The sequence below is a fragment of the Pantoea sp. USMM079 genome, from assembly GCF_037153115.1.
GTDB lineage: Bacteria > Pseudomonadota > Gammaproteobacteria > Enterobacterales > Enterobacteriaceae > Pantoea > Pantoea communis.
In genome coordinates this window covers 461,374-518,508 of sequence record NZ_JBBCKX010000001.1, presented here as the reverse complement: position 1 = coordinate 518,508, position 57,135 = coordinate 461,374, and the positions used below count along the sequence as shown (strand labels likewise).

54 protein-coding genes, 2 tRNA genes, 2 pseudogenes and 1 other annotated feature (2 of these 59 cut by a window edge) are annotated in these 57,135 nt (G+C 52.3%); of the genes and pseudogenes, 27 read left to right on the top strand and 31 right to left on the bottom strand.

Going from position 1 to position 57,135, the window contains the following annotated elements; genetic code table 11:
• Positions 1 to 221, top strand: the end of a protein-coding gene (ribA, locus tag WFP70_RS02425) for a GTP cyclohydrolase II (protein WP_337022463.1). 373 nt of this gene lie to the left of the window's left edge; only the last 221 of its 594 coding nucleotides appear in the window; the start codon falls outside the window, past its left edge; the stop codon is at positions 219 to 221.
• Between the two features lie 40 nt (positions 222 to 261).
• Here the strand turns inward: ribA and acnA are convergent, their stop codons facing one another.
• From acnA to topA, 5 genes are all read right to left on the bottom strand, one after another.
• Positions 262 to 2,943, bottom strand: coding sequence for an aconitate hydratase AcnA (acnA, locus tag WFP70_RS02420; RefSeq protein WP_337022462.1), 2,682 nt, complete (start codon positions 2,941 to 2,943; stop codon positions 262 to 264).
• Between the two features lie 438 nt (positions 2,944 to 3,381).
• Positions 3,382 to 3,561, bottom strand: a complete 180-nt coding sequence (locus WFP70_RS02415; protein ID WP_034821480.1) for a hypothetical protein — start codon at positions 3,559 to 3,561, stop codon at positions 3,382 to 3,384.
• Between the two features lie 3 nt (positions 3,562 to 3,564).
• On the bottom strand, positions 3,565 to 3,723 hold the full coding sequence (locus WFP70_RS02410) for a YmiA family putative membrane protein (RefSeq protein ID WP_337022461.1): 159 nt from the start codon (positions 3,721 to 3,723) through the stop codon (positions 3,565 to 3,567).
• Positions 3,724 to 4,216: 493 nt separating this feature from the next.
• On the bottom strand, positions 4,217 to 5,191 hold the full coding sequence (cysB, locus tag WFP70_RS02405; RefSeq protein WP_337022460.1) for an HTH-type transcriptional regulator CysB: 975 nt from the start codon (positions 5,189 to 5,191) through the stop codon (positions 4,217 to 4,219).
• Between the two features lie 191 nt (positions 5,192 to 5,382).
• Positions 5,383 to 7,980 carry a type I DNA topoisomerase gene (gene topA / locus WFP70_RS02400; protein WP_160833606.1) on the bottom strand — a complete coding sequence of 866 codons (2,598 nt, stop codon included), beginning with the start codon at positions 7,978 to 7,980 and terminating at the stop codon, positions 5,383 to 5,385.
• 370 nt (positions 7,981 to 8,350) lie between these two features.
• On the opposite strand from topA, the gene WFP70_RS02395 reads away from it, so the two are divergent.
• Positions 8,351 to 8,599, top strand: a complete 249-nt coding sequence (locus tag WFP70_RS02395; RefSeq protein WP_337022459.1) for a YciN family protein — start codon at positions 8,351 to 8,353, stop codon at positions 8,597 to 8,599.
• A 26-nt stretch (positions 8,600 to 8,625) separates the two neighbouring features.
• On the opposite strand, the gene sohB is transcribed toward WFP70_RS02395, so the two are convergent.
• Positions 8,626 to 9,672 (bottom strand): protease SohB, encoded by a 1,047-nt coding sequence (gene sohB / locus WFP70_RS02390; RefSeq protein WP_097117001.1) that lies wholly within the window; start codon positions 9,670 to 9,672, stop codon positions 8,626 to 8,628.
• A gap of 174 nt (positions 9,673 to 9,846) precedes the next feature.
• On the opposite strand from sohB, the gene WFP70_RS02385 reads away from it, so the two are divergent.
• The gene (locus tag WFP70_RS02385; protein ID WP_160833607.1) at positions 9,847 to 10,611 is read left to right on the top strand and encodes a YciK family oxidoreductase; all 765 of its coding nucleotides are present in this window, start codon (positions 9,847 to 9,849) and stop codon (positions 10,609 to 10,611) included.
• Complete coding sequence (gene cobO / locus WFP70_RS02380; protein WP_337022458.1) at positions 10,608 to 11,195, top strand: cob(I)yrinic acid a,c-diamide adenosyltransferase; 588 nt, start codon at positions 10,608 to 10,610, stop codon at positions 11,193 to 11,195. The genes WFP70_RS02385 and cobO overlap by 4 nt, the downstream gene beginning before the upstream one ends.
• A gap of 36 nt (positions 11,196 to 11,231) precedes the next feature.
• Here cobO and rluB read toward each other — a convergent pair whose 3' ends face one another.
• Positions 11,232 to 12,149: a 23S rRNA pseudouridine(2605) synthase RluB gene (gene rluB, locus WFP70_RS02375; protein ID WP_034821500.1), complete on the bottom strand. Its 918-nt coding sequence runs from the start codon at positions 12,147 to 12,149 to the stop codon at positions 11,232 to 11,234.
• An 819-nt stretch (positions 12,150 to 12,968) separates the two neighbouring features.
• Between rluB and WFP70_RS02370 the strand changes: the two genes are divergently transcribed.
• Positions 12,969 to 13,625, top strand: coding sequence for a serine protease (locus WFP70_RS02370; RefSeq protein WP_034821503.1), 657 nt, complete (start codon positions 12,969 to 12,971; stop codon positions 13,623 to 13,625).
• Here WFP70_RS02370 and WFP70_RS02365 read toward each other — a convergent pair whose 3' ends face one another.
• On the bottom strand, positions 13,626 to 14,246 hold the full coding sequence (locus WFP70_RS02365; RefSeq protein WP_034821506.1) for an L-threonylcarbamoyladenylate synthase: 621 nt from the start codon (positions 14,244 to 14,246) through the stop codon (positions 13,626 to 13,628). It abuts the gene before it with no gap.
• A gap of 12 nt (positions 14,247 to 14,258) precedes the next feature.
• Positions 14,259 to 15,143 carry an RNase RNM gene (gene rnm, locus WFP70_RS02360; protein WP_058959808.1) on the bottom strand — a complete coding sequence of 295 codons (885 nt, stop codon included), beginning with the start codon at positions 15,141 to 15,143 and terminating at the stop codon, positions 14,259 to 14,261.
• A gap of 154 nt (positions 15,144 to 15,297) precedes the next feature.
• Positions 15,298 to 15,402, top strand: a sequence feature (Trp leader region).
• 24 nt (positions 15,403 to 15,426) lie between these two features.
• On the opposite strand from rnm, the gene WFP70_RS02355 reads away from it, so the two are divergent.
• The 5 genes and pseudogenes from WFP70_RS02355 to trpA all read left to right on the top strand — a co-directional run bounded on the left by WFP70_RS02355 (position 15,427) and on the right by trpA (position 21,993).
• Entirely contained in the window at positions 15,427 to 16,989 is a 1,563-nt protein-coding gene (locus WFP70_RS02355) for an anthranilate synthase component 1 (protein ID WP_166934958.1), read from the top strand.
• Positions 16,989 to 18,582, top strand: a pseudogene (gene trpD / locus WFP70_RS02350) (bifunctional anthranilate synthase glutamate amidotransferase component TrpG/anthranilate phosphoribosyltransferase TrpD). Before WFP70_RS02355 ends, trpD begins: the two are co-directional and overlap by 1 nt.
• 1 nt (position 18,583) lies before the next feature.
• Positions 18,584 to 19,951, top strand: a complete 1,368-nt coding sequence (gene trpCF / locus WFP70_RS02345; RefSeq protein WP_337022457.1) for a bifunctional indole-3-glycerol-phosphate synthase TrpC/phosphoribosylanthranilate isomerase TrpF — start codon at positions 18,584 to 18,586, stop codon at positions 19,949 to 19,951.
• 45 nt (positions 19,952 to 19,996) lie between these two features.
• Positions 19,997 to 21,190 (top strand): tryptophan synthase subunit beta, encoded by a 1,194-nt coding sequence (gene trpB, locus WFP70_RS02340; protein ID WP_045814391.1) that lies wholly within the window; start codon positions 19,997 to 19,999, stop codon positions 21,188 to 21,190.
• Positions 21,190 to 21,993: a tryptophan synthase subunit alpha gene (gene trpA, locus WFP70_RS02335; RefSeq protein ID WP_337022456.1), complete on the top strand. Its 804-nt coding sequence runs from the start codon at positions 21,190 to 21,192 to the stop codon at positions 21,991 to 21,993. Before trpB ends, trpA begins: the two co-directional genes overlap by 1 nt.
• Positions 21,994 to 22,038: 45 nt before the next feature.
• Here trpA and WFP70_RS02330 read toward each other — a convergent pair whose 3' ends face one another.
• Both WFP70_RS02330 and WFP70_RS02325 read right to left on the bottom strand, forming a co-directional pair.
• On the bottom strand, positions 22,039 to 22,371 hold the full coding sequence (locus WFP70_RS02330; RefSeq protein ID WP_337022455.1) for a hypothetical protein: 333 nt from the start codon (positions 22,369 to 22,371) through the stop codon (positions 22,039 to 22,041).
• Positions 22,372 to 22,559: 188 nt separating this feature from the next.
• Entirely contained in the window at positions 22,560 to 22,772 is a 213-nt protein-coding gene (locus WFP70_RS02325) for a hypothetical protein (protein ID WP_167347097.1), read from the bottom strand.
• Here WFP70_RS02325 and WFP70_RS02320 point away from each other — a divergent pair.
• Complete coding sequence (locus WFP70_RS02320; RefSeq protein WP_034828856.1) at positions 22,726 to 23,040, top strand: BON domain-containing protein; 315 nt, start codon at positions 22,726 to 22,728, stop codon at positions 23,038 to 23,040. The two genes, WFP70_RS02325 and WFP70_RS02320, sit on opposite strands and share 47 nt — an antisense overlap.
• A gap of 60 nt (positions 23,041 to 23,100) precedes the next feature.
• Here the strand turns inward: WFP70_RS02320 and ompW are convergent, their stop codons facing one another.
• Positions 23,101 to 23,733 (bottom strand): outer membrane protein OmpW, encoded by a 633-nt coding sequence (ompW, locus tag WFP70_RS02315; protein WP_166934948.1) that lies wholly within the window; start codon positions 23,731 to 23,733, stop codon positions 23,101 to 23,103.
• A 340-nt stretch (positions 23,734 to 24,073) separates the two neighbouring features.
• Here ompW and WFP70_RS02310 point away from each other — a divergent pair, with 340 nt between their 5' ends.
• The 3 genes from WFP70_RS02310 to yciA are packed head-to-tail and all read left to right on the top strand — an operon-like array spanning position 24,074 to position 25,877.
• The gene (locus WFP70_RS02310) at positions 24,074 to 24,808 is read left to right on the top strand and encodes a YciC family protein (RefSeq protein ID WP_034828852.1); all 735 of its coding nucleotides are present in this window, start codon (positions 24,074 to 24,076) and stop codon (positions 24,806 to 24,808) included.
• A 59-nt stretch (positions 24,809 to 24,867) separates the two neighbouring features.
• The gene (locus tag WFP70_RS02305) at positions 24,868 to 25,407 is read left to right on the top strand and encodes a septation protein A (protein ID WP_038646666.1); all 540 of its coding nucleotides are present in this window, start codon (positions 24,868 to 24,870) and stop codon (positions 25,405 to 25,407) included.
• A 53-nt stretch (positions 25,408 to 25,460) separates the two neighbouring features.
• A complete protein-coding gene (gene yciA / locus WFP70_RS02300; RefSeq protein ID WP_034828848.1) occupies positions 25,461 to 25,877 on the top strand; it encodes an acyl-CoA thioester hydrolase YciA in 417 nt (138 codons plus the stop codon).
• 53 nt (positions 25,878 to 25,930) lie between these two features.
• Here yciA and tonB read toward each other — a convergent pair whose 3' ends face one another.
• Positions 25,931 to 26,653, bottom strand: coding sequence for a TonB system transport protein TonB (tonB, locus tag WFP70_RS02295; protein ID WP_200570156.1), 723 nt, complete (start codon positions 26,651 to 26,653; stop codon positions 25,931 to 25,933).
• Positions 26,654 to 26,858: 205 nt separating this feature from the next.
• Here tonB and WFP70_RS02290 point away from each other — a divergent pair, with 205 nt between their 5' ends.
• Both WFP70_RS02290 and WFP70_RS02285 read left to right on the top strand, forming a co-directional pair.
• Positions 26,859 to 27,155, top strand: a complete 297-nt coding sequence (locus tag WFP70_RS02290) for a YciI family protein (RefSeq protein WP_034828845.1) — start codon at positions 26,859 to 26,861, stop codon at positions 27,153 to 27,155.
• A 3-nt stretch (positions 27,156 to 27,158) separates the two neighbouring features.
• Positions 27,159 to 27,329 carry a hypothetical protein gene (locus tag WFP70_RS02285; RefSeq protein WP_166936081.1) on the top strand — a complete coding sequence of 57 codons (171 nt, stop codon included), beginning with the start codon at positions 27,159 to 27,161 and terminating at the stop codon, positions 27,327 to 27,329.
• A gap of 16 nt (positions 27,330 to 27,345) precedes the next feature.
• Here WFP70_RS02285 and WFP70_RS02280 read toward each other — a convergent pair whose 3' ends face one another.
• Positions 27,346 to 27,519 (bottom strand): YciY family protein, encoded by a 174-nt coding sequence (locus tag WFP70_RS02280; RefSeq protein WP_097117257.1) that lies wholly within the window; start codon positions 27,517 to 27,519, stop codon positions 27,346 to 27,348.
• 163 nt (positions 27,520 to 27,682) lie between these two features.
• Between WFP70_RS02280 and cls the strand changes: the two genes are divergently transcribed.
• Both cls and WFP70_RS02270 read left to right on the top strand, forming a co-directional pair.
• Entirely contained in the window at positions 27,683 to 29,143 is a 1,461-nt protein-coding gene (gene cls / locus WFP70_RS02275) for a cardiolipin synthase (protein ID WP_034828843.1), read from the top strand.
• A 37-nt stretch (positions 29,144 to 29,180) separates the two neighbouring features.
• Positions 29,181 to 29,510 carry an HI1450 family dsDNA-mimic protein gene (locus tag WFP70_RS02270; protein WP_196250121.1) on the top strand — a complete coding sequence of 110 codons (330 nt, stop codon included), beginning with the start codon at positions 29,181 to 29,183 and terminating at the stop codon, positions 29,508 to 29,510.
• 53 nt (positions 29,511 to 29,563) lie between these two features.
• On the opposite strand, the gene oppF is transcribed toward WFP70_RS02270, so the two are convergent.
• From oppF to WFP70_RS02235, 7 genes are all read right to left on the bottom strand, one after another.
• Complete coding sequence (oppF, locus tag WFP70_RS02265) at positions 29,564 to 30,568, bottom strand: murein tripeptide/oligopeptide ABC transporter ATP binding protein OppF (protein ID WP_034828839.1); 1,005 nt, start codon at positions 30,566 to 30,568, stop codon at positions 29,564 to 29,566.
• A complete protein-coding gene (locus WFP70_RS02260) occupies positions 30,565 to 31,584 on the bottom strand; it encodes an ABC transporter ATP-binding protein (protein ID WP_097116989.1) in 1,020 nt (339 codons plus the stop codon). The genes oppF and WFP70_RS02260 overlap by 4 nt, the downstream gene beginning before the upstream one ends.
• Before the next feature lie 11 nt (positions 31,585 to 31,595).
• Entirely contained in the window at positions 31,596 to 32,504 is a 909-nt protein-coding gene (gene oppC / locus WFP70_RS02255) for an oligopeptide ABC transporter permease OppC (protein WP_034828835.1), read from the bottom strand.
• A 15-nt stretch (positions 32,505 to 32,519) separates the two neighbouring features.
• Complete coding sequence (gene oppB / locus WFP70_RS02250) at positions 32,520 to 33,440, bottom strand: oligopeptide ABC transporter permease OppB (protein WP_034828832.1); 921 nt, start codon at positions 33,438 to 33,440, stop codon at positions 32,520 to 32,522.
• 81 nt (positions 33,441 to 33,521) lie between these two features.
• Complete coding sequence (gene oppA / locus WFP70_RS02245; RefSeq protein WP_034828830.1) at positions 33,522 to 35,159, bottom strand: oligopeptide ABC transporter substrate-binding protein OppA; 1,638 nt, start codon at positions 35,157 to 35,159, stop codon at positions 33,522 to 33,524.
• Between the two features lie 159 nt (positions 35,160 to 35,318).
• A complete protein-coding gene (locus tag WFP70_RS02240; RefSeq protein WP_337022454.1) occupies positions 35,319 to 36,953 on the bottom strand; it encodes an ABC transporter substrate-binding protein in 1,635 nt (544 codons plus the stop codon).
• Positions 36,954 to 37,528: 575 nt separating this feature from the next.
• A complete protein-coding gene (locus WFP70_RS02235) occupies positions 37,529 to 38,176 on the bottom strand; it encodes a YchE family NAAT transporter (protein WP_337022453.1) in 648 nt (215 codons plus the stop codon).
• A gap of 443 nt (positions 38,177 to 38,619) precedes the next feature.
• Between WFP70_RS02235 and adhE the strand changes: the two genes are divergently transcribed.
• The gene (gene adhE / locus WFP70_RS02230) at positions 38,620 to 41,298 is read left to right on the top strand and encodes a bifunctional acetaldehyde-CoA/alcohol dehydrogenase (RefSeq protein ID WP_034828825.1); all 2,679 of its coding nucleotides are present in this window, start codon (positions 38,620 to 38,622) and stop codon (positions 41,296 to 41,298) included.
• A gap of 51 nt (positions 41,299 to 41,349) precedes the next feature.
• Here the strand turns inward: adhE and tdk are convergent, their stop codons facing one another.
• On the bottom strand, positions 41,350 to 41,970 hold the full coding sequence (tdk, locus tag WFP70_RS02225) for a thymidine kinase (RefSeq protein WP_034828884.1): 621 nt from the start codon (positions 41,968 to 41,970) through the stop codon (positions 41,350 to 41,352).
• A 417-nt stretch (positions 41,971 to 42,387) separates the two neighbouring features.
• On the opposite strand from tdk, the gene hns reads away from it, so the two are divergent.
• Positions 42,388 to 42,795 (top strand): histone-like nucleoid-structuring protein H-NS, encoded by a 408-nt coding sequence (hns, locus tag WFP70_RS02220; RefSeq protein WP_034828823.1) that lies wholly within the window; start codon positions 42,388 to 42,390, stop codon positions 42,793 to 42,795.
• Positions 42,796 to 42,891: 96 nt separating this feature from the next.
• Here the strand turns inward: hns and WFP70_RS02215 are convergent, their stop codons facing one another.
• The 5 genes from WFP70_RS02215 to rssA all read right to left on the bottom strand — a co-directional run bounded on the left by WFP70_RS02215 (position 42,892) and on the right by rssA (position 48,404).
• On the bottom strand, positions 42,892 to 43,899 hold the full coding sequence (locus WFP70_RS02215) for an NAD-dependent epimerase (protein ID WP_337022452.1): 1,008 nt from the start codon (positions 43,897 to 43,899) through the stop codon (positions 42,892 to 42,894).
• Positions 43,900 to 43,913: 14 nt separating this feature from the next.
• Positions 43,914 to 45,254, bottom strand: a complete 1,341-nt coding sequence (locus WFP70_RS02210) for a UDP-glucose dehydrogenase family protein (protein ID WP_034828819.1) — start codon at positions 45,252 to 45,254, stop codon at positions 43,914 to 43,916.
• A gap of 23 nt (positions 45,255 to 45,277) precedes the next feature.
• On the bottom strand, positions 45,278 to 46,186 hold the full coding sequence (galU, locus tag WFP70_RS02205) for a UTP--glucose-1-phosphate uridylyltransferase GalU (RefSeq protein ID WP_034828817.1): 909 nt from the start codon (positions 46,184 to 46,186) through the stop codon (positions 45,278 to 45,280).
• A 193-nt stretch (positions 46,187 to 46,379) separates the two neighbouring features.
• Positions 46,380 to 47,396, bottom strand: coding sequence for a two-component system response regulator RssB (gene rssB / locus WFP70_RS02200; protein WP_034828815.1), 1,017 nt, complete (start codon positions 47,394 to 47,396; stop codon positions 46,380 to 46,382).
• Between the two features lie 102 nt (positions 47,397 to 47,498).
• Positions 47,499 to 48,404, bottom strand: coding sequence for a patatin-like phospholipase RssA (gene rssA / locus WFP70_RS02195; protein WP_097116983.1), 906 nt, complete (start codon positions 48,402 to 48,404; stop codon positions 47,499 to 47,501).
• Positions 48,405 to 48,500: 96 nt separating this feature from the next.
• On the opposite strand from rssA, the gene WFP70_RS02190 reads away from it, so the two are divergent.
• From WFP70_RS02190 to xthA, 5 genes are all read left to right on the top strand, one after another.
• Positions 48,501 to 48,956, top strand: coding sequence for a YchJ family protein (locus WFP70_RS02190; protein ID WP_337022451.1), 456 nt, complete (start codon positions 48,501 to 48,503; stop codon positions 48,954 to 48,956).
• A gap of 57 nt (positions 48,957 to 49,013) precedes the next feature.
• Positions 49,014 to 49,862: a formyltetrahydrofolate deformylase gene (purU, locus tag WFP70_RS02185; RefSeq protein WP_034828882.1), complete on the top strand. Its 849-nt coding sequence runs from the start codon at positions 49,014 to 49,016 to the stop codon at positions 49,860 to 49,862.
• A 143-nt stretch (positions 49,863 to 50,005) separates the two neighbouring features.
• Positions 50,006 to 50,090, top strand: a tRNA-Tyr gene (locus WFP70_RS02180).
• Positions 50,091 to 50,135: 45 nt separating this feature from the next.
• A tRNA-Tyr gene (locus WFP70_RS02175) sits at positions 50,136 to 50,220 on the top strand.
• Positions 50,221 to 50,329: 109 nt separating this feature from the next.
• Complete coding sequence (gene xthA, locus WFP70_RS02170) at positions 50,330 to 51,142, top strand: exodeoxyribonuclease III (RefSeq protein ID WP_034828809.1); 813 nt, start codon at positions 50,330 to 50,332, stop codon at positions 51,140 to 51,142.
• Positions 51,143 to 51,175: 33 nt separating this feature from the next.
• Here xthA and WFP70_RS02165 read toward each other — a convergent pair whose 3' ends face one another.
• From WFP70_RS02165 to selD, 3 genes are read right to left on the bottom strand one after another with little or no spacing between them, the layout of a single operon-like run.
• Positions 51,176 to 51,430, bottom strand: coding sequence for a YnjH family protein (locus WFP70_RS02165; protein ID WP_236699723.1), 255 nt, complete (start codon positions 51,428 to 51,430; stop codon positions 51,176 to 51,178).
• A gap of 41 nt (positions 51,431 to 51,471) precedes the next feature.
• Positions 51,472 to 53,394, bottom strand: coding sequence for a DNA topoisomerase III (locus WFP70_RS02160; protein ID WP_337022450.1), 1,923 nt, complete (start codon positions 53,392 to 53,394; stop codon positions 51,472 to 51,474).
• Positions 53,395 to 53,416: 22 nt separating this feature from the next.
• Positions 53,417 to 54,460, bottom strand: coding sequence for a selenide, water dikinase SelD (selD, locus tag WFP70_RS02155; protein ID WP_337022449.1), 1,044 nt, complete (start codon positions 54,458 to 54,460; stop codon positions 53,417 to 53,419).
• 90 nt (positions 54,461 to 54,550) lie between these two features.
• On the opposite strand from selD, the pseudogene WFP70_RS26760 reads away from it, so the two are divergent.
• Positions 54,551 to 54,604, top strand: a pseudogene (locus tag WFP70_RS26760) (hypothetical protein); the annotation flags it as partial.
• A 9-nt stretch (positions 54,605 to 54,613) separates the two neighbouring features.
• Here WFP70_RS26760 and WFP70_RS02150 read toward each other — a convergent pair.
• The gene (locus WFP70_RS02150) at positions 54,614 to 55,165 is read right to left on the bottom strand and encodes an NAD(P)H nitroreductase (RefSeq protein WP_034828801.1); all 552 of its coding nucleotides are present in this window, start codon (positions 55,163 to 55,165) and stop codon (positions 54,614 to 54,616) included.
• A gap of 169 nt (positions 55,166 to 55,334) precedes the next feature.
• Between WFP70_RS02150 and sppA the strand changes: the two genes are divergently transcribed.
• Positions 55,335 to 57,135, top strand: partial view of a signal peptide peptidase SppA gene (sppA, locus tag WFP70_RS02145; RefSeq protein ID WP_034828799.1) — the 5' portion only. It continues 59 nt past the right edge of the window; only the first 1,801 of its 1,860 coding nucleotides appear in the window; its start codon is at positions 55,335 to 55,337; the stop codon falls past the right edge of the window.

Here is a 57,135-nt window from a genome sequence, read left to right as displayed (position 1 = left end):
CCGATGAGCGCGATTTCACCCTGTGTGCAGATATGTTCAAACTGTTGGGCGTCAATGAAGTCCGCCTGCTGACGAACAATCCACGCAAAGTCGAGATCCTGAGCGAAGCGGGAATTAATATTGTCGAGCGCGTGCCGTTAGTGGTCGGGCGCAACCCCAAAAATGCCCACTACCTTGATACTAAGGCGGAAAAAATGGGGCATCTGCTGCCAAAAGCGTAATGCAGACAGAAAAAAGCCGGGAAAACTCCCGGCTTTTTCTTTAGTTCAGCATATTACGAATCACATAGTGCAAAATGCCGTCGTTTTGATAATAGGTCAGCTCATTGCCGGTATCGATACGACACCGCGTTGCCAGCGTCTCTTTTTTACCATCAACGCGCGTCAGCGTGACATTCACGGTACAACCCGGTTTCAACTGGGACAGGTTTTCAACATCAATAAACTCCTCCCCGGTTAATCCCAATGTTTTCCGCGTGACGCCAGCAGGGAATTCCAGCGGCAGGATCCCCATGCCGATCAGGTTAGAGCGATGGATACGCTCAAACGACTCAGAAATAACCACGCGCACACCTTGTAAACGTGGGCCTTTCGCAGCCCAGTCGCGGCTGGAACCTGAGCCATACTCCTTCCCGGCGACCACTGCCAGTGGCACACCTTCGGACTGATACTTCATGGCAGCATCATAAATCGCCAGCTGCTCATTGCTGGGGAAGTGTTTGGTATATCCCCCTTCCACGCCCGGCACCATTTCATTACGAATACGAATGTTGGCAAAGGTCCCGCGCATCATCACTTCGTGGTTACCACGACGCGAACCGTAGGAGTTGAAATCGGTGCGCTCAACACCATGCGACAGCAAATAGCGTCCAGCAGGACTTTCCGCTTTGATGCTGCCCGCCGGCGAAATATGGTCGGTGGTGACAGAGTCACCCAGCATCGCCAGAATGCGCGCGCCTTTAATATCCTGGACAGGCTCCGGTGTTTTGCCCATATCGTCAAAGAACGGCGACAGGCGGATGTACGTCGATCCCTCATCCCAGTCATAAGTCGCGGCTTCACTGACTTTGATTTGCTGCCACTCAGGCGTACCGTCGAAGACCTCGGCGTATTCCTTATGGAACATATCACTGGTCACTTTCTGCACTGCGGCGGCGATCTCTTCTGGTGATGGCCAGATATCCTGCAGAAAGACATCCTTGCCCTGCCGGTCCTGCCCGATGGGATCGTTCTGCAGGTTGAGTTTCATGTTACCGGCAAGTGCATAAGCCACCACCAGCGGTGGCGACGCCAGCCAGTTAGTTTTCACCAGCGGATGGATGCGCCCTTCGAAGTTTCGGTTACCCGACAGCACAGCACCGACGGTCAGATCGCCCTCTTTAATCGCGCTTTCAATTTCATCTGGCAATGGGCCCGAGTTACCGATGCAGGTGGTACAACCATATCCCACCAAATTGAAACCTAATTCATCCAGATAAGGTGTCAGTTGAGCCACCGCGAGATAATCCGACACCACTTTTGATCCCGGTGCCAGCGAGGCTTTCACCCAGGGTTTGCGCATCAAGCCACGCTCAACCGCATTTTTCGCCAGCAGGCCCGCGGCCATCAAGACGCTAGGGTTGGAAGTATTAGTACAGGAGGTAATAGCAGAAATGACCACCGCGCCATCTTCCAGCTGATAGCTATCGCCGGTCTCGCTGTCGCGATACGTGACGGTCTTGTGCGCTTTCTGCGCATGATTAACTTCAAGTTCGTTGCTGGCATCAAAGGCAGCGGGTACATCACCTAAAGAGACGCGATCCTGCGGTCGTTTTGGACCGGCAAGACTGGATTCAACATCTGCCATATCCAGCGCCAGTGAGCTGGTAAACCGTGGTTCGTCGCCCGGATTTCGCCACATCCCTTGCTGCTTAGCATACGCTTCGACTAAATCGACTTGTTCGGCATCACGCCCGGTCAGGGTCATGTAGCTCAGGGTGATTTCATCAATGGGAAAGAAACCGCAGGTGGCACCATATTCCGGTGCCATATTGGCGATAGTTGCGCGATCGGCCAGCGGCAAATCGGCAAGGCCATCACCGTAAAATTCAACGAATTTACCCACCACACCATGCTTGCGCAGCATTTGCGTCACGGTTAAAACTAAGTCGGTCGCGGTGATGCCAGGACGCAGTTTGCCGGTGAGTTTGAAACCGACAACGTCGGGGATTAACATAGACACGGGTTGCCCTAACATGGCGGCTTCGGCTTCAATACCGCCAACACCCCAGCCCAATACGCCCAGCGCGTTGATCATCGTGGTATGGGAATCTGTGCCGACTAAGGTATCAGGATAAGCGACCTCTTTGCCTTCTAGCGTTTCATGCCAGACGGATTTCCCCAGATATTCCAGGTTAACCTGATGGCAGATACCGGTGCCGGGCGGCACTACGCGGAAACGATTAAACGCTTTTTGCCCCCAGCGCAGGAAAACGTAGCGTTCGTGATTGCGCTCCATCTCCAGACGCACGTTTTCTTCGAAGGCGTCTTCATCCCCAAAATGATCAACGGTCACCGAGTGGTCAATAACCAAATCGACCGGCGATAAAGGATTAACTTTGGCCACATCGCCGCCGAGGCGTTTTACCGCTTCACGCATCGCCGCTAAATCCACCACCGCTGGCACGCCGGTGAAGTCCTGCATCAACACGCGCGCTGGGCGATAGGCAATTTCCCGGTCAGCATGCGCATCTTTCTGCCAGCCAACCAGAGCTTGTATATCTTCAGCTGTCACGGAATCCTCATCCTGCCAGCGCAGGAGGTTTTCCAGCAACACCTTCATTGATTTAGGTAAGCGATCGATATTACCCAATTGCTGGGCAGCTTTTGGCAGGCTGTAGTAATGATATTTTTTTGCCCGAACGTCCAGCGTATCCTGACTGTGCTCCCGTAACGTTAACGACATAGCTCCTCCTTATATGGGCCTCTCTTTTAAACCTCAATAACCACAAGGTTTAGCTTAAAGATAGACCACAATTTCGTTAACGATTTGATAACAACACGAAATGACACATAAAGGCACAAAGAAAAATGCCCCGACGTTTGTCAGGGCATTAATAGAAATCAGTACAATTTGAGTTATTGGATTAGATCATTGCCCACACGGCCGCGGCCCAAAATGCAAAGGAAAAGGCATAAACGCCGAACCATGAAAAAGTCGTTGTATTCATCGAGTCACTCCCTCCCGGATTCCGGGCAAAAAAAGTCCACCGTCTTCAGCGTTGTACTGATGACACCGTTTTTTTAGTGCTGAGTGTTAAAGGACGGGCTTTTAAAATGCCCACCGGATAATCCGGTAAAGAGAGGTATAGATGTCTATATATAGAACAAAACGCAGACTGCGTTATTTCGACTTCGGATCCATGAACGATTCGATAAAGTTACGCTGGTTCTCACTCAGTTCCCACGACGCAGGAATCGCCACAGGCTGTTCAACGCTCTTTACTTCTTTCGCTTTGCACGCTGACGTGTTCGGCTGACGCGCAGAAACCGGAGACTTACGGCTGAGTGTATTTGCCCACATGGCTTAACCCCACATACGCCAAATCATCAATGCCACCACTACCCAGAACAGTGCTGAAGCAGCGAAGACGGTCAACCAAGCCTTGCGACGCACATTACCAGAGCGCTCAACCTTGGTGGTTTTAGTACGAAAATCTTGTTGTACAGTCAGTCTAGTGTTCATAGTTTTTGATAATCACTCTCAATAAAACGATTGTTGATAACGATTAAGATTTAGGACGAATCCTAAACTTGTTAAGTCCGAAAATCCAGTTATTTTTATTGAGTACAACGATTAACGCTATTTATCAAAACCCAAACAATTGATGAGATAAATTTAATTACTGATCAAACTATTTATCTAATACAAACATTGTAAATTTGGGTTAAAACAAATTTAGTGCCATTCTAAATTTGAGTTTAATTTAAAGAGCCTGACTAAAAGGCCTTTGTCATCAGTTGATAACTGGAGTATGGGAATATTCCTGGCGGTCCGCAAAGCAGCAGCGTAAATTTTGTGTACTGTTTCTCATTTAAGATATAACAATGAAAAAACATGTGATCGATGTTTCATTTACAAAAAAATAATGAAATTTTTTGAGATTCTTGTGGCGCTAACCAGAGAGGGTTTCACAAGATGCCCACTGGACACCTTGTGAAAATAATGAGTTAGGGGATTATTTGAAAGGTAACTTGATATCGCGGAACATCGCTTCGATATCTTCATTAGAACGTAATGCGACCGCTGCATCCACGACATCACGCGTCAAATGCGGTGCGAAACGTTGAATAAAATCATACATATAGCTTCGCAGGAACGTGCTGCGTCTAAAGCCAATTTTGGTTGTACTATTGGTAAAAATTTCTGATGCTTCAATGCGCACCAGATCCGGATCGGAAACCGGGTCCACCGCCATACTGGCAATCACACCTACCCCTAAGCCTAAACGCACATATGTTTTGATGACATCAGCGTCGGTGGCCGTAAAGACAATACGTGGCGTTAATCCTGCACGGTTGAAGGCGGTATCCAGCTCTGAGCGGCCAGTGAAGCCAAAGGTGTAGGTCACGAGCGGGAAATCAGCCAGCTCTTCAATCGTCACATTCGATTTGCCTGCTAGCGGATGGTCTGGCGTAACGACAATCGCGCGGTTCCAGTGATAGCAAGGCAACATAATCAGGTCGTCGTACAAATGCAGCGCTTCGGTCGCAATCGCAAAGTCAGCATTTCCCTTCGACACGGCTTCAGCAATTTGCGTCGGCGAGCCCTGATGCATATGCAGGGATACGCGCGGGTAACGCTCGATAAACCCTTTAATCACACTGGGCAAGGCATAACGCGCCTGAGTATGTGTGGTCGCCACATACAGCGAGCCTTTATCAGGCCAGGTGTGCTCACCCGCGACAGACTTAATCGCATCCACTTTGGATAATACTTCGCGAGCAATTCGGATGATCTCTTCACCCGCAGGCGTCACCTGAGTGAGATGTTTCCCGCTACGCGCAAAAATCTGCACGCCGAGTTCATCTTCCAGCATACGCACTTGCTTACTGATACCCGGTTGTGAGGTATAGAGACCTTCAGCGGTGGAGGAGACGTTGAGGTTGTGATTAACCACCTCGACGATGTAACGCAACTGCTGCAATTTCATAGTTATATCTTCCCGGTAGCGACAGAGGGGCCATCCCTGCAGGCGTGTTTCCGCCTTAATTAAGGTATAGGGAGGGAAAGCATGTCAGCGAAACGAAAAAAGCTATAACCACTATATCAGTTAACGAAAGAATGTAGAACGATTAGCTATAAGGATGAGGAAAAGGCCAGCAGAAGCTGGCCTTGAGGGAATTACTTCTTCGCTTCCTGCCACTTACCGTCGATATAGAACATCGACCAGCCAGTCGCTTTGCCTTCCTTCTCGGAGGAAACATACTGCTGCTTAGTTTTACGGCTAAAACGCACTAACGTTTTATTGCCTTCCGGATCCGCCGCTGGCGCTTCCGCCAGGTATTTCAGCTTCTCCGGCAGACGGTCAGCAAAACGTTGAAGCTCTTCCACCAGCGGCGCACGCGTTTCACGCGATTTCGGGAAGGTGTTGGCCGCCAGGAATACCCCTGCCGCACCGTCACGCAATACAAAGTAGGCATCTGATTTTTCACACGCCAGCTCAGGCAACGGTACCGGGTCTTCCTTCGGTGGTGCAACTTCACCATTGCGCAGAATCTTGCGAGTATTTTTACACTCGTCGTTGGTGCAGGCCATGTATTTGCCGAAGCGCCCCATTTTCAGGTGCATTTCTGAACCACACTTTTCACACTCTACGATCGGGCCGTCATAACCTTTGATGCGGAATTCGCCCTGTTCGATTTCGTAGCCGTCACATTCCGGGTTGTTACCACAGACGTGCAGCTTACGCTGATTGTCGATCAGGTAGCTGTCCATCGCGGTGCCACACTTCTGGCAACGACGACGGGCACGCAACGCATTGGTTTCAGCATCATCGCCTTCCAGTACGTTAAGAACCTCATTTTCCGGAATCAGATTGATGGTCTGTTTGCAGCGTTCTTTGGGTGGCAGCGCATAACCGGAGCAGCCGAGGAATACGCCGGTACTGGCGGTACGGATACCCATTTGGCGGCTACAGGTCGGGCAGTCGATCGAGGTCAGCACCATCTGGTTCGGCTGCATGCCGCCCTCTTCTGGCTCTTTCTCGGCCTGACCTAACTGCTGGCTGAAATCGCTGAAGAAGGAATCCAGCACCGCTTTCCACTGCGCTTCATTATTGGCGACCTGGTCAAGGCTGTCTTCCATGCGCGCGGTGAAGTCATAGTTCATCAGTTCACGGAAATTCTGTTCCAGGCGATCGGTGACGATTTCACCCATCTTCTCAGCATAGAAGCGGCGGTTTTCTACCCGCACGTAACCGCGATCCTGAATGGTGGAAATAATTGAGGCATAGGTCGATGGACGGCCAATACCCCGTTTTTCCAACTCACGGACTAAGGAAGCTTCGCTGAAGCGGGCTGGCGGCTTGGTGAAGTGCTGGCTTGGCATCAGCTCCTTCAGGTCAAGCATGTCGCCGACATTGACCGGTGGCAGCGTCAAATCTTCATCGTTTTTACGCAGGGCTGGCATCACTTTTGTCCAGCCATCGAAACGCAAAGTGCGGCCTTTCGCTTTCAGTTTAAAGTCTGCTGCACCCACCGTCAGGGTGGTGGAGTCATACTGCGCCGGCACCATCTGGCAGGCCACAAACTGACGCCAGATCAGCTGGTACAGTTTCTGCGCATCAGCTTCCATATCTTTCAGCTGTTCTGCCTGGATGTTGACATCCGAAGGTCGAATCGCTTCGTGAGCTTCCTGCGAATTCTCTTTACTGGCGTACGTGATTGGCGACTCTGGCAGATACTTCTTACCAAAACTCTTCTCCACAAAGCCGCGTGCCATCGCCACCGCATCCTGACTCAGGTTGGTGGAGTCAGTACGCATATAGGTGATGTGACCCGCTTCGTAGAGACGCTGCGCCATCATCATGGTTTTCTTCACGCCAAAACCGAGACGTGTACTCGCCGCTTGCTGCAGCGTCGAGGTAATAAAAGGCGCAGAGGGTTTGCTGCTGGTCGGTTTGTCTTCACGATCCAGCACTTCGTAACGCGCTTTCTCCAGCACGGATACAGCAGCATGAGTTTGCTCGCGATTAACCGGACGGAACGCTTTATCGCCCTGATGCGTGACTTGCATCGCCAGCGCGTCGCCTTTCGGCGTAGAGAAATCCGCATCGATTTCCCAATACTCTTCCGGTACGAACGCTTTGATTTCGTGCTCGCGCTCAACCACCAGTCGCACAGCCACCGACTGAACACGACCCGCCGACAAACCACGGGCAATTTTCTTCCACAGCAGCGGGGAAACCATGTAACCCACCACGCGGTCCATAAAGCGACGCGCCTGCTGCGCATTAACACGTTCAATATTCAGTTCGCCCGGTTTTTCAAACGCCTGACGAATCGCATTTTTGGTGATTTCGTTGAACACCACGCGGCTAAACCGCTTATCATCGCCACCGATCACTTCCCGCAGGTGCCATGCAATGGCCTCCCCTTCGCGGTCAAGGTCCGTTGCGAGGTAGATGTGGTCAGCATCGGCGGCAAGGCTTTTCAGTTCGGCTACGACTTTTTCTTTACCCGGCAGAATCTGATAGTCCGCTTCCCAGCCATGCCAGGGATCAACCCCCATGCGGCTGACCAGTGCGGCCTTCTCATCCTTCTTAACCTTTTTTCCTGTTTTCGCCTTTTCCCCGTCGGTAGTTTTACGGGCAGTTGAACCGCTGGTCGGCAAATCACGGATATGACCGACGCTGGATTTCACCACGTAGTCATTACCGAGGTATTTATTGATTGTTTTGGCCTTTGCCGGGGACTCAACGATTACGAGTGCTTTACCCATATGTACCTTTACCTAATTGAAACGTCCTGATAAACGGGAGAGGATTCGGTGCCCCAAAACCCAACGGGTTCAATATTGCTGCCAGCTTTTCACTTTTCAAGGCAGCGGGGATAATCTCAGGTCAGATTGCATCGACTTATGCAACTTTATGATTAGAAGCGGGTTTTCCATCTGACAGCATCACACATCCGGGTGTGATCTCCCTGAAAGCTGAATCGCCCACACTCTACCTGATAAAATCCGTTACGCAACTTAATTAGCATTCTGATTAATTTTGCGCCAGTTTTGCTGAAGGACGTTGATTTGATGAACAGCGCAACTCGCTAGTAATATAGAAGGAGAACGATTGCTGTCAAAAAAGAGGTCAACAATGTCAGTAGAAACGGAATCCATTTCACGCCAGGCGTTACTGGAAATAGCCAATCAAATGATCAAACAGCACGACGATTATTTAGCCGGGATGGAAGCGAATGACGTGATTCAGCAGGGCAGCGTTTTGGTGTTTCGTGGGCCTTACTTCTTAGATGAAGAAGGCCTGCCGAGCGCGAAAACCACCGCCGTGTTTAACGTGTTTAAATCCCTTGCCGTTGAGCTCTCCTCACGCTATCACCTGGCATAAAAAAGCCCGGCATTTGCCGGGCTTGCTTACAACAGTGGCTTATCACCACGCTGCCATATTTTCAGAATTAACCGCTCGGCCGCCAGACTGGCGCTGTTGGTGAAGCGATCCATCATTTTCTTTTTCCGCGCATAGTGCACGCCCAGCACATTGAACCGATCCATCTGCTTGATAATCAGCGCATCACTGGTGCCGATCTCATCAATCAGCCCCAAATCCAGCGCCTGGCGTCCATACCAGTGTTCACCGGTGGCCACTTTTTCCAAATCCAGTGTCGGACGCATCTGCTGGACAAACTCTTTGAACAGCAGATGGGTTTCGTTGAGATCTTCCTGGAATTTTTCACGTCCCTCATCGGTGTTCTCACCAAACAAGGTCAGCGTGCGCTTATATTGACCCGCCGTGTGCAGTTCAACGTCGATATCATTGCGTTTCAGCAGACGGTTGAAGTTGGGGATCTGCGCGACCACACCAATTGATCCAATGATAGAGAATGGCGCCGCGACGATGCGATCCGCGACACAAGCCATCATATAACCCCCGCTCGCCGCCACTTTATCGACGACGGCAGTTAACTGCAGGCCCGCATCACGCAGACGCTGCAACTGAGAAGCGGCCAGGCCATAACCGTGCACCACGCCACCCGGGCTTTCCAGACGCAGCAAGACTTCATCACCCGGCACAGCCACCGCCAGCACCGCGGAGATCTCCTCACGCAAAGAACTGACTTCGCCCGCATCCATACTGCCTTTAAACTCCAGCACATAGAGTGTCGGTTTAGCGGCTTCGCTCACACCAGCTTTGGCATTGCGCTTCTCGGTTTTGGCTTTTTGCTTTTCTTCTTTTTTATGCTGCTTAAGCCACACTTTTTGCGCCTGTGGCTTCATCTTCGCCAACTGCAGGTCTTCCTTCATTTCACGATAATCATCGTCGAGATGAGTCAAGCGCAGTTGACCACCGCTGTGGCGTTTACGCATCGCGGCATTGAGCACAATCAGAACAATAGCTGCGAACGCCACCACCACGGTGACGGCCTTGGCCAGAAATAATCCATAACTGGAGAGTAAATCCATTCTGCCGCCTTATTAAACAGTGAATTACAAACAATGGCTGAGTTTACCCGCTTTAACGACTTTCGTCGCCTGAAATGCCCGCAGGCGGCACAGAATGCGAGGCGCGGTGATTGCACCTGGCGCCAAATTGAGGCATAAAGCCCAAAACCCTCTGACTTGCCACAGGACATCGCTGTGCATTATCAACCGAAAAGCGATCTGCTGGAAAATCGCATTATCCTCGTCACCGGCGCTTCTGACGGCATTGGTCGCGAAGCGGCGCTGACCTATGCGCGCTATGGCGCACGCGTCATTTTGATGGGCCGCAACGCCGAAACGCTGCAGCAGACTGAACACGCCATCAATCAGCTGAATAAGCAGCCCGCATCCCATTTGCTGCTGGACTTGTCGCATGCCACGCCAGAAAGCTGCGCTGAGGTGGCCGATCAGATCGCCTCCCTGGTGCCACGGCTCGATGGTGTACTGCACAATGCCGGGATTCTGGGTGAGATCGTCCCACTGGCGGAACTCGATCCTGCCGTCTGGCGCCAGGTGATGCAGATCAATCTTGACGCCACCTTCTATTTAACTCAGGCCTTGCTGCCGCTGCTGCTGAAATCAGACGCCGGTTCACTGGTGTTTACCACGTCGAGCGTGGGCCGTACCGGCCGTGCAGGCTGGGGAGCCTATGCGGTGTCGAAATTCGCCACCGAAGGCATGATGCAGGTACTGGCGGATGAGTATAAAAATCGTCATCTGCGGGTAAATTGCATCAATCCTGGTGGCACTCGCACTAAAATGCGCGCCAGTGCTTTCCCGGAAGAAAATGCCAGTTTACTGAAAACGCCTGCTGATTTGATGCCGCTTTACCTTTATTTGATGGGTGATGACAGCCGTCGCAAAACCGGGATCAGTTTTGATGCCCAGCCGGGACGTAAACCGGGGCCAGCCAGCGCATGAGTGATCGTCATCAGCAACGACAGCAGCGTTTAAAAGAACAGGTTGATGCGCGGATTGCTGCCGCGACAGAAACGCGCGGCATTTTGATGGTGTTCACCGGCAACGGCAAAGGCAAAACCACCGCCGCCTTTGGTACGGCTTTACGCGCTTGCGGGCACGGTAAAAACGTTGCCGCCGTGCAGTTTATTAAAGGTGAATGGCCAAACGGTGAGCGCAATTTGCTGGAACAGCATGGCGTGGAATTTCAGGTGATGGCCACCGGTTTTACCTGGGATACCCAAAATCGGGAGACCGATACTGCCGCCTGCCAACAGGTTTGGCAGCAGGCAAAGCGTATGCTTGCCGATGAGCATGTGGATTTAGTGATCCTCGATGAAATCACCTACATGGTCGGTATGGATTATCTGGATCTGGATGAACTGGTGCGCGTGCTGGGACAACGTCCGGTTCAACAAAGTGTGATTATCACCGGTCGAGGCTGCCATCGAACCTTGCTCGAGATGGCGGATACCGTGACCGAGATGCGCCCGGTTAAGCATGCATTTGATGCAGGCATTCAGGCTCAGCAGGGAATAGATTGGTAAAACAGTGACGCCGCTGCATGCGGCGTCACGGGCATATCAGGAACCGCGCTTGTTAGTTCCACTGGTCCGCGTGCTGCTGTTGCGGCTGCTACTGCTGCCGCCGCGACGTGGGCTGCCGCTTACATTACTATGACGTTTTACCGCGCGACGAATCTGATTGGCTTTAGTACGACGACGGTCTTTTTCAACCGCGACTTTCGTCACCGTCTCTTCCGGCATATCCACCAGCGTACGCAGGTAGTTAACCGCCGGTAATTCCATCTCCATCCAGCCACCGCGAGGTAACCCTTTTGGCAACTGAATATCGCCATAACGGACGCGCATCAGGCGGCTAACCTGCACACCTACGGCTTCCCACAAACGGCGGACTTCACGGTTACGTCCTTCGGTCAGGGTGACGTTATACCACTGGTTGATGCCTTCACCGCCAGCAAACTTAATGGTTTTGAACGATGCCGGGCCATCTTCTAACTGCACACCTTTACTGAGCTGACGAATTTTATCGTCATCCACTTCGCCGAATACACGCACCGCATATTCACGCTCAACTTCACGGCTTGGGTGCATCAGACGGTTCGCCAGTTCACCATCGGTGGTGAACAACATCAGACCACAGGTGTTAACGTCCAGACGGCCCACAGCGATCCAGCGTGAACCGCGCAGACGCGGCAGACGGTCGAATACCGTTGGACGCCCTTCAGGATCGTTACGGGTACAGAGTTCGCCTTCTGGTTTGTAATACGCCAGCACGCGGCAGACTTCAGTGGCGGATTCAGCAATCGAAACCAGATGGCCATCAATACGAATTTTCAGGGATTTATCATTTTCAATGCGATCGCCCAGCGTCGCCAGTTTGCCATCGACGCTGACGCGTCCGGCTGAAATCATCGTTTCGATTTCGCGGCGTGAACCGTGACCAGCGCGCGCTAATACTTTTTGTAGTTTCTCACTCATGGAGATGCCTCGTTGTCGCCTTCCCAGGCGTCGTGGTAAGAAGAGGTACGATACGGGGATTACCAGTTCCCATATCAGAATCTGTTACCGCTGAGCATAGCGCATGCCATCTCAGGCGGCCCGCGATTTTACACTAACGCAAGTTTCGTTAACACCTTTTCCTTTGCTGCCGATAATAAAGGCCAAAGGCTGCGTCACCCGTTTAGTGCCATATGCCTAAACATTTACGCTGCTGATAGATACACCAACCACACTTCTCTTCTTTATGCGCCAAGTGACTGAATTTTTATCATTTACTCTTGGCTCTATATGCCTGGTTATTACCCCCACTTTAGACCCGTGATACATTAGCGCTTTTCAAGACTGGTCTGCTAGCATTGCGCACCACGCTTAAGGATAATCCCAAACATAAAATCTAAACCCAAACTGCAAAACAGGATAAAAAACTAATTAACCGGGATAAATAAGGCTCATTAGTCCAGTAATTTTAAATTACCAGTTAATTGGCACTGCAGGTTGGATTAAGTCTGTATTTTCGCATTATTTGATTCAGATTAAATTTGATGAATTGTTCTGATAAAAAAATTGTGTAAAATTTAAGCCTGAAACAGAGTGTGCCGTATTTATAAAAGCGTAACCTTTACTATTTACACTCGTTTCTCTAACAAGCCACTAACAAAATCACTGTGGCATTGTTGATAATATAAACCGGCGCACGCAGGAATTGACGCGTTTATTCATTCACGGAATGAATTTAATTTGCATGTCGAAAGTCTTCACCAGGGATTTTCCTGACATGCTTAAAAGAAGATGACTATCATGAAAACCTCTCTGCTTTGGCCTGCCCTCGCGGCGCTGGCACTGAGCGGCTGTTCCGTGGGCCATACTGAGTATAGTCGAGCGGCGCTTGAACACGTGGATATGAGCGTGACAGGCATCCCGACGGTACTGGGTCTGGGTATCCTCGGTACAACCATCCCTCTAACACCAGAGTACAGCCTGACAGCTGCGCACGTCGCCACCACTGCCGTACAGCGTGTGAAGGCTTATCATCCTTATTGCGACGTCGCCATTATCTATCATAAGAATAGCCCGGAAACGCTGGCAAAATTCCGCACCAGCAAAGTCGGTGAACCCATTAAGATGTACGGCTACAGCTTTATTTCAGCCATGCCCGTGGAATCAAGTGGCGTTAATTTAGCGCGCACCGCTATTACCAATAAATGGAATAAAAAACCGTGCATGGCAATGGCATCAAATGCTGGCGTTGTACAGGGAATGTCGGGGGGCGCGGTATATAATGCTGACCAGACAATTGGCGGAGTGATTGTGGGCTACAGCCATGAAATTTCCAATGTGCGCAGCAAACAAGTCATTCTGAAAGATGTTTCGCTGTATATTCCGTACGGTGATTTTAAACATTGGCTGGAAAAGAATATTGGCCAGACGACGTTAACGCCGCCTGACCACGCGTGATTAGAGGAACGGGCGCGTGTCGCCGACCCCTTCACGAACCACAACCGGTACATCGCTGGTGAGATCGATCACCGTCGTCGGCTGCTGCCCTAACGTGCCGCCATCAATGATCAGATCCACCAGCTTACCGATGCTGTGCTGAATCTCTTCCGGATCCGATTCCGTGAAGTCATTACCGGGCAACATCAGCGAAGTAGACATCATCGGCTCATTCAATCTCTCCAGTAACGCCAGCGCCACCGGATTGGAAGGTACGCGCAAACCAATAGTTTTACGCTTGTCATTCATCAAACGACGCGGCACCTCTTTGGTCGCTTTGAGAATGAAGGTATAACTGCCCGGCGTATTATTTTTTAGAATACGAAATGCAGTATTGTCCACCTGCGAATACGTCGAAAGCTCAGACAGATCGCGACACATCAACGTAAAATTGTGGTTGCCATCTAACTGCCGGATACGGCAGATACGCTCCATGGCGCTCTTCTCTTCCAGTCGGCAGCCCAGCGCATAACCCGAATCGGTGGGATAGACAATCACGCCACCTTTATTGAGATAATCGACCGCCTGATTGACCAGACGCGGTTGCGGATTATCTGGATGAATGTGAAAAAATTGACTCATAAAAACCTCATGTCACCTGTCTGCAAGAGTTACGGCGGGCGCTAGCTCAGGAAAACGCTCCCAAATGGGTTCAACGCCGCCTGGCAACCATAATTTGCGCCCCAGTTCTATCCATGGACAGGGTTGGTGAAAATCTGATCCCTGCGATCCCGCCAGCTTATTGTCGCGCGCATAAGTCGCGAGCTGCGTGCGCTCGTTGGGTGCCTGCTGACACTGCGCCACTTCCATTGCATCACCACCGACCTCGGCGAAATGGGCAATCAGTCGCTTAAGCCACTTTGCAGACAATCCATAGCGACCCGGATGTGCGAGTACCGCAACGCCGCCAGAATGATGAATGGCATCAATAGCTTGTTTAATTGTACACCATTGCGGCGGCACATAGCCGGTTTTCCCACGGGCAAGATAGTTCTTGAACACTTGCGCCATGTTATCGGCTTTACCCATCTCGACCAGATAACGGGCGAAATGACCGCGGGTGATGACACCGCCCTGCGCCAGGCGTTGCGCCCCAGCCAACGCATCAGGAATGCGGGCACGTTCGAGACGCTCTGCAATGAGCTGAGCCCGTTCAACGCGGCATTGATGCTGTTGCTCAAGAAACGAGGTCAGTGCCGGATGCTGGCAATCCACATTTAAACCTACGATATGAATTTCGTGGTTTTCCCACAATGTAGAGGCCTCTAATCCGGCCAGAATACGAATCGGTAGATTCTGTTGCTGCACAGCGGATTGCGCTTCGGCTACGCCAGCAACGGTGTCGTGATCGGTAATCGCCAGTACCCCTACTTTCATTTCGACGGCACGTTGCACCAACTCGGTAGGGGTCAGCAAACCGTCAGACGCCTGGGTATGGCTGTGTAAATCGTAAAGGGGAAAACGGGCAATATCCGACAAGGTAACTCCAGCAGCAACTTAACTCGGCTGGCATGATAACGATTTTGACCCTGACTGAAAAAGGGTATTGACTTTTTTCATCTGAACCAGTTAACTAGTACACAAGTTCACACGTAATAGGTATCTCATCATGGCTAATTTTGGTACGCATGCAAAAGGTTGGTGGCGCGATAATCCTTTAAACGGGCGACGTCGTCGTGCACAACATGCGTAACCATTGTGCAGATACCTAAGCCCGCCACCGAGCGGGCTTTTTTTTGAGCGAAATTCAGAGATGACAATAATGGCTAATGCGAAACCTACATTGAAGTTGATTACCGGTACCGCGCCCTACCGCGAAGATCCGGCCGCAGTGTTCCATCAAATTTGCGGCGCACGTCCGGCAACTCTGCTGCTTGAATCTGCCGACATCGACAGCAAAAAGAATCTGAAAAGCTTACTGATTGTGGATAGCGCCCTGCGCATCAGCGCACTGGGCAACGTGGTGACATTACAGGCGCTGTCAGAAAACGGTCGCACCATTCTGCCACTGCTGGATGAAGCACTGCCGCAGGATGTCAGCATTGAAGCGCGTCCGGATGGTCGCGTGCTGCATTTCCCTCAGCCTCAGGGCCTGCACGATGAAGATTCACGTCTGAAAGCATTGTCTGTTTTCGACGCGCTGCGCCTGATTCCGCAGTTGGTGAACAGCCCGGCGGAAGAGCGTGAGGCGATGTTCCTCGGCGGCCTGTTTGCTTATGACCTGGTGGCCGGATTCGAAGATTTACCTGAACTGCGTAACGAGCAAAGCTGCCCGGATTACTGCTTCTACCTGGCTGAAACCCTGCTGGTGATTGATCACCAGACGCGCAGCGCTCGTCTGCAGGCGAGCTTGTTCAGCCCGTCCACCAGCGAATTCCAGCGCTTGCAGAGCCGTGTTGAGCAACTGCGCGGTCAAATGACGCAGCCTGCCCCGGCATTGCCGGTTCAGCGCGTTGAGCAAATGGCGTTGAGCACCAACCAGAGCGATGAAGAGTATTGCAATGTGGTGCGTGAAATGCAGGAAGCGATTCGCATCGGCGAAATCTTCCAGGTGGTACCATCACGCCGCTTCTCGCTGCCGTGCCCTTCTCCGCTGGCCGCTTATGACACGCTGAAGCACAGCAATCCCAGCCCATATATGTTTTTTATGCAGGATCAGGACTTTGCGCTGTTTGGCGCTTCACCAGAAAGCTCACTCAAGTATGACGCCACTTCACGTCAGATTGAGATCTACCCGATTGCCGGTACGCGTCCACGTGGCCGACATGCCGATGGTTCACTGGACCGCGATCTCGACAGCCGTATCGAACTGGAAATGCGCACCGACCACAAAGAGCTGGCGGAACACCTGATGCTGGTGGATCTGGCGCGTAACGATCTGGCTCGCATCTGCGTGCCTGGTAGCCGCTATGTGGCAGACCTGACCAAAGTCGACCGTTACTCTTTCGTGATGCATCTGGTCTCTCGCGTGGTTGGCACGCTGCGTAACGATCTTGATGTCCTGCACGCCTATCGCGCCTGCATGAACATGGGCACCTTAAGCGGCGCACCAAAAGTGCGTGCTATGCAGTTAATCGCTGAAAAAGAAGGTACGCGTCGCGGCAGCTATGGCGGTGCGGTAGGTTATTTCACCGCACACGGCGATTTGGATACCTGCATCGTGATTCGCTCCGCTTGGGTGGAAGATGGCGTTGCCACCGTCCAAGCCGGTGCCGGTGTGGTACTGGATTCCCAGCCTCAGGCTGAAGCGGATGAAAGCCGCAATAAAGCGCGCGCGGTATTACGTGCCATCGCCACAGCCCATCATTGCAAGGAGATTTTCTGATGGCCGATATCCTGTTGCTCGATAACATCGACTCCTTTACCTACAACCTCGTTGATCAGCTGCGCACCTTTGGTCACAACGTGGTGATTTACCGCAATAACGTGCCGGCTGAAGTGCTGATTGAACGACTGCAGCAGATGGAAAATCCGGTGCTGATGCTCTCGCCAGGGCCCGGCGCACCGAAAGATGCCGGCTGCATGCCTGCGTTACTGCAAGCACTGCGTGGTCGTCTGCCGATTATCGGCATCTGCCTCGGTCATCAGGCGATTGTTGAGGCTTATGGTGGTCATGTAGGCCAGGCCGGTGAAATTCTGCACGGCAAAGCCTCTTCGATTAATCACGACGGTGAAGCGATGTTTAGCGGCCTGAGCAATCCGCTGCCGGTGGCCCGTTATCACTCGCTGGTGGGCAGCAATACGCCTGCCGAATTGACCGTTAACGCCAGCTACAACGGCATGGTAATGGCCGTTCGCCATGATGCCGACCGTGTGTGTGGCTTCCAGTTCCACCCCGAATCCATTCTCACCACCCAGGGTGCACGTTTGTTAGAGCAAACGCTGGCCTGGGCGCTGGCGAAATAATAGGGAGATTATGATGCAAACTATTCTGGAAAAACTTTACCAGGCACAAACCCTGAGCCAGGCAGAAAGCCATCAGCTGTTTAGCGCCATTATTAAAGGTCAGCTCGAGCCGACCCAATTAGCCGCTGCGCTGATTGCGATGAAAGTCCGTGGCGAGCGCCCGGAAGAGATCGCGGGTGCCGCTACGGCACTGCTGGAAGATGCGAAACCGTTCCCGAGTCCGGATTACACTTTCGCCGATATCGTTGGCACCGGCGGTGACGGCAGTAACAGCATTAACATCTCCACCGCCAGCGCCTTTGTCGCCGCAACCTGTGGGCTGAAAGTGGCCAAGCACGGCAATCGTAGCGTGTCGAGTAAATCCGGCTCGTCCGATCTGCTGGCGGCTTTTGGTATCGATCTGGATATGCCCGCTGAAAAAGCGCGTAAGGCACTGGACGATCTTAACGTCTGCTTCCTGTTCGCGCCGCAATATCACAGCGGATTCCGTCACGCGATGCCAGTGCGTCAACAACTAAAAACCCGCACCTTGTTTAACGTGCTGGGCCCCTTGATCAACCCGGCGCGACCCCAACTGGCGGTTATCGGCGTGTACAGTCCGGAACTGGTGCTGCCGATTGCCCAAACCCTGAAGGTGCTTGGCTATCAGCGTGCGGCAGTGGTGCATGGCGGCGGGATGGATGAAGTGGCGCTGCACAGTGCGACTCAGGTCGCTGAGCTGCGTGACGGTGAAATCACCAGTTATCAGCTGACGCCTGAAGACTTCGGTTTCGGCTTCCATGATAAAGAAGCCCTGGCGGGCGGCACGCCGGAAGAAAACCGTGACATTCTGGCGCGTTTGCTCCAGGGTAAAGGCCAGCCAGCCCATGAGCAGGCCGTTGCGGTGAACGTCGCAATGTTGCTGAAAGTATTCGGAAATGAAGATTTGCGCGACAACGCTCAGCGCGCCATCACCGCAATTCGCAGTGGTCAGGCTTACGAGCGCGTTGTTGCTCTGGCAGCGAGAGGATGAGATGAGTATCAAGGGCACCGTTTTAGAGAAAATTGTTCAGGATAAAGCCGTCTGGGTTGAAGCACGCAATGCACAGCAGCCGCTGGCGACCTTCCAGAATAGCTTGCAGCCTGCAGGACGCCACTTTTACGATGCGCTGCGTGGCACGCGCACCGTGTTCATCCTGGAATGCAAAAAAGCCTCCCCGTCGAAGGGTTTGATTCGCGAAGATTTTGATCCTGCGACCATCGCCGGCGTTTATCGTCATCACGCTTCGGCCGTTTCCGTCTTAACTGACGAGAAGTATTTCCAGGGTGATTTTGAGTTTCTGCCGATCGTCAGCGCCGCGATTACTCAACCGGTACTGTGCAAAGACTTTATTATCGATCCTTACCAAATCTACCTGGCGCGCCACTATCAGGCCGACGCCATTTTGCTGATGCTGTCGGTGCTGGATGATGAGCAATATCGTCAACTCGCCGCCGTGGCGCATAGCCTGAAAATGGGCGTACTGACTGAAGTCAGCAATGAAGAAGAGCTGGAGCGCGCTATTGCGCTGGAAGCGAAAGTCGTGGGCATCAACAACCGCGACTTGCGCGATCTGTCCATCGATTTGAATCGCACCCGTCAACTGGCACCACGTTTAAGCCACGGTGTGACGGTCATCAGCGAATCGGGCATCCATAACTATGCGCAGGTGCGTGAGCTGAGCCACTTCGCCAACGGCTTCCTGATTGGCTCCGCACTGATGGAAGAAGCCGATCTCAATGCTGGCGTGCGTCGCGTATTGCTCGGTGACAACAAAGTCTGCGGCCTGACCCGGCCTGACGATGCACGCATTGCGCACGAAGCGGGCGCGATTTATGGCGGTGTGATTTTCGCAGAAGGTTCACCGCGTAAAGTCAGCGCCGAACAAGCTCAAAATGTGATAGCGGCTGCACCACTGAAGTATGTCGGCGTATTCCGCAATAACTCTGTAAGTGACATTGTCACACATGCCAGATCACTTAACCTTTCCGCTGTGCAACTGCATGGTGATGAAGATCAGGCGTTCGTCGCAGAACTGCGCAGCGCCCTGCCAGAAGAGGTGAAGATTTGGAAGGCGCTGAGCATCAGCGGCAGCCTTCCAGCCCGCGATTGGCCGCATGTGGATCGTTACGTGTTTGATAATGGCCAGGGCGGCAGCGGACAGCGATTCGACTGGTCACTGCTGCAGGGTGAAGATCTCAGCAACGTGCTGCTGGCCGGCGGATTAAGCGCCGACAACTGCGTGGAGGCTGCACAACTGGGCTGCGCCGGACTGGACTTTAACTCTGGCGTTGAATCCGCACCCGGCATCAAAGATGCCAGTAAAGTCGCGGCGGTATTCCGCACGCTGCGCGCCTATTAATTTCGCTCGCCCGCCGATGCGCGGGCCGCATAAGGAAGATGAGAGATGACGACGTTATTGAATCCCTACTTTGGCGAGTTTGGCGGTCAATATGTACCGCAGATTCTGATGCCCGCTCTGCGCCAGTTGGAAAGCGCCTTTGTCGAAGCGCAGCGCGATCCAGAATTTCAGGCTGAATTTACCGATCTGTTGAAAAACTATGCTGGCCGTCCCACCGCATTAACGCTTTGCAGCAATCTGACAAAAGGCACAAAAACCCGCCTGTATCTGAAGCGTGAAGATTTACTGCACGGCGGTGCACATAAAACCAACCAGGTGTTGGGCCAGGCGCTGCTCGCCAAGCGCATGGGCAAAAATGAAATTATCGCTGAGACCGGAGCCGGGCAGCATGGCGTAGCTTCAGCGCTGGCGTGCGCGCTGCTGGGCATGAAGTGTCGCATTTATATGGGCGCAAAAGACGTCGAACGTCAGTCACCTAACGTGTTCCGTATGCGATTGATGGGCGCGGAGGTGATTCCGGTGCACAGTGGTTCGGCCACGCTGAAAGATGCCTGTAATGAAGCGCTGCGTGACTGGTCTGGCAGCTACGAAACCGCGCACTATATGCTCGGTACTGCGGCGGGTCCGCATCCCTTCCCGACTATTGTGCGTGAGTTCCAGCGCATGATTGGCGAAGAAACCAAAGCGCAGATTCTGGAGCGTGAAGGTCGTCTGCCGGATGCAGTGCTGGCCTGTGTCGGCGGCGGTTCAAACGCTATCGGCATGTTCGCTGATTTCATTGATGACACCAGCGTCGGTCTGATTGGCGTTGAACCTGCGGGTCACGGCATCGAAACCGGCGAACACGGCGCGCCACTCAAGCACGGCCGCGTCGGAATCTACTTTGGCATGAAAGCGCCAATGATGCAGACTGAGGAAGGCCAGATCGAAGAATCCTATTCGATCTCCGCTGGCCTCGATTTCCCTTCTGTTGGCCCACAGCACGCCCATCTCAACAGCATTGGTCGCGCCGAGTATGTGTCGATTACCGATGATGAAGCGCTGTCAGCGTTCAAAGAGTTGTGTCGTGCAGAAGGCATTATTCCGGCTCTGGAATCCTCTCATGCTCTGGCGCACGCCTTGAAAATGATCCGCGAGAACCCAGAGAAAGAGCAGTTGCTGGTGGTTAACCTGTCCGGTCGCGGCGACAAAGACATCTTCACCGTTCACGATATTTTGAAAGCTAAGGGAGAGATCTGATGGAACGTTATAATCAGCTGTTTCAACGTCTGTCGGCGAAGAAAGAAGGCGCATTTGTTCCTTTCGTCACCCTTGGCGACCCGACCCCTGAACTGTCACTGAAGATCATCGATACATTGGTAGAAGGAGGAGCCGATGCGTTAGAGCTGGGCATTCCTTTCTCCGATCCGCTGGCGGATGGCCCAACGATTCAGGGGGCAACCCTACGTGCCTTCGCGGCGGGTACCACTGTCGCGCAGTGTTTCGAGATCCTTGCCGCCGTGCGCCAGAAGTATCCTGAACTGCCGATTGGGCTGTTGATGTACGCTAATCTGGTGTTCAGCAAAGGTATCGACAACTTCTACGCACAATGTGAAGCCGTCGGCGTTGATTCCGTGCTGGTGGCGGATGTACCGGTTGAAGAGTCTGCACCGTTCCGTCAGGCTGCGATGCGACATAACGTTGCACCCATCTTCATCTGCCCGCCGAATGCCGATGATAATTTGCTGCGGGAGATTGCCTCACACGGTCGCGGTTATACCTATCTGCTGTCGCGCGCGGGCGTAACGGGTGCAGAAAATCGCGCCAGCCAGCCGCTGAATCATTTGATTGAGAAGCTGAGCGAATATCACGCTGCACCACCGTTGCAGGGATTTGGTATCTCAGAAGCAGGCCAGGTGAGAGAAGCCATCGCGGCAGGCGCAGCGGGTGCGATTTCGGGATCAGCTATTGTGAAGATCATCGAACGTAACCAGAACGATCCCGACACGCTGTTAGCGGAACTGAAAGCGTTTGTCAGCGATCTGAAAGCTGGCACGCGCTAAATCGTTAAGACCTTATTCGCAGTTGCGAATAAGGTCTTCTCCTGATTATTCCAGCCTGAACGTTTGCTCATCTCCCGAACCATCCGGATATCTCAGCTTCATCGTCAGCATGTCGTTTTTGATTTGCCACGTCAGCTTCTCGTCTTCTGGCCCCTCACGCCAACGTCCACTGCTATCTGGATTATCTGACATCAAGATAACGTTCTCGCCCTGGACCCGGCAGCGCACGGCCCAGCGTGATTGATCGGAGGGCCGGATATAGTGCACCCACGCCACGCCCTGCTCATCCACCTTATCCAGCTGCATGATTTTGAAGCTGCGACCAAAGCTCAGCGCGGTAGCCGCTTTGCACAGGGTCCCCAGGTGTGGATTGATCAACGGTTCTGCCTGCGCGCTGGGCATTGGCAAAATTTGTGAAGCAAATAGCTGGAGTTAGGACAGATAGCTAATCGTCGCTATCGCCAGAATGGCACGCTTTTTCATTATTGTTTTCCCTGCCTGATGCTTAAATTTGCACCTGTCGGCTTATCGTCTTGTTGTTTTATTATTCGTTTTGCCCTGCTTTTTTAGCTTACCGTTTGCCTTGCTGCCGTCATTGGATCAATAAGTGGTAAAAATCGCGTATTTCCATCTTTTTCACCCCAGGCGATTTGCCGATTTGCAAAGCGCATACCACAATTAATCGCACCGTCTCGTCGCGGTGAAACACCATCTAAGACAGGGAGATAACCAATGAATTTTTTCAAAGTCGTTGCAGGATTATTAATGGCTGCGGTCATGGCGATCACACTTAGCGCCTGTGCACCAACAGCAACAAAGGAAGGAACCGGGGGCTATATCGATGATACGGTGATCACCACCAAGGTTAAGGCACAGTTGTTGAATGACGACTCGCTGAAATCCACCGAAATCAACGTCGAAACCTTTAAAGGAAAAGTGCAGTTAAGCGGCTTTGTCAGCTCACCGCAGATGGCGAACCGTGCAGTGACGGTGACCCGCAGCGTGGCAGGGGTCAAATCTGTAGTTAACAATATGCAGATTAAGTAATAGCGTATCGATACTGCAGCGGGCGGCCTTTGGGTCGCCCGTTGTGTTTCAGCGGGTGCCTCAGAAACGGTAACCCACACCAAAGAAGAACACCCACGGATCGATGCGCGTGTTGATATTCTGTTGTTCACCGTTGGCTTTAAATTTCACTTCAGTATCGATGTCCATGTACCACAGCGATGCGTTCAGCATCCAGTCGCGGTTGATTTGATAATCCATCCCCACCTGACCCGCCACACCCCAGGAATCTTTGACGCTTAAATCACTTAAGCCCGCGTCCTGGCCGGTTTGATTAAATTTGGCATCGTAGAACGTGGTGTAGTTGATACCCACGCCAACATACGGGCGCACCGGGCTGCGGCTATCGAAGAAATAATACTGTGCCATCAGCGTCGGCGGCAGCTGGCGCACGGTGGCAAGATTTCCGGTGGCACCGAGGCCAACCTTATGACGGAACGGTGTCGCTGCCAGCAGCTCCACACCGATGTTGTCCGTTGCCATATAGGTGAAGGTCAAGCCAAGCTGGGTATCGTTGCTGACGCTAAAGCCGCCCATACCCAGCACATTGTCAGAGCCTTCGGTTGGACGAACAGTCGCGCTACCGGCACGCATGAAAAAATCCCCCGCCTGATGAGCCAGTGCCAGTTGCGGGATAGCCAGAGCCAGTAGCAATGCGCATTTTGCCAGTTTCATAATCACTCCTTTGCAGAAAAGTAGGGTCTTAATCGGGATTGCGGCACAAGATCTAACCCTTTTTTGGTAAAAGATCATCTGCATCAATTCAAATTAATCACTTAAAAAACAATGAATTGATTCAGATCAATTTTCGGCATTGCGCGCCTGGAAGAAAAAACGCTGAGGAGGTTTTGAGGGCAGATGAAGAGGCTTTGCTGCTTTTATGAACCGGGTACGAACTTTAATTCCCCATTCTTTACCGGAGATGACACAAAGTTATGGTCTTGCGGGTGCCCGCCAGCCCACAGAACATGTACAATCGCCGGGTTAATTAACCCGGTTCCATCAAGGAGAGTACATGTCTATCACGGCAAGCTCGTTATACCGTGACACAGGAAATTTTCTGCGTCATCAGCTGGTTACTATTGTGCTGATGGCGTTGTTGACGTCGTTCATTACGGTGATTGTCGGTCATGCATTAACCCCAGGCGAAGACCAGTTATCCCTGCTTAGCCAGGCTGACGACAGCGCGACATCACTGTTTGAATTGGTACAGAATATGTCACCGGATCAGCAGCGCATCCTGCTGCGCGCTTCCGCAGCCGGCACCTTTGCCGCGCTGATCGGCAACACGCTGCTGCTGGGCGGTATGCTGTGCCTGATCCCGCTGGTCTCCAATGGCCAACGCGTGAGTGCCCTGCGAGCAATCGGTGCCTCCGCGCCACTGCTGCCGAAACTGCTGCTGCAGACCTTCCTGATTACCTTGCTGGTGCAAATTGGCTTTATGGTATTGATGGTGCCTGGCGTGATTCTGGCGATTCTGCTGTCACTGGCACCGGTAATGCTGGTCAGCGAGAAAATGGGTGTGATTGGCGCGATGCGCGCCAGTATGAAACTGGCATGGAAGAACATGAAAGTCATCGCCCCTGCCATTGTGCTGTGGTTGCTGGCGAAGATTGTGCTGATGTTCCTCATCTCATCACTCACAGTGCTACCGGTGAACATCGCGTCGGTGGTGATGAACGCGCTGGGTAATCTGGTCTCAGCGATTCTGATTATCTATTTGTACCGACTGTATATGCTGTTACGTTAACAGCGATGGCGCTCTGCGGAGCGCCTTTATTGAACGCTCCTGCCCTAACTGGAAACGCTATGAAGCAGTTACTCGATTTTCTTCCCCTGGTAGTTTTCTTCATCTTCTACAAGCTGTACGACATCTTTGTCGCTTCTGGTGCCCTGATTGTCGCCACGGGCCTGGCGCTGGTGGTCAGCTGGGTGCTGTATCGTAAACTGGAAAAGATGACCCTCTTCACCTTCGCACTGGTGACGGTATTCGGCACGTTGACGCTGGTGTTCCATAACGATGAGTTCATCAAATGGAAGGTCACCGTGATCTATTCCCTGTTCGCGTTGGCTCTGCTCTACAGCCAGTTCTTTATGGAACAGCCGCTGATTCAACGCATGCTCGGCAAAGAATTGCAGCTGCCAGGCGTTGTGTGGCGTCGATTGAATATTGCATGGGCCATCTTCTTCTTCGTCTGCGGCCTGGTAAATATCTATGTTGCGTTTTGGTTATCACAAGAGTTTTGGGTTAACTTTAAAGTGTTTGGTCTGACCGGCCTGACCCTACTGTTTACTCTGTTTAGCGGCGTGTACATCTGGCGACAGATGCCGCAACAAGAACAAAAATAAGCTACTCCGCCCGACAATGTCGGGCTTCTCTTCACCTGCAGAAGAACTGAGCAATGGACGAAAAACATAAATTGCCGCAAGGCGAAATGGTCTCGCGCACCCTGGCGATGCCAGCGGATACCAACGCCAATGGTGATATTTTTGGCGGCTGGTTGATGTCACAGATGGATATGGGCGGTGCCATCATGGCCAAGGAGATCGCCGAAGGTCGTGTGGTCACCGTGCGTGTTGATGGCATGTCGTTCCTGAAACCGGTAGCCGTGGGCGATGTCGTGAGCTGCTATGCGCGTTGCATACGTACCGGCAACAGTTCGATGACCATCAATGTAGAAGTGTGGATCAAGAAGGTTTCGTCTGAGCCAATCGGTCAAACGTATTGCGCCACTGAAGCGGTATTTGTTTACGTTGCCGTGGATAACAGCGGGAAATCCCGTCCGCTGCCACCTGGCAAAGCCAATCTTGCCGATTAACAGCGATAAAAAAAGCGGTCAATGACCGCTTTTTCTTTGCCTTCAACCCAGGCTTACTCGATGTTAGCGCCGCCGTTGATGCGGAACACGATGTTCATGGTCAGTCCTTTTCCTGGACGACCCGGCTGATAACGCCACTTTTTCATCGCCTGCTTCACTTCACGCTCGAACATGTTGCGCGGTTCGGCTGACAGAACTTCCACATTATCGACACGACCGTCGCTATCCACATCAAACTGCACGCGTACACGGCCTTCCACGCGTAATGCAAACGCACGCGCCGGATAGGCAGGTTTGCTCACGTTCATCGCCTTAGGCCCGTCAGAGACGGTTTGCGTTGGCGCTGGGTTACTCTTCGGTGCCGTGGTCGGACGCGTCTGAGTGGTCGGGATATCCTGCTTGACCGGATTCTCCTGCGGCTTCACTTCCTTACGTGGCTTCGGCTCGACCTTTTTCTCTACCTTCGGCTTAGGTTTTGGCTTGGGCTTTGGTTCAGGTTTCGGAATCGGCACCGGCTCGACTTTAGGCGGCTCGGGTGCAACTTCCGGCTCAGGTTCGGGCTCTGGCGGCGGCGGCGTCACCACCGCGGGGGCCGGTTCTGGCTGCACTTCAGGTGCCACCATGGTCACGCTGATTGGCTGGGATGCTTTCGGAACCTCAATGGTCTGATGAAACGATGCATAGAGAATGCCCGCAATCAGCGAGCCGTGGAGTACCACGGACAAGATCATAGCTACGGGGGTACGTGTAGGAAGAGGCGTAGTCAACGTCGTCATATCAGTCATATTCATTGAGTGAAGCGCAGATTTTAAATGCAAATAGCAATCAGTTTCAATAAGCGATGTGTAAGCCACTCGCAGAAAGGCGTTTTTTAGCGGAGATTGCGCTATATGACGGTGGATTTATCTTTCATTTGCACTCTGATTAACGATCACTTAACGTGTCTCGCAATTTCGGCAAGTCTAACGGGAGTACCCCATCGTGCTTTACGTCATTTATGCGGAAGATACCGCAGATTCACTGGAAAAACGCAATTCCGTACGCCCTGCGCATCTCGCGCGCTTGCAGTTACTGCAGGATGAAGGTCGACTGATCGCCGCTGGCCCAATGCCTGCTGTCGATAGCAACGATCCGGGTCCGGCAGGCTTTACCGGTTCAGTGATCATTGCCGAGTTTTCCTCGCTGGAAACCGCACAATCCTGGGCTAATGACGACCCGTATATTGCCGCTGGCGTGTATGAGAAAGTGGCGGTCAAACCGTTCAAGCGCGTATTTTAATCGATGTGGCAGTCTGTTTTACTGCTGGTAGCGGTGTTAACGCTGATTGGCAGAGCACTCTGGATTTGGCGTCAGCAAGGCTGGCGCCAGGCCCGGCAGCACATTGTGATGTTAGTCGTGCTGGCGGCCGCATTACAGATCGTCAATGTCTCTCTGGTGTTACGCGGCGCTTAACGGCCGCGTAAGCCATTTACATATTCTGCGTGATGAACAGGATAGATCGGCGATGCTGCTGCGCCACCTGATGACGAATGGCATGGATACGTTTATAGCGACGTGACTGCCCTTCCAGCCAACGTGCACGACGGCGGTGTACCTGACGTAACATTCTCCAGCGTGCCACTTCATTTCTGCTTCGTCTCATCACATCCTCATCAGACAGGCTAAACTCGCCAGGCATTATAAAGATCTGATTGAAAATGCCAAATCGAAAGCTTCATTGAACTGTCATTCACGATTAAAGGTTTCACTAGTGCTATTCAGCACGTAAACTTTCCTCATCAAAGCGCGAACAGGATGTCCACTTAATGACTACATTTTATACCCTAATCAGTTGGTTGCTGCTGTTCGGCTACTGGTTGCTGATTGCGGGTGTTACGCTGCGTATCCTGATGAAACGCCGCGCAGTGACGTCCGCCATGGCCTGGTTGCTGATCATCTATATTCTGCCGCTGGTGGGTATTATCGCGTATCTGTCGTTTGGTGAACTTCATCTGGGCAAACGCCGGGCTGAGCGCGCACGCACCATGTGGCCCTCCACCGCCAAGTGGCTTAACGACCTCAAACAGTGCCGCCATATCTTTGCCACCGAACACAGTGACGTGGCACGTTCATTATTTGAACTCTGTCACCATCGTCAGGGCATTGCGGGTGTCAAAGGTAATCAGCTACAGCTGCTCACTAACTCTGATGATGTGATGCACGCGTTGATTCGTGATATCCAACTGGCTCGTCACAACATCGAGATGGTGTTTTACATCTGGCATCCGGGCGGCCTGGCGGATGAGGTCGCGGAGTCACTGATGGCGGCTTCACGCCGGGGTGTACATTGCCGCCTGATGCTGGACTCTGCGGGCAGCGTGGCATTTTTCCGCAGCCCATGGGCGAATATGATGCGCAATGCCGGTATCGACGTGGTTGAGGCGTTACAAGTGAGCCTGCTGCGTGTGTTCCTGCGCCGTATGGATTTGCGACAGCATCGTAAAGTGGTGCTCATCGATAACTATATTGCCTACACCGGCAGCATGAACCTGGTCGATCCTCGCTACTTCAAGCAGGATGCAGGCGTGGGCCAATGGATCGATTTGATGGCGCGTATGGAAGGGCCGGTCGCGACCACGATGGGCATCGTTTACGCCTGTGACTGGGAGATTGAAACCGGCAAACGCATTCTGCCGCCCGCGCCGGATGCCAACATCATGCCCTTTGAGCAGGAAAGCGGTCATATCATCCAGGTGATCGCTTCGGGGCCGGGCTTCCCGGAAGATATGATTCATCAGGCGTTGTTGACGGCGGTCTATTCCGCACGCGAACAGCTGATCATGACGACGCCCTATTTCGTCCCCAGTGACGACCTGCTGCACGCCATCTGCACCGCTGCGCAACGCGGTGTGGAAGTCAGCATTGTGGTGCCACGCCACAATGATTCGCTGTTGGTGGGCTGGGCCAGCCGCGCGTTCTTTACCGAGTTGCTGGAAGCAGGCGTAAAAATTTATCAATTTGAAGACGGTTTGCTGCATACCAAAAGCGTGCTGGTCGATGGACAGCTGAGTCTGGTCGGTACCGTAAACCTTGATATGCGCAGCTTGTGGCTTAATTTTGAAATCACGCTGGTGGTGGATGATGATGGATTTGGCAGCGATTTGGCCACGGTGCAGGATGACTATATCGCCCGCTCACGCTTACTGGATGGTGCGCGCTGGGCTAAACGTGCGTGGTGGCAACGCATCGTTGAACGACTGTTTTACTTCTTTAGCCCTTTACTGTAAAACGAGCGACAAGATTACCGCCTCAGAGTAAGCAGGAATGACCATGGATTTAAATAATCGCCTTACCGAAGATGAAACGCTGGAACAGGCCTACGACATTTTTCTAGAACTGGCCGGTGATAACCTCGATCCGGCTGACATCATTCTGTTCAATCTGCAGTTTGAAGAGCGCGGCGGTGCGGAGTTGTTTGACCCGTCGGAAGACTGGCAGGAGCACGTCGATTTCGATCTCAACCCGGACTTCTTTGCGGAAGTGGTGATTGGTTTGGGTGAAGCGGACGGCGAGCCGATTACCGATGTGTTTGCCCGCGTGCTGCTGTGCCGCGAGAAAGACCATAAGCTGTGCCACATTCTCTGGCGTGAATGATCGCTGACGCATAAAACAACGCCGGGCAATTGCCCGGCGTTTTCTTTTCGACCTTATAAGGGGTCGACCTTCAGACAGGATACTGCGTGGCGGAAACTGCCCTCCAGCAACGGACGCGTTTTCGCACACTCAGGTCCGGCAATCGGACAGCGAGTTCGGAATACGCAGCCCGAAGGCGGATTAATTGGTGAAGGCAGTTCACCCTCCAGCAGCTGGATCTGTTTGTTTTTTTCCAGATCCGGATCCGGAATGGGTACCGCAGACATCAGTGCACGGGTGTAAGGATGCTGCGGATTATTGTACACCGAGTCATAAGTGCCCAACTCAACTGCATGACCGAGATACATCACCAGCACACGGTCAGAGATGTGCTTCACCACCGCCAGATCGTGCGCAATGAAGATCAGCGATAATCCCATTTCACGTTGCAGCTGCTGCAGCAAATTCACTACCTGCGCCTGAATCGACACATCCAGCGCCGAAACCGGTTCATCGCAAATAATCAGCTTGGGTTCGAGGATAAGCGCTCGCGCAATGCCGATACGCTGACACTGACCACCGGAAAACTCGTGTGGATAGCGGTTGATGAGGTTAGGCAACAGCCCAACCTTCATCATCATGTTTTTTACCTTATCCTTCACTTCCTGCTTTGGCATCTTCGGGTAATAGGTGCGCAGCGGCTCGGCAATGATGTCACCAATGGTCATGCGCGGGTTCAGCGAGGCCAGCGGATCCTGGAAAATCATCTGGATATCGCTGCGCGCCTGGCGCCACTCATCCTGACTCTGCCCCAATAAATCACGTCCCAGCCAGGCCACACGACCGTCGGTGGCTTTCACCAGGCCGATGATGGCGCGTGCCAGGGTTGATTTACCACAGCCCGATTCGCCCACTACGCCGAGGGTTTCCCCCTCATACAAGCGCAGGCTGACGCCATCCACTGCTTTCAGTGTTTTTGGCGGCTGCCAGAACCACTGTTTGCCGTCTTTAATATCGAAATGCACCTTTAGATCGGCGATTTCCAGTAAGACTTTCTTCTCTTCGATGACGGTGCTCATGCTAATTCCTCCACCGGTTTGAAGCAGGCACGCAGACGCCCTTCCGCGAAAGGCTCCAGCGGCGGTGACTTGGCACAAACGTCCATCGCAAAGGCACAACGTGGCTGGAACGGACAGCCCTGCGGCAAGCGCAACAGGTTAGGCGGGTTGCCAGGAATGGTGGTGAGTGACTCACCCTCTTCCGCATCCAGACGCGGCACCGCACTCAGCAGGCCAATCGAGTAAGGATGCGCAGGCTGATAAAACACATCGCGTGCACGGCCATACTCCATGGTACGCCCGGCGTACATCACCAGCACTTTGTCACAGATACCGGCAACCACCCCGAGATCGTGAGTGATCATGATGATCGCAGTGTTGAATTCGCGTTTCAGCTCGTTCAGCAGCGTCATGATCTGCGCCTGCACCGTCACATCCAGTGCCGTGGTCGGTTCATCGGCAATCAGCAGTTTAGGACGGCACAGCAGTGCCATAGCGATCATCACACGCTGACGCATGCCGCCTGAGAATTCATGCGGGAACATCTTCATGCGCTTGCGCGCTTCCGGCATTTTCACCGCATCCAGCATACGCACGGACTCTTCAAACGCCTGCGCGCTGCTCATGCCTTTGTGCAGCTTCAGCACTTCCATCAGCTGCTCGCCGACGCGCATATAAGGATTGAGCGAGGTCATCGGGTCCTGGAAAATCATCGCAATCTGCTCAGCACGCAGCTTGTTCAGCTTGTTCTCCGGCAGGTTAAGGATCTCTTCACCGTTGAATTTTGCCGAACCGCCAATGCGACCGTTTTTTGCCAGCAGGCCCATCAGGGCGAAAGCGGTTTGCGACTTGCCCGATCCCGATTCGCCGACGATACCCAGGGTTTCGCCGGCACGCAGTGAAAAGTTAAGATCGTTGACTGCGGTGACATCACCATCGTGGGTGCCAAAGGTGACGCGCAGGTCTTTAACGTCCAGCAGCAGGTTACTGTTTCCCGCACGTGCAGCCATTGCTGGCTGAAATTCATGTATGGTCATCGGGAAACTCCTTAACGATCTTTCGGGTCGAGGGCATCACGCAGGCCATCGCCGATAAAGTTGAAACAGAACAGCGTGACCACGAGGAAACCCGCCGGGAACATCAACAACCAGGGCGAGACTTCCATGGAGTTGGCGCCGTCACTCAGGAGTGCGCCCCAACTGCTCAGTGGCTCTTGCGTACCCAACCCGAGGAAACTGAGGAAGGATTCAAACAGAATCATGCTGGGCACCAGCAATGAGGCATAGACCACCACCACACCCAGCACGTTCGGTACGATGTGACGTAGCACGATATTGAAGGTCGACACACCACCCACTTGCGCCGCTTCAATAAACTCTTTGCGCTTCAGGCCCAGCGTCTGGCCACGCACGATACGCGCCATATCCAGCCACGACACCATGCCGATCGCCACAAAGATCAGCAGGATGTTACGACCAAAGAAGGTCACCAGCAGGATCACGAAGAACATGAACGGGAAGGAATTGAGGATTTCCAGAATACGCATCATCACGGAGTCGATTTTACCGCCGAGATAGCCCGCCAGTGAACCATACAGCGTGCCCACCAGCACCGCGATCAACGCGGAGGCAATGCCGACCATCAACGAGATACGACCGCCAATCGCCACGCGCACCAGTAGGTCACGTCCGGATGAGTCGGTGCCAAACCAGTGGCCAGAAACCGTATCTGGAGCGGCTGACATCATGGCCCAGTCGGTATCATCATATTTAAACTGCGATAACACCGGCGCTAATATCACGAACAGGGTAATCGCTAACAGCACCAGCAAACTGATCAGCGCAGCGCGGTTATGGATGAAGCGGCGACGCGCATCCTGCCACAGGCTGCGCCCTTCGACTTCCAGTTTTTCACTGAAGGCATCCAGAGCTTCGCTGTTTTTCTTACTTAACATCATGGGCGAACTCCACCATCAGTAACGGATTTTCGGATCGATGACGGCATACAGCACATCCACGATCGCATTGAACAGAATGGTCAGCACGCCGACCAAAATGGTCAGACTCATCACCAAAGAATAGTCACGGTTCAGGGCACCGTTAACAAACAGCTGGCCAATACCCGGCAGACCGTAAATCGATTCGATCACCATTGAACCGGTGATGATGCCGACGAATGCCGGCCCCATATACGAGAGCACGGGTAACATGGCAGGTTTCAATGCATGACGCAGTACGATACGGCGCAGCGGCAACCCTTTGGCGCGTGCAGTGCGGATGAAGTTGGAGTGCATCACTTCAATCATCGAACCACGCGTAATACGCGCGATGCTGGCGATATAGGCCAGAGACAGCGCCACCATAGGCAGCAGCATGTAATTCCACTGCCCACCGTTCCAGCCACCGCCCGGCAGCCAGCGCAAGGTAATCGCAAAAATCAGCACCAGCAGCGGTGCAACGACAAAGCTGGGTATCACGACGCCCGTCATGGCGACCCCCATCACCGCGTAATCCCACAAACTGTTCTGTTTGAGCGCGGCAATAACCCCTGCCGTCACGCCAAGGATCACTGCAAGGAAGAAGGCGGCGAGGCCGAGTTTGGCCGAAACCGGGAAGGCATGGCCGACCAGATAGTTAACGGAATAATCTTTGTACTTGAACGATGGACCAAAATCGCCGTGCGCCAGCTGCACTAAGTAACTGACGTACTGTTTGCCGATCGGATCGTTCAAATGATATTTGGCTTCGATGTTCGCCATCACCTCAGGCGAGAGCGTGCGCTCGCCGGTAAACGGACTGCCGGGTGCCAGTCGCATCATAAAGAAGGAGATAGTGATCAGGATGAAGAGCGTCGGGATCGCTTCCAGAAGTCGACGCAGGATGAATTTTAACATTGCCGTACCTACCAGGCTGTTGCTTCACAAAGTCAAAAAGGCGGCGCTACAGCGCCGCCACTGTCGATAGCCTGAGTGCTATTAATGTTTAATGATATACAGGTTTTTATCGAGGGTTTTATCCAGCGGATCATTACCGGTGTAACCCCCCACGTACGGTTTCACCAGACGCGCGTTGACGTAGTAGTAAACCGGGACAATGGTGCTGTCTTTATCCAGAATCTGCTCAGCTTTCTGGTAATCCGCGACACGGGCTTTATCGTCTACCGCTTTCACCGCATCGTGGATCACTTTATCGAAGTCTGCGCTCTTATAGTGCGAGGTGTTACTGCTGCTGTCAGACAGCATGATGTTCAGGAACGAGGTTGGCTCGTTATAGTCTGCACACCAGGCCGCACGAGAAACATCAAAGTTGCCCTGATGACGGGTATCCAGGAAGGTTTTCCACTCCTGGTTCTCCAGTTTGATGTTCACGCCAATGTTCTTTTTCCAGATCGAAGACGCGGCGATAGCCAGCTTCTTATGCAGATCCGAGGTGTTGTACAGCAGGTTGAAGGTCAGTGGCTTGTCAGCCGTGTAACCCGCTTCAGCCAGCAGTTTTTTCGCTTCTTCGTTACGCTTATTCTGATCCCATTTGAACCAGTCTGGCGGCAGCAATTCCATGCCGTCGGTGGCTGGCGGGGTAAAGCTGTACGCCGGTAACTGCCCCTGCGCCAGCACCTTATTCACCATGATGTCGCGATCCAGACCCAGTTTCAGCGCAGTACGCACGCGCGGATCGGTGAATGGCGCTTTCTGGTTGTTGATTTCATAGTAGTAGGTGCAGAGATACGGCTTCACCATCAACTCTTTGCCGTTATCACGCTGCAGTTTTTTGAACAGCTCAATCGGCATGTTGTTATAGGTGATGTCACTGCCGTTCTCAGAGAAGTAACGGTTCACGTCACTGACTTCTGAGTTGATCGGCAGGAAGGTCACTTTGTTCAGTACGGTGTGCGCGTTATCCCAATATTCCGGGTTACGTACGATGGTGACACGTTCGTTGATGACGTGTGATTCCAGTTTAAACGCACCGTTGCCCACCCAGTTTTGTGGCTGAGTCCACTGGTCGCCAAACTTATCGATAGCAGGCTTATACACCGGTGACATCACGGAGTTGATCAGCAGCTTGTAGAAATAAGGAACCGGCTCGCTGAGGGTCACTTCCAGCGTATGGTCATCAATGGCTTTCACACCCAGATCGGTGATCGGTTTTTTACCGGCGATGATGTCATCGACATTCAGGATGTGGCCGTATTGCGGATAGCTGGCGTAAGGAGAAGCGGTTTTAGGATCGACTAAACGCTCCCAGCTATAGACGAAATCTTGTGCCGTGACTGGCTCGCCATTGGACCATTTAGCGTTTTTACGCAGATGGAAAGTCCAGACTTTAAAATCTTTGTTTTCCCAGCTTTCTGCCACGCCCGGAATCGGTTTGCCATCGCTGTCGCTGATGATCAGACCTTCGTACAGATCGCGTGCGATGTTGTCTTCCGGCACGCCTTCAATTTTATGCGGGTCAAGCGATTGCACTTCATCGCCATTACCACGTACCAGCTCCTGTTTTGCTGCCAATTCAACGCCTGCTGGCACTGCGGCCAAAGCAGCATTCCCTGCCAGTGCGCCGATTGCTGCAAGAACGCCTGCGGCAATCAGGCTTTTTTTCGTGATGTTGTTCATTACTTAGCTCCAGTTTTATTATCGTCACCGGGTCAGTGAACTGCCCGGCGTACCCCGTTTCCGGGAGATCTCTGCCTGTCTGAACAGAGACCACTACCACCCTTCAGGGTTTACCACGTTAATGTGCCGTCCGACTGTAGCGCCGGTTCCACACATTACTCAATGTTTCTTTATGTAATAGTATTTCAATGCCAGCATATCTTGCGGATCCTTGCCGGTAAAACCGCCTACCCAGGGTTTCACAAGACGCACGCTGACGCGATAGTAAACCGGCACGATGGGCGAGTCCGTATCCAGCTGCGCTTCGGCCTGCTGATACAATGCGGCACGCTGAGTGTTATCGGCAACCGTCAGGGTTTGCGCCATCAATTTATCGAAGGCATCGCTGTGATAGAACGCGGTGTTGATCGAGGAACCACTCAGCAGCATATTGAGGAAAGTTGAGGGCTCGTTATAGTCCGAGCACCAGGTGGCGCGTACCACATCGTATTGTGCCTGATGACGCGTCTCCAGCAGCGTTTTCCACTCCTGATTTTGTAGCGTCACCTCGGCACCGAGGTTCTTTTGCCACATCGAGGCGGCGGCGATAGCCTGCCGTTTATTCTGCTCAGAGGTGTTATACAACAACGTGAAACGCAGCGGGTGCTGAGCATTAAAACCGGCATCGGCCAGCAGTTGTTTGGCACTGGCGTTACGTTCGGCCTGGGTTTGCTTCGACCAGGCAGGGGCTTCAGGCGAGATGCCGTGCGTAAATGGCGGCGTCAGCGCATAGGCGGGGATCTGCCCCTGCCCCATGATCTTGTCGGCGATGATGTCACGATCAAGCGTCAGCTTCAGGGCTGTACGGACTCTTGCATCATCGAACGGCGCCTTTTTGTTGTTCATTTCATAGTAGAAGGTGCAGAGTACAGGGCTGACTTTGACCTGATTACCTAAATCCTGCTGCAACTTCTTGAATAAATCCGGTGGCACCACGCTGTTGGTCATATCCGTGCCACCGCTGCGATAGCGATTGATATCACTGTTCTCGGAGCTAATCGGCAGAAAAACGCCCTCATCAATCACGCTGCGCGCATTATCCCAATATTGCGGATTACGCTTCAGAACGATCTTTTCATTCACCACCCAATCAGCCAGCGTGTAGGCACCATTTCCCACATAATTCTGCGGTTGCGTCCACTGCTCGCCGAATTTTTCAATCGCCGCGCGATACACCGGCTTCATCGCGGTATGGGCCAGCATATCGATAAAATAGGGAACAGGCTCAGTGAGTGTCACTTCGAGGTGGTGCGCATCAATCGCTTTCACGCCCAGTGAATCCGGCGAGGCTTTGCCAGCCAAAATGGCGTCAATGTTGGCGATATGGGCGGCTTGCAAATAACTGGCATAGGGTGAAGCTGTTTTCGGATCGGCCAGACGCTGCCAGCTGTAGACGAAATCTTGCGCGGTGACGGGTTCACCGTTGTTCCAGCGCGCATCTTCACGCAGGGTGAAGGTCCAGATACGCCCCTGCTGGTTGCTCCACTGCTTTGCAACGCCAGGCACAATCTGACCATTGTTATCGGTCTCGACCAGCCCCTCTAACAAATTGCGGATGACATTAGATTCGGGAACCCCTTCCGTTTTTTGCGGATCGAGCGAGGACACTTCACTACCGTTATTGATGACAATGCGCTGTGTTGCAGATAACTCCGTCCCTGCCGGGATGTCAGCCGCCTGACTATGAGAGATAAAACCTGCCAGACAAAGTACCAGAGACGTGCGCGCAACTTTTTTCGCTACCATGCTCTTCATCAACAAATATCGACCTTAAATAAAAACCTGATAGCGAGTAAGCAAGAAGCGTACACATTTGTCGCGAACAGGGAAAAAATTTGTGATGAGCCGAAAATTATCAGAACCGATGCCCGCACACCAAAGCTAAACAGCAAAAATGTTAGCTAATTCTCTTTTATCATGTAGAGCGCGACAGGAGAAGTGTTAATTTTCATCCTGAAATATTATTCAACCAGATGTTTTATAAGCAATAAGTCAATATTCCGCTGATTTTATCGCCAATAAAGCCTTGCAATCCGCTATTTTACTGTTAAAGCTGCCAAACTCTCAGCTAACAATATGAAACGTTATTTGAGGTGATAAAACTTCCGAATAGTTACTGATTAAAATGAAAATGGCAGTGAAATATACTGTGATAATTATCACATATATTTGTTGATGAACTGGCGCTGGAAGGAAAAGTAGTAGCAAAAGTGATGATAGTCAGATCATATTAAGCCAGGCGAATAACCTCACCATATTGGTGCAAAAAAATCACCCATCGCACCAATATGGATCACAGAAGTTATTTTTTGACTAAAAATACAACCTGATTAATTCAGTAAACCTGGAAATATCGCTTTCATGCCGGTGACAACAAACTCAATACCCAGCGCCATTAATAGCAGACCCATGATACGCGTAATCACGTTAATGCCGGTTTGCCCTAAGATGCGCACCATCAAAGGGGCAGCCCGGAACAGTAACCAGCAACAAAAAGCAAAAATCGCAATGGCGATAGTGAAACCGAGCAGGTTTATCCAGCTGTGGTAACGCGTGCTCCAGACGATAGTCGAACTGATCGCACCCGGGCCGGCCATCAAGGGCAAGGCCAGTGGCACCACACCAATACTTTCACGAATCGCGGTCTCTGACTTTTCCTGCTTGTTTTGCTTATCCTCACCTAACTTGCCGCTGATCATCGACATCGCGATGGTTACCACCAGAATCCCCCCGGCGATACGGAATGAGTCAATGGAGATGCCGAAGAGATGGAGAATAGCGTCCCCGAGGAACAGCGAGGTCCAGAGAATGATCGCTACAGCCAGATTTGCCGTGAAGTTGGTTTTATTCCGCTCAGCGACAGCCTGGTAGCTGGTCATGCTAATGAACACGGGAATGATCCCCACGGGATTGACCAGGGCAAATAAACCGACAAAAAACTTAATGTAGCCGGAAAAATCAAGTAGCACGGGGTTCACGGTGAGCTCCACGAAGGTAGTGTTTCAAATCGCGCTTAATGTAGTGCATAAGCCGGGCGGAAAACCAGTGGGTTAAGCGGAAATATATGCTGCTATTTCCGCTAACTTCCAGTGGATTCATCTGTGCGAAGTGGGACATCAATCACCCGACCTATCCCTGTCAGCCAAAACCAACGAATGAGTTACTTTAGTTGCTAAAGTGGGTGCTGAAAGGTGTCAGCTTGGCTCCGGATTGATCCACATCAAAATTTGCCTACCTCATCAGGGGTAATCTTACCCCATCGAAATTATTGCGAAATGAGTAAGCGTTTTATCCTGGAAACCCTTTTAGTAAGCAACGGCAATCAACTTGCCACTCTGACCAACGTATAAGCATAGCGCGACTATACTTTCCGACTCAGGCTTGCTTACTAAAAGAGTTTAACTTCCTTCAGGAGAGCACTATGGCCGTTACAAATGTTGCCGAACTTAATGCACTGGTAGAGCGTGTTAAAAAGGCACAGCGTGAATACGCCAACTTTAGTCAGGAACAAGTTGATACCATTTTCCGCGCTGCTGCACTCGCCGCTGCTGATGCCCGTATCCCCCTCGCCAAAATGGCCGTCGCCGAATCGGGCATGGGTATCGTTGAAGATAAAGTGATCAAAAACCACTTCGCTTCTGAATATATCTACAACGCCTATAAAGATGAGAAAACCTGTGGTGTGCTGGATACAGATGACACCTTCGGTACTATCACCATCGCTGAGCCAATTGGCCTGATTTGCGGTATCGTCCCAACCACTAACCCAACCTCTACCGCCATCTTTAAAGCGCTGATCAGCTTAAAAACCCGTAACGGCATCATTTTCTCACCACATCCACGTGCCAAAGATGCCACTAACAAAGCGGCAGACATCGTGTTGCAGGCCGCCATTGCGGCTGGTGCGCCGAAAGACATCATTGGCTGGATTGATGTCCCTTCAGTAGAGCTGTCCAACCAGCTGATGCACCACCCTGATATCAACCTGATTCTGGCCACCGGTGGCCCGGGCATGGTGAAAGCCGCATACAGTTCCGGTAAACCGGCGATTGGTGTCGGTGCCGGTAATACGCCTGTCGTTATCGATGAAACCGCCGATATCAAACGCGCAGTCGCTTCTATCCTGATGTCGAAAACCTTCGATAACGGCGTCATTTGTGCGTCAGAGCAGTCTGTCATCGTGGTGGACTCGGTCTACGATGCGGTTCGCGAGCGTTTCGCCAGCCACGGCGGCTATCTGCTGCAGGGCAAAGAGTTGAAAGCCATTCAGGATATCATTCTGAAAAATGGTGCACTGAATGCCGCTATCGTCGGCCAACCTGCGGCAAAAATTGCTGAACTGGCCGGCATCAGCGTCCCTGCGACCACTAAAATCCTCATCGGTGAAGTGAAGCTGGTGGATGAGTCTGAACCGTTTGCCCACGAAAAACTGTCGCCAACCCTGGCGATGTATCGCGCAAAAGATTATTACGACGCGGTAGATAAAGCAGAAAAACTGGTGGCTATGGGCGGTATCGGCCATACCTCTTGCCTGTACACTGACCAGGATAACCAACACGAGCGCGTGCACTTCTTTGGCGACAAAATGAAGACCGCCCGTATTCTGATTAACACACCAGCTTCGCAAGGCGGTATTGGCGACCTGTATAACTTCAAACTTGCGCCATCGTTGACGCTGGGCTGTGGTTCCTGGGGCGGTAACTCAATTTCTGAGAACGTCGGACCTAAACACCTGATCAACAAGAAAACCGTGGCCAAGCGAGCTGAAAATATGTTGTGGCATAAACTTCCGAAGTCTATCTACTTCCGTCGTGGTTCACTGCCGATTGCCCTGGAGGAAGTCGCCACCGACGGTGCTAAGCGCGCCTTTATCGTCACTGACCGCTTCCTGTTTAACAATGGCTATGCCGATCAAGTCACTCGCGTGTTAAAAGCGCACGGCATCGAAACTGAAGTGTTCTTTGAGGTGGAAGCGGACCCAACACTCAGCATCGTACGTAAAGGTGCTGAGCAGATGAACAGCTTCAAACCCGATGTGATTATCGCCCTGGGCGGCGGTTCCCCGATGGATGCCGCGAAAATCATGTGGGTGATGTACGAACATCCTGAAACCCACTTCGAAGAACTGGCGCTGCGTTTCATGGATATCCGTAAACGTATCTACAAGTTCCCGAAAATGGGCGTGAAAGCGCGCATGGTGGCCATCACCACCACTTCCGGTACCGGTTCTGAAGTTACACCGTTTGCGGTAGTGACTGACGATGCGACAGGCCAGAAATATCCTTTAGCGGATTATGCACTGACGCCTGATATGGCGATTGTGGATGCCAATCTGGTGATGGATATGCCTCGCTCACTCTGTGCGTTTGGTGGTCTGGATGCGGTAACTCACTCGCTGGAAGCCTATGTCTCTGTACTTGCAAATGAGTACTCTGATGGCCAGGCGCTGCAGGCGCTGAAACTGCTGAAAGAGAACCTGCCGGCCAGCTATCGTGAGGGGGCGAAGAATCCAGTAGCGCGTGAACGTGTGCATAATGCGGCCACAATCGCCGGTATCGCGTTCGCCAACGCCTTCCTCGGTGTGTGTCACTCCATGGCGCATAAGCTGGGCTCGGAGTTCCACATTCCGCACGGTTTGGCCAACGCCCTGCTGATTTGCAACGTCATCCGTTACAACGCGAATGACAACCCAACCAAGCAGACGGCTTTCAGCCAGTACGATCGCCCACAGGCACGTCGTCGCTACGCTGAAATTGCCGACCATCTTGGATTGAGTGCACAGGGTGACCGCACTGCCCAGAAAATTGAAAAACTGCTGGCATGGCTGGAAGAGATGAAAACTCAACTGGGTATCCCAACCTCAATCCGAGAAGCTGGCGTGCAGGAAGCCGATTTCCTGGCGAAAGTCGATAAGCTGGCAGACGACGCGTTTGATGACCAGTGTACCGGTGCGAATCCGCGTTATCCGCTGATTGCCGAATTGAAGCAAATCATGCTGGATACCTTCTATGGCCGCGAATTCTCTGAAGCTGAAGGCCCAGTGGCTGAAGCCGCCGATGATAAAACGGTGAAAATCGAGAAAAAAACCAAAAAAGCCTAACCGGCTAAAAACAAAAAACCCGCTGCGGCGGGTTTTTTTATCGCTAAATAATCAAGCGTGCGGAGATTGCGCACCATAGATAGCTTTTAACGATCCTTCATCAATCGCCTGTTTATAGTGTTTACGGCAGACAGAAATATATCGCTCATTGCCGCCAATCACCACCTGCTCTCCTTCGCTGAACGGTTTACCGTTGGCATCAAGGCGCAATACCATGCTGGCTTTACGGCCGCAATGGCAGATGGTTTTAAGCTCAACCAGTTTATCTGCCCATGCCAGTAAATATTGACTGCCGGTAAAGAGCTCGCCGCGAAAATCAGTGCGTAATCCATAACACAATACGGGAATATCCATATTGTCGACCACATCCGATAACGCCCTGACTTGCTCACGTGTCAGGAACTGACTCTCATCCACCAGCACACAATGAACCGGTTGCTTCGCATGCTCCCTGGCTATTTCCTGATTTAATTGTGTCGCAGCGTTATATAAAAATGCAGGAGACGATAGACCAATCCGCGAGCTTACCTTGCCCGCACCAAAGCGGTCATCAATCTCGGCGGTATACACCAGAGTGCGCATGCCGCGCTCCTGATAGTTATAGGAGGACTGAAGCAAAGCAGTGGATTTACCCGCGTTCATCGCGGAGTAATAAAAATAAAGTTGGGCCATATGCAGAATCTCATCGCAGCACAAATCTGATGGCGCGCAGTCTACCATAAACAAGTAAACCTGTAGCGATGCATTATTTTTATCATTTGCTCAAATTAACGACAATGGCAGGTACGTGATTCATCATCGACGTTAAAACAGCACTTTTTGGCAAAGAACAATCTATGCTGAGAATTTATTCAGCATTATTACTGCCAAAGTGTAAGGATTAGCACAACGTCACGGTGGCAAACGCGGATAATCAAGGCTTCAGATCTAAGCGCTAACGGTAAATATATTTGTAAACCGTAATACAAAGTGATTTCTGGTTTTTACTTAACGTTTTACTTTTTAATCTGACTATTGCAGTTATTTTTTAGCCCCACTATTATGAGTCGGCAGAACAACTCCCATTTATTATATTTTGAGATTAGGACAATGAGCGAAGCACTTAAAATTCTTAATAATATCCGTACATTGCGCGCGCAAGCTCGGGAATGCACTCTGGAAACACTGGAAGAGATGCTGGAAAAACTCGAGGTTGTCGTCAATGAGCGTCGTGAAGAAGAAACTCACGCGCAGGCTGAAAATGCTGAACGTAACCGCAAACTTGAACAATACCGTGAGATGCTGATTGCAGATGGTATCGATCCAAACGAATTGTTACAGGCACTTTCTGAGACCAAAGCACCGGGAAAAACCAAGCGTGCTGCACGTCCTGCCAAGTATTCTTACGTTGATGAAAATGGTGAAAACCGTACCTGGACTGGTCAGGGTCGTACACCAGCCGTGATTAAAAAAGCGATTGAAGAACAAGGTAAACAACTGGACGATTTCCTGCTGTAATTTTCCAGTGCTTCGAATTGTGAATAGCGCTAACGTGAGTTCACTTTACACCGGGTAAGAAAAAGGAAGCCGCTGGCTTCCTTTTTTAATGCGTCTTTATTGCTGATAAAAGCGACGATACCAATCAACAAAGTTCTGCACGCCCTGCTCAACCCTGGTTTGCGGACGGAACTGAATCGCATCATATAATGGCTGAGTATCCGCACTGGTATTGAGCACATCTCCCGGCTGCATCGGCAGCATATTTTTCTTCGCTTCAATGCCCAACGCTTTTTCCAGTGACTCGATATAGGTCATCAGGCTGGTCGGCTGGCTGTTGCCGATATTGTAAACCCGGTATGGCGCAGAACTGGTGGCCGGCGATCCCGCTTCCACGGTCCAGTTTTCATTAGCCTGCGGAATCACATCCTGCATACGCACGATAGCTTCAGCAATATCATCAATGTAAGTAAAATCTCGGGACATTTGCCCACGGTTATAGACGTCAATTTGCTCACCGGCCAGCATTGCGCGGGTGAATTTGAATAACGCCATATCCGGACGTCCCCACGGACCGTAAACAGTAAAGAAGCGCAGACCGGTGGTGGGCAACTGGTACAAATGGGAATAAGTATGCGACATCAATTCGTTGGCTTTTTTGGTGGCCGCATACAGAGAAATAGGATGGTCAACGGAGTCATCCGTTGAGAAAGGCATTTTGCGGTTAAGCCCATATACTGAGCTGGATGACGCATACAGCAGGTGGCCAACTTTATGATGGCGGCACCCTTCGAGAATATTGAGGTGGCCAATGAGATTGGCATCGGCGTAAGCGTGTGGGTTATCAATTGAATAACGAACGCCCGCTTGCGCACCCAGATGGATCACGCGATCAAATGCATGATCTTCGAATAATGAAGAAATGGCCTGGCGATCTGCCAGGTCCATTTTCAGGAAAATAAACTCGGGATGCTGGAGGATCTGGTCTAAGCGCGCTTGTTTCAGGCTGACATCGTAATAGTCATTCAGGTTATCGATACCGACGACCTGGTGACCGGCGGCCAGCAAACGCTGACTCACGTGAAATCCAATAAAACCTGCCGCACCGGTAACCAAAAACTTCATACATCCCTCATTTATTACACAATTTGAATTGATGCTCCGCGGCCGATAGCGTAATACGTAAAGCCGCGTTTGCTGATACGCTCCGGATCATACAGGTTACGACCATCAAAAATCACGGGTTGTTTTAACGCGGTTTTGATAACGTCGAAATCTGGCGCACGGAAGTTCTGCCATTCAGTACAAATGACCAGGCCATCAGCACCTTGCAACGCCGCTTCTTTGGTACCGGTCAGCTTCAGATCGTCGCGGTGGCCATAAATACGCTGCGCTTCTTCCATTGCTTCAGGGTCAAATGCCTGAATGGTCGCACCCGCTTCCCATAGCGTTTCCATCAGCACACGGCTGGAGGCTTCACGCATATCGTCGGTGTTAGGTTTGAACGCAAGGCCCCAGAGAGCAAAGGTTTTGCCACGCAGATCGTCGCCAAAATGACGCTTGATGAAGCTCGGCAATTTGTTCTTCTGTGAATCATTCACATCTTCTACCGCCTGCAACAGACGCGGTGTATAACCAATCGACTCAGCAGTACGAATCAGCGCCTGCACGTCTTTCGGGAAGCACGAACCACCGTAGCCACAGCCAGGGTAGATGAAGTGATAACCAATGCGAGAATCTGAACCAATCCCCTGGCGGACTTTCTCAACGTCGGCTCCCAGACGTTCTGCCAGGTTAGAGATTTCGTTCATGAAGCTGATTTTGGTCGCCAGCATGCAGTTCGCTGCGTACTTGGTCAGCTCTGCACTGCGGATATCCATCAGAATCATGCGATCGTGATTGCGGTTGAATGGCTCATAAAGCTCACGCAACAACTCAACCACGTCGTCGTTATCAGTGCCCACCACGATGCGCTCAGGACGCATGCAGTCGTTTACTGCAGCCCCTTCCTTGAGGAATTCAGGGTTAGAAACCACATCAAACGGGATGTTCACATCACGTTTTTGCAGCGTCTCGGCCATTACTGCACGCACACGATCAGCCGTTCCGACAGGGACGGTAGATTTATCGATCACCACTTTATGATCGTTCATGTGCGCTGCAATTGTCCGCGCAACCGCAGTCACATATTTCAGATCGGCAGAACCGTCTTCATCCGGCGGCGTACCCACAGCAATAAATTGCATGACACCGTGGTTAACACCCTCTTCTGCATTGGTGCTGAACTTCAGGCGACCCGCTTCATAGTTAGACATGACCAGCGGCGTCAAACCCGGTTCGAAAATCGGAATATGGCCTTTTTTCAGGTTTTCGACTTTCTTTTCATCGACATCAATACAGAGAACGTCATGTCCGACTTCGGCTAACACCGCAGCCTGAACCAGACCGACATAGCCGATACCAAATACAGTGACTTTCATTGAATTATCCTGTGTTTAATGAATTACTTTTTGTTGCCTACAGCGCCTTCCAGCCATTGAGTAAAGTCTTTACCCAGTACTGGATGACGAACGCCATACTCAACGAAAGCCTGCATATAACCCAGTTTGTTACCGCAGTCATGGCTTACACCGGTCAGGTGATAGGCTTCAACGGTCTCTTTTTCCATCAGCATGGCGATGGAGTCAGTCAGCTGAACTTCGCCGCCAGCACCTGGAGGGGTTTTCGCCAGCAGTGGCCAGATGTCAGCAGACAGCACGTAACGACCCACAACTGCGAGGTTAGAAGGCGCTTCAGAAGCTTTAGGCTTTTCAACCACACCCACCATTGGCGCGCTCTGGCCTGGCGCCAGGTCAGCACCTTTGCAGTCAACGACACCGTAAGCGGTCACATCAGCAACCGGCTCTACCATGATCTGGCTGCGGCCGCTTTCTTCGTAACGCGCCAGCATTTCTGCCAGGTTGTCTTTGGTTGGGTCAGATTCGTACTCATCGATGATCACATCTGGCAGAATCACGGCAACCGGCTCATCACCGACCAGCGGATGTGCACACATCACTGCGTGGCCAAGGCCTTTCGCAATACCCTGACGCACCTGCATGATGGTCACGTGTGGAGGACAGATAGACTGGATTTCATCCAGCAGCTGACGCTTAACGCGTTTTTCCAGCATGGATTCCAGCTCAAAACTGGTATCAAAATGGTTTTCGATGGCGTTTTTAGAAGAGTGCGTAACCAACACGATTTCGTTAATGCCCGCAGCAATACACTCATTCACGACATATTGGATCAGCGGCTTATCGACCAGCGGTAACATCTCTTTTGGAATAGCTTTAGTAGCAGGCAGCATACGCGTACCCAGACCTGCAACCGGGATTACCGCTTTTTTTACTTTAGACTTATAGGCAGACATCTAAATACCTCTCTTAATAGGCCGTTCAAGTTAATACTTGATATGTCGGTTTAAAAACGAAATGAGTATATCAGTTACTATCAGACGGATTTATCCTGGATGGAGCTAATCCGCGGAATTTAAGACTATTACCCAAGTGTAAAGCTTACCCCTGGCCCTGTCTCCAGCCCGCAAAAAATATAAATCCAATCGCTTATTCTTCAGCCGATAACATCAGCCGTAGCCTGCCACCCGCGCCCCACACATGGCACTGCCAGGCATCAGCGCGTTGACTGATCTGATTGAGGTGCGTACTGCCCATAGTACCAAGCGGCACGCCATTACTGAGTTGAATCTGATGGGTGTTAATGTGCAATGTGGCGTTGAGGCCAGCGGAGACCAGAATCAGGTTTTTCAACTGACGGTGGTAGTACCCCACCAACAAGGGGAACTGGCCACTGAGATTGGCCTGGCGTAACAGCATATTGACCTGGCGCAGCAGGCCGTTTAACTCCGGCAAGCGCTGTTTCTGTCCGGAAAGTTGTTCCTGTAGCAGACCATTAAACAGCGCGCGCAACAGTAAGGCGGCCAACACGCCATTATCGCCTGCTCGGGTCACATCAAGACAGTAGAAGGCCAGATCCTTGTCGGACAACGCGGCAATATCCAGCACCAGCCCTGGCTGTTCGGCCATGGTCAGTTGGCGATAGTTAATGCGGCAATTGGCGATGGTTTGCTGAACCGGAGGTTGCAACTGCTTCAGTAACTTAGACGCAGCTAAAGGATCGCGGACCAGTGCATCCCAATCCTGAAACAGCTGTTCATCTTCCTCAACTTTGGAAGTGAACATCGAAGGATAAAGGCACTCATAAACAGCTTCACGAAAACGTTCGAGGTTTCTGAGCGGCTTAAGCAGAACATCCTGAACCCCAAGGCGCAGGACATGCGCAATATCAGCCATGTTCTGCGTGGCGGAGATGATCAAGATTGGCACGCTATTACCGCGGCTGCGGATACGTTCGACGAACTGAAGCCCCCCCATGCGCGGCATCTCCAGATCGCAAATCACCAAATCCACGGCTTGAGCCGACAGCAAGGTTAAGCCATCGAGGCCATCTCCCGCTTCCAGCGTGCTGGCTCCCAGCCCCACCAACATAGTGTCTAACATCGAACGGAAAACGACCTCATCTTCGACAATGAGTATCTTTTTGCCGATTAGTGGTTTTTCCATTCTCTCCCCCTGCGTACCAGATATTTCAATAGTGGTTCATAAAACGCAGTTGCGCCTTTCAGAATTGACTGAAGTCGCACTGCCTGAGAATGAACAACCTGATTATCTGCCACGGACCAGCGGTAATAGTTCATCCATTTTTTTCTCGACGGCGGCTTTACCTGCCGCAATGGCTTCTTCTGCACGATGAAAATCCAGTGTGGATATCTGCGGACAAAACGGTTGAATCAGCACATCCGGTGGATCGCCCGCCATACGATTACGTTTAAGGCGGTTTTCCAGAATCTGGATGGATGTGGACATGATCTCCATGGCGCCCGGCGTTTGATTGGCCCGGCGGTGCGTCAGACCCAGTATGCGCTGGCGCAATTTTTTGCCCCAGCTTAATGCCTCAGCCGCGGCCTCTTCTTCACCGCTCTGTGGTGTCACCGATAATAAATCCTGCTGCATTAAATGCGCGTCATGCTGTAAGTCCACCGCGATGACAATGTCGGCGCCAAGGGCTCGTGTCAGAGATATCGGCACCGGATTGACCACGGCACCATCCACCAGCCAGTAACCATTGTAGCCAACAGGTGGTAATAAGCCTGGCATACTACAGGACGCACGTACTGCCTGATGCAAATCGCCTTCGGTTAACCACAACTCACGGCCGGTACTTAAATTCGAGGCCACCACGCCAAAGGGTTTATTGCACCCCTCAATCAATTCATTGGGGATCAACTGACGGATGTGGCTGAACACGCGGTCGCCGCGCAGCAAACCACCACGCTGCCACGACAGATCCATCAGACGGATTACATCCCAGTAGCGGAATGCGCTGACCCACTTTTCCATCACGCCCAGCCGATTATTGACGTACGCCGATCCCACCAGCGCGCCGACAGAGCAGCCTGCAACCACATCTATTTCAATGCCGGCACGCTCCAGCGCATTAATCACACCAATGTGCGCCCAACCTTTGGCGGCACCTGAACCCAGGGCCAGCCCGATCCTCACCTTTCTCATCGCACCTCGTGATTAGTCTGGTACGTAGCATCCCGCTCAGCAGTCGGCTACCATAGCGCACACTTTAATTAACTTTAATCACTCACAGGAGATGACGTGTCTGAAAAGTGCCCCTGCTGCAGCGGAAAGCAGTATAGCTTATGTTGCCAGCCCTTTCTGAGCGGTCAGGCATTCCCTGCCAGCGCTGAACAATTAATGCGTTCACGCTACACCGCTTATGTTGAAAAGAACGCGGGTTATCTGGCTGCGACCTGGCACTCCAGTAAGCGTGTGGCCGACCTTGAGACGTTATTATCTGAAAGTTTTTCCGGCACTGAGTGGCTGGGCTTGAATGTAACCCGTTGTAATCATGGAAGCCACGAGAATGAAGCCTTTGTGACCTTTTTTGCGCGTTACCGCGAAAAAGAGCGCACTTGGGCCATCTATGAATGTTCACGCTTTCTTCGTGAGGATCAACGCTGGTACTATATCGACGGAACGGTGCCCGAGCTGGGGCGCAACGATCGCTGTCCTTGTGGCTCCGATAAAAAATACAAAAAATGTTGTGGTTAATCTGGACAGATGCACAACGGCTTTACCATTCATCGCTTTGACAGGACTCTGATCGAGATGCAAGCGCAAAACACGCAACGAAAAGTTTTACGGACCATTTGCCCTGATGCGAAAGGTCTGATCGCCAAGATCACCAACATTTGCTACAAGCATGAACTCAACATTGTGCAAAACAATGAGTTTGTCGATCACCGTACCGGGCGCTTTTTCATGCGCACAGAGCTGGAAGGGATTTTCAACGACAATACCCTGCTGGCGGATCTCGACAGCGCGTTACCGGTAGGTTCGGTGCGGGAATTGCAGAGCGCTGGTCGTCGTCGTGTGGTGATTCTGGTGACCAAAGAGGCGCATTGCCTGGGCGATCTGCTGATGAAATGCGCGTTTGGTGGTCTCGATATGGAGATTGCCGCCGTCATTGGTAACCATGAAACGCTGCGCTCGCTGGTTGAACGTTTCGATATTCCGTTTGTGCTGGTCAGCCATGAAGGCCTGACGCGTGAAGAGCATGACAACCGCATGGGCGATGAAATTGATCGCTACCAGCCGGATTACGTGGTGCTGGCCAAATATATGCGCGTGCTGACGCCGGCTTTTGTGCAGCGTTACCCGAATCAGATCATCAATATTCACCACTCGTTCCTGCCTGCCTTCATCGGCGCGCGTCCTTACCATCAGGCTTACGAGCGTGGCGTAAAAATTATCGGTGCTACCGCGCACTACGTGAATGACAACCTCGATGAAGGTCCGATCATCATGCAGGACGTGATCAACGTCGATCACAGCTACACCGCAGAAGAGATGATGCGTGCCGGTCGTGATGTCGAGAAGAATGTCCTGAGCCGCGCGCTGTATAAAGTGCTGGGCCAGCGCGTGTTCGTTTACGGTAACCGCACCATCATTCTGTAAGCGTCCTGGCGCTGAATTGTGCAACTCTTCAGCGCCACGGATGAAAAGTGGGCAAACGATTCATATTTTTGTTTTCCGCGCTTTACAGTCAGAACGCATTTGGTATGATGCGCCCCGCTTTCAGGCACATTATTCAGGCCAGTGGCGGGATTCCCGAGCGGCCAAAGGGAGCAGACTGTAAATCTGCCGTCATCGACTTCGAAGGTTCGAATCCTTCTCCCGCCACCATCTGAATAATCTTCTCACCTGAATCACTAAGAGCTTTATATCCCTGGCGGGATTCCCGAGCGGCCAAAGGGAGCAGACTGTAAATCTGCCGTCATCGACTTCGAAGGTTCGAATCCTTCTCCCGCCACCATCGCTTTTCCTATTGCTTACATGTTATTTCTTCCCGATTCAATCCATGACATTCTAACGAAAACTCGTTACCATCCCGGCATACTTTTGCGGATAAGAATGGCAGCGAAATGAAATTTATCTCTTTCAACATCAATGGCTTGCGCGCACGCCCTCATCAACTTGAAGCCCTCGTCGAACAGCATCAGCCAGACGTCATCGGCCTGCAGGAAACCAAAGTTCACGATGACATGTTCCCGCTCGAAGACGTCAGCAAGTTGGGTTACAACGTGTTTTATCATGGTCAAAAAGGCCACTACGGCGTCGCGCTGCTGACCAAAGCGCAGCCTGTTTCGGTACGTCGTGGTTTTCCCGGTGATGATGAAGATTCACAACGCCGCCTAATCATGGCGGAAATCCCCAGCCCGATTGGCGACATCACCGTGATTAACGGTTACTTCCCGCAGGGTGAAAGCCGTGACCATCCAACTAAATTCCCGGCGAAAGAGAAGTTCTACCGTGATTTACAGGATTATCTGGAACAGCAGTTGGCGGTTGATAAGCCGGTGCTGATCATGGGTGACATGAATATCAGCAGTACCGATCTTGATATCGGCATTGGCGAAGATAACCGCAAGCGCTGGCTGCGCACCGGTAAATGCTCATTCCTGCCAGAAGAGCGTGAGTGGATGGATCGCCTGTTGCATTGGGGTCTGGTCGATACCTGGCGCGCGAAATACCCGGAAACGGCTGACCGTTTCTCCTGGTTCGACTACCGTTCAAAAGGTTTTGATGATAACCGTGGTCTGCGTATCGACCTGTTGCTGGCCAGTCAACCGCTGGCAGCGCGTTGCATTGAAAGTGGCATTGATTACGAGATCCGCAGCATGGAAAAACCATCGGATCATGCACCTGTCTGGTCGACGTTCAATCTGGAAAAATAAGTAAACTGCGTGGCGTGAGAACGCCACGCACCTTTACTTGATGATTTTCCAGATAAGCGGGTTAGTGCCCATCACTTTCTCATCACGCCCACACTGCAGCAGCACGCCTTCCGCTTTCACGACCGCCCCTTCAGAGTAACTGCGATTCTCATAAGTGCAGCACTGCAGACAGTTGCTCTGCTGATTATTCTGTCCCTGTGTCCAGACTTCCGGTGGCATATCCACCACCACATCCGTATTGCCCGTGCGACTGTTTTCCGGCTGGCGGTTCGCCAGCGCCGAATTCATGCACAACAGCAGCCCGCTAAGCGCTAATAGGATATAACGCATCACTCTGTCTCCTTGGTTTTACGCCGGGTCGATTTCGGTTTTGCTTTACGTTTAGCGGCCGGTGCGGCAATGCCTCTAAATGATTGCAACGAGGGTCGCTGACGCGCTTCGCCAATTAACCCGATCAGCGTGGCAACCAGCGGCTGCATAAACTCATCGTAGCGGCAGGCCTTTTCACTGATACGTGTTAATGTCGATTCCCATTGAGCCGTCATATCTGGTCGGGCCGCCATTTCTGGTAACGCATGGATCAGCGCCCTGCCCGCGTCCGTAGAATGAATATAGCGGCCTTTCTTCACGAGGAATGTCCGGCGGAACAATAATTCAATAATGCCGGCTCGCGTCGCTTCCGTCCCTAAACCATCGGTCGCACGCAGCACTTTCTTTAATTCTTTATCCTGAACAAAGCGCGCGATGCCGGTCATGGCGGATAACAGGGTGGCATCGGTAAACGGGCGCGGCGGCTGCGTCTGCTTGGCAAGCACCTCACCGCGCTCACACAGCAGCTCATCGCCCTTTGCCACCACCGGTAAAGGCGTGCCATCGTTCTCTTCATCGCGTTCTTTACTGCCGAGTAAGGCACGCCAGCCCGCTTCTGCCAGAAAACGCGCTTTGGCAACAAACTTGCCCCCGCCAATCTCGAGATCGATAACGCATTTGCGAAACACCGCGTCTGGGCAAAATTGCATCAGATACTGACGTGCCACCAGGCCGTAAATATTGGCTTCATTCTCCGTGAGGTTCACTTTACTGGCGCGGGCGGTAGGGATGATCGCGTGGTGCGCATCCACCTTTTTATCATCCCAGCAGCGGTTTTTCTGATCAGGGTTAAAATCCGTAGGCGGTGTCAGATTGGGTTGGTGCGCCTGTATCGCATTCAGCACCGCATGCCGTCCGGCAAAATGTTCATCCGGCAAATAACGGCTGTCTGAACGCGGATAGGTAATCAACTTATGGGTTTCATACAGACGCTGGCAGCAGTCCAGTACGTTTTGCGCACTCAGGCCGAAACGCTTTGCCGCCTCGATCTGCAGGCTGGAGAGCGAAAACGGCAATGGTGCGGTGTCAGATTCCCGTTTGTCGTTATAGCCTGTCACTATCGCCGGCTTACCGTTGATGCGCTCTAAGACATGATCGGCCAGCGAACGGTGTAACAGGCGACCTTCATCATCCTGCCAGGGTTCGCAGGCGTCGCTGGGTATCCAGCTGGCAACAAAACGCTCATCCTTCGGCGTCACAATGTGCGCTTTCACTTCGAAGTAATCTTTCGGAATGAAGTTTTCGATCTCTTCATCGCGACGCACCACCAGGCCGAGCACCGGCGTTTGTACGCGTCCGACCGACAGCACGCCATCATAACCGGCATTGCGGCCTAATAGCGTCCAGGCACGGGTCATATTGATGCCGTAGAGCCAATCTGCGCGGGCGCGGGCCAATGCGGAGACGCACAGCGGGATAAACTCGCGATTCTCACGTAAACGGCTGACTGCTCGCTCCACGGCGGAGGGGTTGAGATCGTTAATGAGACAGCGCTGCACTTTCTGCCGCTTTTCCGGCGCGAGTTGCAGGTAGTCCAGCACTTCATCCACCAACAGCTGACCTTCTCGATCCGGGTCACCGGCGTGCACCACTTCACTCGCCTGTTGCAGCAAACCCTCAATCACTTTGAGTTGCTTAGCCACCGACGGACGTGGCTGTAAACGCCACTTTTCCGGAATGATCGGCAAGTCGGCAAGATTCCAGCGCGCATAGCGGCTGTCATAGCTGTCCGGCTGCGCCTGTTCCAGCAAATGTCCGACACACCAGGTGACCATCTGATCGTTGCCACAGGCAATAAAACCGTCACCGCGGCGATGCGGCTTCGGCAGTACATCAGCAATGGCACGCGCCAGGCTGGGTTTTTCAGCAATAAACAAACGCATGTCTGGCGTCGTTCCTTCTACGTCAATTCACGACGGTAATTAATGGACAGGAAGGATCGGCAGCGAAGAGTTCACCCACCGCCGTCGTCTGCACGCCGGCCAATATTGCGCAGCGCTGGAAGGCTTCGACCTCGCTGGGTTGCACCGCCACCAGTAAACCACCCGAGGTTTGCGGATCGCACAGTAACGCGCGTGTTGCATCGTCCATCGCGGAAATCAGGGCGCCATAGCTGGCAAAATTGCGCTGAGTGCCGCCGGGCACGGCACCTTTGGCGATATACTCATCGACACCCGGTAAGCGCGGAACCTGTGTGGCGTGGATTTCCGCACGCAAACCTGATCCCTGGCAAATCTCACTCAGATGTCCCAGCAAGCCAAAACCGGTGACATCGGTCATGGCGCTGACGCCATCCAGTTTGGCGAACTCGGCACCGGCTTTATTCAACTGACACATCACCTCCGCCGCTAATGACTGGTGTTCTGGCAGCAGAAGGCCTTTTTTCTCGGCGGTGGTCAGGATGCCAATTCCCAGCGGCTTGGTGAGAAACAGCTGGCTTCCCACCTGCGCGGCGCTGTTCTTTTTCACCCGCGCCACATCAACAATTCCCGTGACGGCCAGGCCAAAAATCGGCTCCGGCGCATCGATCGAATGCCCACCCGCCAGCGCAATACCAGCAGCCTGACAGGCCGCACGACCGCCTTCAATGACCTGCTGAGCCACTTCCGGGCTCAGCACGTTGACCGGCCAACCCAGGATGGCAATCGCCATAATCGGTTTGCCGCCCATGGCATAAATATCACTGATAGCGTTGGTGGCGGCGATACGGCCAAAGGTATGGGGATCATCAACAATCGGCATGAAGAAGTCGGTAGTGCTGACTACCGCTGTGCCGTTGCCAAGATCGTATACGGCAGCATCGTCACGTGTTTCGTTGCCCACCAGCAACTGGGGGTCATGAAAAGGGGTCAGCTCACTATGAAGAATGGTTTCCAATACCTGCGGCGAAATTTTGCAGCCGCAGCCAGCTCCATGGCTGTATTGCGTCAGACGAAGAGGTTCACTCATGGCGGGTTCCTTATACGCTGAACAGAAGGCTGTATGTTAGCCTGGCTGTCAACCGGTGGTAAGTGTTGCGCGGTTTAAGCTCGATCTTTCGCACACGCGGTGTGCAATCTTTGCAACACGCCTCACCCTGCCGAAGAAACCCGCCGATGTCTGTCAGAAATAACTGACAAATTGCGCGGTGTCTGGTGCAACCACCGTGGTATTCGCTTTAAGCTGCGGCGTACCGAGATACAGGAATCCGACAATCGCATCCTGCTCGCGGCAACCAAAGGCTTCGCGCACTGAAGGATGGTCAGTCCATGGACCGCTGCGCCAGATACCGTTAAAGCCCTGCGCCACCGCGGCCATTTGCATCGCCATCACGGCACAACCTGCTGAAACCAACTGTTCCCAATGCGGGACTTTGGCATGCTCTTCACAGTGCGCCACAACAGTGATAATCATCGGCGCTCGAAACGGTGCGGTGGCGGATTTTTCAATCGCCTTTTCATCGAGGTTGCTGTCACGCGCCGCTTGTTCAAGCAATTTACCAAAACGCTCACGCCCTTCATTCTCTACAATGATAAAGCGCCACGGCTGCAACGTACCATGATCCGGTGCACGTAAGCCTGCGTGCAAAATGTTCTGCAAGACTTCGCCCGCTGGTGCCGGTTCTGCCAGACGCGAAGCCGAACGGCGGTTAATTAATAAATCCAGTGCATCCATCATTATTCTCCCGTGAATAAAAAGCGTGGGCTAATCCTGGCACAGCAAGATCTTTTGTAACAGTCTGGCGCGATTTCCTGCTGACATTTCGCACGCTGCTCTTTAGGATGAACCCGACATCGGGGCAGACCGCGTGGCGACTGCCCTGTTACGTGAATATGGAGAGTTTATGCGCACATTGTGGCGAATTATTGCTGGCCTGTTCCGCTGGAGCTGGCGGGTGTTGAATTTTATTCGGGAATTCATTCTTAATTTATTCCTCATCGTCTTAATCCTCGCCGGTGTCGGTATCTGGTTACAGCTTTCCAGCGCCAACAGCAGCGAACCGGTGCAACAGGGTGCACTCAAGGTGGATTTAAGCGGTGTATTAGTGGATAAACCTTCCGTCAGTAATCGCCTGAGTCGCATCAGCCGTGAGTTGCTGGGCGCGAGCAGCGATCGCCTGCAAGAGAATTCATTGTTCGACGTGGTGGATGCGGTTCGTCAGGCGAAAACTGACAAAAACATCACCGGGATCGTGCTTGATTTGCGTGATTTTGCTGGCGGCGATCAACCCTCATTACAATATCTGGGCAAATCGCTGCGTGAGTTCCGTGATGCGGGCAAACCGATATACGCCATTGGTGATAGCTATAGCCAGGCGCAATACTACATCGCCAGCTATGCCACCAAAATTTATCTGTCACCGCAGGGTACCGTTGATCTGCATGGCTTTGCTACCAATGGGTTGTATTACAAATCCCTGTTAGAGAAGCTCAAAGTCAATTCTCATGTGTTCCGTGTGGGCACCTACAAATCTGCCGTCGAGCCTTTCCTGCGTGACGATATGTCTCCGGAAGCACGTGATGCGGATAGTCGCTGGATCGGCCAGCTGTGGCAGAACTACCTGAACACCGTTTCCGCAAATCGCCAGATTACCCCGGATCAACTGTTCCCGGGAGCAGCCGGCGTCATCAGCGGATTGCAGGCTGTTGACGGCGATACCGCAAAATATGCGCTGAACAGTAAATTGGTTGATGTGCTGGATAGCCGTGCGGCTGCTGATCAGGAACTGGTGAAAACCTTTGGCTGGGATAAAGCCAATAACGATTATCGCAACGTCAGCATTTACGATTACACAGTGAAGCAGCCTCAGCAGGACCAGGATGGCAATATTGCGGTGATCTTCGCCAGCGGTGCGATTATGGACGGTGAGGAAACCGCCGGAAACGTGGGTGGCGATACCACCGCTTCGCAGATTCGCGATGCGCGTCTCGATCCGAAAATCAAAGCGATTGTACTGCGCGTCAACAGCCCAGGTGGCAGCGTGTCGGCATCGGAAGCGATTCGTGAAGAGTTAGCAGCAGCCCATGATGCCGGCAAGCCAGTGGTGGTCTCAATGGGCGGCATGGCGGCTTCAGGCGGCTACTGGATCTCGACGCCAGCAGACTACATTGTGGCCGCACCCAGCACCTTGACCGGTTCAATCGGTATTTTCGGCGTGATTAACACGGTTGAAAATAGCCTGAACAGTATTGGTGTGCACACGGATGGCGTGGCCACTTCTCCGCTGGCTGACGTTGCCACCACCAAAGCCCTGCCGACGGAAGTGCAGCAATTGATGCAACTGACCATCGAAAACGGCTATCGTAACTTTGTCGGACTGGTCGCGAAGTCGCGTCATAAAACGCCAGAACAGATCAATGATATCGCTCAGGGCCATGTCTGGACCGGCAGTGATGCTAAAGCCAATGGCCTGGTGGATGCGTTGGGTGATTTTGACGATGCCGTGGCGAAAGCGGCTGAGTTGGCAAAAGTCGCCAAGCCGCAGCTTAGCTGGTATCAGGACGACCCCGGCATGATTGACCTGCTGCTAAATCAGATGAATGCCTCTGCACAAGCGATGCTGCCAGCAGCACTGAAGGTGTGGCTGCCCGCGCCGATGCTGGACGTAATGAGTGCAGTGAAAGATCAGCCTGGCCTGATGAACA

What these genes read in the sequence shown, in the direction of transcription:
- oppB (WP_034828832.1), bottom strand. Translation starts at nt 33,440, where the DNA reads ATGTTAAAATTCATCCTGCGTCGACTTCTGGAAGCGATCCCGACGCTC.
- sohB (WP_097117001.1), bottom strand. Translation starts at nt 9,672, where the DNA reads ATGGATTTACTCTCCAGTTATGGATTATTTCTGGCCAAGGCCGTCACC.
- purU (WP_034828882.1), top strand. Translation starts at nt 49,014, where the DNA reads ATGCAAGCGCAAAACACGCAACGAAAAGTTTTACGGACCATTTGCCCT.
- WFP70_RS02365 (WP_034821506.1), bottom strand. Translation starts at nt 14,246, where the DNA reads ATGAGTCAATTTTTTCACATTCATCCAGATAATCCGCAACCGCGTCTG.
- WFP70_RS02160 (WP_337022450.1), bottom strand. Translation starts at nt 53,394, where the DNA reads ATGCGTTTGTTTATTGCTGAAAAACCCAGCCTGGCGCGTGCCATTGCT.
- WFP70_RS02260 (WP_097116989.1), bottom strand. Translation starts at nt 31,584, where the DNA reads ATGACCATACATGAATTTCAGCCAGCAATGGCTGCACGTGCGGGAAAC.
- WFP70_RS02310 (WP_034828852.1), top strand. Translation starts at nt 24,074, where the DNA reads ATGTCTATCACGGCAAGCTCGTTATACCGTGACACAGGAAATTTTCTG.
- topA (WP_160833606.1), bottom strand. Translation starts at nt 7,980, where the DNA reads ATGGGTAAAGCACTCGTAATCGTTGAGTCCCCGGCAAAGGCCAAAACA.
- WFP70_RS02355 (WP_166934958.1), top strand. Translation starts at nt 15,427, where the DNA reads ATGGCTAATGCGAAACCTACATTGAAGTTGATTACCGGTACCGCGCCC.
- rssA (WP_097116983.1), bottom strand. Translation starts at nt 48,404, where the DNA reads ATGAGAAAGGTGAGGATCGGGCTGGCCCTGGGTTCAGGTGCCGCCAAA.
- WFP70_RS02285 (WP_166936081.1), top strand. Translation starts at nt 27,159, where the DNA reads ATGTGGCAGTCTGTTTTACTGCTGGTAGCGGTGTTAACGCTGATTGGC.
- WFP70_RS02210 (WP_034828819.1), bottom strand. Translation starts at nt 45,254, where the DNA reads ATGAAAGTCACTGTATTTGGTATCGGCTATGTCGGTCTGGTTCAGGCT.
- tdk (WP_034828884.1), bottom strand. Translation starts at nt 41,970, where the DNA reads ATGGCCCAACTTTATTTTTATTACTCCGCGATGAACGCGGGTAAATCC.
- galU (WP_034828817.1), bottom strand. Translation starts at nt 46,186, where the DNA reads ATGTCTGCCTATAAGTCTAAAGTAAAAAAAGCGGTAATCCCGGTTGCA.
- trpCF (WP_337022457.1), top strand. Translation starts at nt 18,584, where the DNA reads ATGAGTATCAAGGGCACCGTTTTAGAGAAAATTGTTCAGGATAAAGCC.
- adhE (WP_034828825.1), top strand. Translation starts at nt 38,620, where the DNA reads ATGGCCGTTACAAATGTTGCCGAACTTAATGCACTGGTAGAGCGTGTT.
- WFP70_RS02150 (WP_034828801.1), bottom strand. Translation starts at nt 55,165, where the DNA reads ATGGATGCACTGGATTTATTAATTAACCGCCGTTCGGCTTCGCGTCTG.
- yciA (WP_034828848.1), top strand. Translation starts at nt 25,461, where the DNA reads ATGGACGAAAAACATAAATTGCCGCAAGGCGAAATGGTCTCGCGCACC.
- WFP70_RS02325 (WP_167347097.1), bottom strand. Translation starts at nt 22,772, where the DNA reads ATGACCGCAGCCATTAATAATCCTGCAACGACTTTGAAAAAATTCATT.
- WFP70_RS02270 (WP_196250121.1), top strand. Translation starts at nt 29,181, where the DNA reads ATGACCATGGATTTAAATAATCGCCTTACCGAAGATGAAACGCTGGAA.
- acnA (WP_337022462.1), bottom strand. Translation starts at nt 2,943, where the DNA reads ATGTCGTTAACGTTACGGGAGCACAGTCAGGATACGCTGGACGTTCGG.
- cobO (WP_337022458.1), top strand. Translation starts at nt 10,608, where the DNA reads ATGAGTGATCGTCATCAGCAACGACAGCAGCGTTTAAAAGAACAGGTT.
- oppA (WP_034828830.1), bottom strand. Translation starts at nt 35,159, where the DNA reads ATGAACAACATCACGAAAAAAAGCCTGATTGCCGCAGGCGTTCTTGCA.
- trpA (WP_337022456.1), top strand. Translation starts at nt 21,190, where the DNA reads ATGGAACGTTATAATCAGCTGTTTCAACGTCTGTCGGCGAAGAAAGAA.
- WFP70_RS02320 (WP_034828856.1), top strand. Translation starts at nt 22,726, where the DNA reads ATGAATTTTTTCAAAGTCGTTGCAGGATTATTAATGGCTGCGGTCATG.
- oppF (WP_034828839.1), bottom strand. Translation starts at nt 30,568, where the DNA reads ATGAGCACCGTCATCGAAGAGAAGAAAGTCTTACTGGAAATCGCCGAT.
- trpB (WP_045814391.1), top strand. Translation starts at nt 19,997, where the DNA reads ATGACGACGTTATTGAATCCCTACTTTGGCGAGTTTGGCGGTCAATAT.
- WFP70_RS02280 (WP_097117257.1), bottom strand. Translation starts at nt 27,519, where the DNA reads ATGAGACGAAGCAGAAATGAAGTGGCACGCTGGAGAATGTTACGTCAG.
- WFP70_RS02415 (WP_034821480.1), bottom strand. Translation starts at nt 3,561, where the DNA reads ATGTGGGCAAATACACTCAGCCGTAAGTCTCCGGTTTCTGCGCGTCAG.
- WFP70_RS02410 (WP_337022461.1), bottom strand. Translation starts at nt 3,723, where the DNA reads ATGAACACTAGACTGACTGTACAACAAGATTTTCGTACTAAAACCACC.
- ompW (WP_166934948.1), bottom strand. Translation starts at nt 23,733, where the DNA reads ATGAAACTGGCAAAATGCGCATTGCTACTGGCTCTGGCTATCCCGCAA.
- rluB (WP_034821500.1), bottom strand. Translation starts at nt 12,149, where the DNA reads ATGAGTGAGAAACTACAAAAAGTATTAGCGCGCGCTGGTCACGGTTCA.
- hns (WP_034828823.1), top strand. Translation starts at nt 42,388, where the DNA reads ATGAGCGAAGCACTTAAAATTCTTAATAATATCCGTACATTGCGCGCG.
- oppC (WP_034828835.1), bottom strand. Translation starts at nt 32,504, where the DNA reads ATGATGTTAAGTAAGAAAAACAGCGAAGCTCTGGATGCCTTCAGTGAA.
- WFP70_RS02240 (WP_337022454.1), bottom strand. Translation starts at nt 36,953, where the DNA reads ATGAAGAGCATGGTAGCGAAAAAAGTTGCGCGCACGTCTCTGGTACTT.
- WFP70_RS02370 (WP_034821503.1), top strand. Translation starts at nt 12,969, where the DNA reads ATGAAAACCTCTCTGCTTTGGCCTGCCCTCGCGGCGCTGGCACTGAGC.
- rssB (WP_034828815.1), bottom strand. Translation starts at nt 47,396, where the DNA reads ATGGAAAAACCACTAATCGGCAAAAAGATACTCATTGTCGAAGATGAG.
- WFP70_RS02305 (WP_038646666.1), top strand. Translation starts at nt 24,868, where the DNA reads ATGAAGCAGTTACTCGATTTTCTTCCCCTGGTAGTTTTCTTCATCTTC.
- WFP70_RS02165 (WP_236699723.1), bottom strand. Translation starts at nt 51,430, where the DNA reads ATGAATTCGGCGCTGGCGAACCGCCAGCCGGAAAACAGTCGCACGGGC.
- xthA (WP_034828809.1), top strand. Translation starts at nt 50,330, where the DNA reads ATGAAATTTATCTCTTTCAACATCAATGGCTTGCGCGCACGCCCTCAT.
- cysB (WP_337022460.1), bottom strand. Translation starts at nt 5,191, where the DNA reads ATGAAATTGCAGCAGTTGCGTTACATCGTCGAGGTGGTTAATCACAAC.
- WFP70_RS02395 (WP_337022459.1), top strand. Translation starts at nt 8,351, where the DNA reads ATGTCAGTAGAAACGGAATCCATTTCACGCCAGGCGTTACTGGAAATA.
- WFP70_RS02215 (WP_337022452.1), bottom strand. Translation starts at nt 43,899, where the DNA reads ATGAAGTTTTTGGTTACCGGTGCGGCAGGTTTTATTGGATTTCACGTG.
- tonB (WP_200570156.1), bottom strand. Translation starts at nt 26,653, where the DNA reads ATGACGACGTTGACTACGCCTCTTCCTACACGTACCCCCGTAGCTATG.
- cls (WP_034828843.1), top strand. Translation starts at nt 27,683, where the DNA reads ATGACTACATTTTATACCCTAATCAGTTGGTTGCTGCTGTTCGGCTAC.
- selD (WP_337022449.1), bottom strand. Translation starts at nt 54,460, where the DNA reads ATGAGTGAACCTCTTCGTCTGACGCAATACAGCCATGGAGCTGGCTGC.